Raw genomic sequence first — 55,774 nt, 5'->3', positions numbered from 1 at the left:
TGGAATCCTCGTTCTCAGTCGGTTACCGTTGGTGCGTGCAGGGATCTTTGCGAGACGCACTTCGCGGCGACGGCCTGGTGCTGTGCCTCGCGCTGATGAACGCGCGTACGCCCGATGTTCCCGCCATCGCCGCGGCATGCGGGTACGACGCAATCTATGTCGATCTCGAGCACACCTCGACGTCGCTTGAGACCGCGGCGATGCTCTGCGCAAGCGCGCTGGGGGCGGGTATCTCGGGGTTGGTGCGGGTACCGTCGCACGATCCAAGCGTGATCGCACGGGTTCTCGACAACGGTGCCATAGGAGTCATTGTCCCGCATGTCAATTCGAGTGAGGAGGCAGAGGCGGTCGTCGATGCCGCGCGATTCCCACCGCTCGGTCATCGATCGATATCGGGACCCAACCCCGTGAGCGGATACCGTTCGCTGCCGGCAGCGGAATTGACCGCTGTGCTAGAACGCCGCACAGTGGTCGCGGTGATGATCGAAACTCCCGCTGCGGTGGAGGCGAGCGGTGCCATCGCGGCAGTGAATGGCGTGGACATGATCCTGCTCGGACCGAGCGATCTGACCGCGGAGATGGGCATCCACGGCCAGTATGAGAATGAGCATTTCCACCATGCAGTAGACTCGGTCGCAGCGGCTTGCCGTGAGCACGGCGTGGCGCTCGGAGTTGCCGGAATCAAGTCCGTTGACCTGCTGAAACGGTTCACCGGACTGGGATTGCGCTTCATCTCGGCGGGTACGGACGTCGGAATGATGACCGAGGCGGCTACGGCCCGCGCACGTGACTTGCGGGAGCTCGAGACTGAATAGGAGGACGGATGCCCACCGCGATCTACACCGACCAGGTGACCGACTCGATGGCATGGACCGGGGCGGATTTCACCAGTAAGGAAGACTTCGCTTTCGATCTCTCGGCGCGCAATATCGCTGCGCTGGAATCGATTCTGGCCAAGACCTCCGGTAAGGACCGCGACGAGATCACGCCAGAGGACGCTCGTCACCCCGACCTCGACGATGATCTGGCGCGGCTGTACCAGGATCTGATGTTCGGCAAGGGACTGGCATGCGTCCGCGGATTTCCCGTGGAACAGCACTCGATCGAAGACCTCGAACGCATCTACTGGGCCTTCTGCACGCATCTGGGCTATCTGGTGTCCAACAACTCGTTCGGCCATCGCATGGTACGTGTGCAGGAGGAGATCCTGCCCAACGGCGTTCAACCCGCCCGCGGTACCAAGTCCCGCGCGGAATTGGCGATGCACAACGATGCCGCCGACATCCTCTCTCTGCTGTGCGTCTATCCGGCGGCCGAGGGCGGCGAAAGCCAGTTCGCAAGTGGCCCAGCGGCGCACAACCGGATCCTCGCCGAACGCCCGGATCTGCTCGACGTGCTGTACCAGGGCTTCCCGCACCACCGCCGCAGCGAACAACCCGATGACCAACCCGACGTCACGCCGTATGACGTACCGGTGTTCTCGCAGATCGATGGGCGCATCTGTATCAACTTCACCTACAGCAGCATCTTGCCTGCCATGAAGACCATCGGCCGCGAATTCACCCCGAAGCAGGAGGAGGCCATCGAACTGCTGCGCAACATCCTCGTCGAGCAGCAGGTCGAGTTCCGGCTCGAATCCGGTGAAGCGGCGGTCGCCAACAACTTCGCCATGTGCCACTCGCGATCGGACTTCGTCAGCAGCAATGATCCGAAGAAGGCCCGTTGCTTCCTGCGCGCGTGGATGGAGGTACCGCGCGAGGATCGGCGGTTGCCGATCGGCCGCGAATACTTCCACATGGAGAACAAAGACCTCCGGTTGGGTTACGACATCGTCGAAGGCCGTGACGGCACCATCGCGCGCAACGACTACAAGAATGTCGATCCTGCGCTGGCGGACATGTTCAAGGCTGCGCAGGCGAAGCCCAAAGCCAAGCAGTGATGAGCGCCTGCGCGAAGAACAGACGGCAATGAGCGTACGGCCGCGACTGGTCTATGAACGCTGGACCGATCCTGCCGCGGGGGACATCCTCGAGGTGTCCGATGTCGACATCGTCAAGCTCGACTTGGACGCGCCCGCTGAACACAATTGGGCAGCGCTGGAATCGGCGCACGGATACCAGGTGGCCACCCGCACCGATGTGGCGTCGGCGGATGATGGCGCGCAATGGCTGGCCGGCCGGGCGCTGGTCGAACGCTGCCCGCAGCTGCTGGCGGTGTGCTCGGCGGGGGCGGGATACGACGTCATCGACGTCGAGGCCTGCACCCGGGCGGGGATCGCAGTGTGTAACAACTCCGGTCCCGGTGCCGAGGCGGTCGCCGAGCACGCACTCGGCTTCATGCTCGATCTCGCCAAGAAGATCACCATCGCCGACCGCGCACTGCGCAGCGGGCCGCTGGGAGACCGGCTGGCACTGCGGGGCAGTCAGTTGCTCGGCAAGACGCTCGGCGTCATCGGGCTCGGCGCCATCGGAAGCCGCCTGGTCGAGTTGTGCGCGCCGTTCGGAATGGAAGTCATCGTCTTCGATCCGTATGTCGATGAGGCGAGTGCCAGCGATCGCGGAATCCAGCTGGTGTCGCTGAACCAGCTCGTCGAGCGGTCGGACTTCGTACAGGTGACGTGTCCACTGACGAAGGAGACGCAGGGTCTGATCGGCAAGGCGCAGTTCACGGCCATGAAGCCGACGGCATTCTTCATCACGACAGCGCGCGGGCCCGTCCACGACGAGAGGGCGCTGTACGACGCGCTTGTCAGCGGAGGTATCGCCGGCGCGGGCCTGGACGTGTTCCACGAGGAGCCACCACGGGAGGACAACCCGCTGCTGCAACTCGACAATGTGGTCGCGACCCCGCACACCGCGGGCATCACCGTTGAGGCGGCGCGCGATATCGCCGTCGCCACCGCAACGCAGTGGCAGACGATTTTTTCCGGCGGCATGCCGCCTCGGCTGCTGAATCCGGATGTGTGGCCGCGATACTGTGAGCGGTTCCACGGAGTTTTTGGTTTCCGACCCAGCGCCACAGCGGTTTTGGAGAGAAGAGGCTGATCCGGTGAGCGAATACGACACGATCGAGGTGGAGGTGCGGGGTCACACCGCCTGTGTGACGCTGAACCGGCCTGAAGTGCTCAACGCGATCAACGACGAGATGATCGCCGAACTCGCAGTGGCGTACGCGGAGATCGAGAAGTCGCAAGACATCTGGACGATGATCATCACCGGTGCGGGCCGCGCGCTGTGCGTGGGCGCTGACGTGAACAAGGCCGCCGACCACGACATGGAGAACGCAGCGGGCATCGACAACCAGGGCGAGCCGATCCTGAGTTCGATGCGGCAGTGGGACGCACCACAGGAGGCAACCCCCCCATGGATGCAGATGACCAAGCCGATCATCTGCGCGGTCAACGGCATAGCGTGTGGTGCGGGAATGGATCTCGTCACGACAGCAGACATCACGATTGCGTCCGAGCATGCGACTTTGATGGACCCGCACGTGAGTATCGGCGTGACCTCGGGACGCGAGGGGGTACGGTTGGCGCGCATTCTGCCGCTGCCGGTGGCCATGCGTTTGATTCTCATGGGTAAGCACGAGCGGCTCGACGCTCAGCGAGCCTACGATCTGGGCGTTTTCACCGAGGTGGTCTCACACGAATCGCTGATGGATCGTGCGTGGGAGATCGCGGAAGTGGTGAATTCGAATGCACCTCTTGCGGTGCGTGGTTCGCGTATGGCGGTCCGAAAGGGCATGAACCTGCCGATCTACGAGGCCGAACTGCTCGCCGAGAACTACCGCATGAAGGTGGCGCTGACGAAGGACGCCGTCGAGGGACCGCGAGCCTTCCTCGAGAAGCGCAAGCCAGACTGGAAGGCGCTCTAGTCCGTCAGCGCGAGCAGACGTGAAAGCCCCTGAATCGCCGATAAACTGGGGAGTGAGGCGTCTGCTCGCGAGCGGCAGCTAGGCCATTCCGAAGAAGTTCTTCGCGTTGGTGGACAGCACTTTTCGCTTGGTCTCCTCATCGAGGCCTTCGGTCGCCTTGTTGGCGACGTCCATGCTGTTCGGCCAGTTGGTGTCGTTGTGCGGATAGTCGGTCTCAAACATGAGCTGATCCTCGCCGACGAGGTCGAGGATGCGGAACGCGACGGGGTCACCGAAGGTGGAGAACCATACGCGCCCGGGCACTTGGTTGCTCGGCGGTTCGGTCAGGAGGGGATGGATGCCGCCCCACGCCCGCCGGTCTTCCCAGACTTCGTCGACGCGCTGCAGGTAATAGGGAATCCAGCCCGCCTGTGCCTCCGCGAAGGCGATCTTGAGCTTGGGGAACTGTTTCAGCTTGGCCGAGAACAGCCAGTCGACCAGCGCGATGGTGCAGTTGACCGCCATCAAAGCGCTCGTGACAACGTGCGGCGAGTCCGGAGAGGACGTGGTGAGCGAGGAACTCGACCCGATGTGCAGCATGATGCCGACCTCGTTGCGCTCGCATGCCGCAAAGAACGGGTCCCAGTAGCCGCTGTGGATGGACGGCAGGTCGAGGCGCGCGGGCAACTCGGAGAAGCACACGGCCGGCATCCCCTTGGCTGCTACCCGGTCGACCTCCTTGACGGCAAGATCGACGTCCCAGAGCGGGATGATGCCCAGCGGGATGAGTCTGCCGTTGGAGTCGCCGCCCCACTCGTCGATCTGGAAGTCGTTGTACGCCTGGACGCAGAGCAGTGCCAGGTCTTTGTCTTTGGCGTGCAGGAAGCGCTGACCGCAGAAGCGAACCAGGGTATTGGGAAAGCATGCCGAGGCCTCGATGCCCGCGATGTCCATGTCGGCGAGTCGATCCTTGGGGCGGAAGCAGCCGGGTCGCATCTCCTCGTAGGTGATCGGATCGGTGGTGAGCTCGTCGATCTCGTATCCGGCGGCCGCGCTGATGAGCGGAATGGGGATGATCGAATCCTCGTAGTGCCAGATGTCGGCGTCGCGACCGTCCTCGTCATCGACGAACGCGACGTCGGACGTGACACTGGGATCCATGCGGCCGCGGTGTCGAATGATTCTCGGCCCGATGTCCCGGTAGCGCTCGGGCAGCCGGGACGTCCACAGATCGGCCGGCTCGACGAGGTGGTCGTCCGGGGAAACGATGAGAATATCTGCGGTCAAGGCTGCACTCCTTCGAGGACGAACTGCGGCTTCATCTTGCAGAATTTTGATTCCCGCAAGCGAGAATGATGATTTCCAGGGTAGCGCATGGGCGTGCCGCGTCGCGCCCTGTCTACCTACCCGTGTAGGTAGATCCCGCAATGTGATCGCAGAACGCGTATTCTCATACGCATCATGACTGCTAAGAAGCGTGCCAGCCGGGACCCAGACGCCGGACTGGAACTCGTGGACAATGACATCGAGCTGTCGGGCAGCTGGCAGGAGCGAACGATCGAGCGTCGACTCAGTCAGGCGCGGGCCCGCGCGCTGGCGCGGAGTTCGCGATTCCTGGCAGCGGCGCTGGAGTTGGTCGAGGAATCGGGAAAGGCCGACTTCACGATTCAAACACTGATCGATCGGTCGAATCTGAGCCTGCGCGCGTTCTATCAGCACTTCGCGGGTAAGGAAGAATTGCTGTTGGCGCTCTACGAGAACGCCACGAGTCAGTTCATCGAGGCGATCCGCCAGGAGGTTGCGGCGGCGGACGGTCCACTGGAACAGCTGGAGGCATTCTGCCGCGGATTTCTGTCTCGCGCGGAGTCATCCGAGGCGATCGGTGGTCGCGTGATGACGATCTACAACCTGAGTCTGGAGATCGAGCGTCCTGACGATTTCGCAAAGATCTGGGAACCCCACCAGAAGCTACTGACGAAGATTCTCACCGCGTGCTCCCGCGCTGGTCTGGTGCGCAAGGATCTGACCCCCGCGCAGTTGACTACGCTGCTGAACTCGACGCTGATCGCGCTGGCACAGATCGGGGTGTTCCATCTTGGCGTCAAGGGCGCCGAACTGAACGAAGACCAGCTATGGGCGTGGTGCCTCCAGGCGCTCGCGCCTCCAACGGAGACGAAGCCGAGGAGCGTTGCGGCCAAAGCGGCGCCCCGTCGCACCACTGCTCGCAAGCCAAAGAAGCTAACGGGGTAAGCCCAGCCCGCGCTGGGCGATGATGGTCCGCTGCACCTCGCTGGTACCTGCATAGATCGTGGTGCCCAATGAGAATCGCATCAGGTGTTCGAAGCGACCCTGCTCGGGAGCGTCCGGCTCGAAGTAGCTCCGCATCCCGTCGGGTCCGACCATCTCGAAGATGTCCTGGCTGGCGCGCGCCAGGGCTTCGGTGCTGAAGACCTTGGACATCGGTCCTTCGGCGACCGGGGTCTGCCCCGCCTCTGTCATCCAGACGCAGCGATGCTGAAGGAGCATGGAAACCTCGTGCTCGATCGCGACCCGTGCGATGCGCCGGCGCACATCGTCTCTGGTGATCTGCGGCGAACCGTCGTCCGCACAAGTGGTTTGTGCCCACTGCTCGGCATGGTGGAGGAGGCGCGCGATATGCGGACCCCAGCCGGACGCATGTTCGTCCTGCAGGGACAAGCTCAAGACCCGCCATCCTGCGTCGACGTCGCCGATGCGCCATTCGTCGCTGATCCGTACATCGCTGTAGAAGGTGATGTTGGTGCGCTCACCCGAGAGCGTCCACACCGCCTGGGCCTCGAATCCGTCGACATCGAGCGGGACGAGGAACATCGTCAGACCCTTGTGCTTCGGCTTCTCGGGGCTGGTGCGTGCCAGCAGGAACACGTAGTCGGCGATGTGCCCGTTGGTCGTGAACATCTTGGAGCCGTTGATGACCCATTCGTCACCGTCGCGCACGGCTTTTGTACTTGCGGCAGCTACGTCGGAGCCGCACTCGGGTTCGGTGAACCCAAGCGCGATGGTGATATCGCCCCTTAGCGCGCCGGCAAGGACGCGGTCCCGCATAGCGGGATTGCCGACCTCGCGGATGATCCCCGCGACCATTCTTGTGGTCTCCGACAAGTACGCCGGCGCATCGGCGCGCATAAGTTCCTCTCGGAGTACTTGGTCCTCCCAGACGCCGCTGTCGCGGCCGCCGTACTCAGCAGGCCAGCTCGGTGCGAAAAGTCCTTTGTCGACAAGCCCTTTGGCGAAATCGTCATCGTGTGCGACGCCACTGCGGTATATGCGCTCCTCGAACTTCGGAGTCAACGCCTCCCGGAGGTGGGCGCGGACGTCGTCGCGGAACGCCTCAACATCGGTGGCCAGTCGAAAGTCCATCGTGTGAACCAATCTGTCGTCGGGCATGCCGATAGCGATGCAAGGCGATAATGCTACTCTCATTTGTGAGAGTAACCGTATCCGCATGTGAGGGGGCCGAGTAGGTGGATCTGAGCCTCTCTGGCGAACAACGACAGCTGGTCGATTCGTTCGCGGCGATGTATGCCCGGGAATCCACATCCGAACGTGTGCGGGCCGCGGAGCCATTGGGATTCGATCCCAAACTGTGGAAGGCGCTGCTCGAGACCGGCGTCATTGAAATGGCCGTCGATGAAGCCGCAGGCGGCTGGGCCGCTTCCGAGGTGGACCTGGCATTGATCGCGGAACAATTCGGTCGGGCTGTCGCATCGGCTCCCGTCATCGAGAGTCAGGTCGCTGCCCGAGTACTCGCCGGATGTGGGGAGCCGGGCGCCGAGTTGCTCGGCTATGCACTGGCAGGCGACAAACTCATCAGCTTCACGCCGCGCCGAGGCTATGGCGATTCGCTGAAACTCGTGCCAGCCGGAGCGGTCGCGGACGCGGTCGTCGCGTTCGTCGACGGACGGGTTGTCGCGGTTCCCGTCGCTGAGAACCGCTGTCCTGTAACCAATCTCGGCTCCTTGCCCCTCGCGGACATCACGATCGACGACGCCGCTGTTCTCGCCGAAGGCGAGGACGCGAGGGCCTGTTTGAGGCTGCCCTCGACTTGTGGCTCGCGTTGACTTCTGCCGCGCTCGCGGGTGCGGCGAAGAAAGCCGTCGAAATGGGCGTCGACTATGCCAAGCAGAGACACGCATTCGGCACCGCGATCGGAACGTTTCAAGCCGTCTCCCATCCGCTCGCCGACAGCGCCACAGCCGCGGACGGAGCGCGTCTGTTGGCGCTCAAGGCGGCATGCGCGTTCGCCGACGAACCCGAGCGTGCCCGCGAGCTGTCCGCGATGGCGTTCGCCTTCGCATACGAGACCGCCCGGGACGCAACACATCGCAGTCTGCACATCCACGGTGGCTACGGGTTCGGTATGGAAGGCGACATCCAGCTGTACTATCGGCGAGCCAGGGGATGGGCGATGGTGTACGGCGAGCCGGGCGTGGCGCTGGACCGGGTCGCCGACGCGCGCTACGGGGCGGCCGCGGGCTGAACCGGCTGCCTCGGAGTCAGGACAGCGAAGCTCAGCGTCGCGCGTGCCGCCAGTCGGTCAGCGCCGACGTCTGTCACGTCGACCGCGACGACGATCGTGCGCTTACCCGCCCGTACCAGGGTGGCGGTGGCGCGGGCCGGACCTTCCATGATCGGAGCAAGGAAGTGGATCGTCATGTCGGCAGTGCTCGCACCCGCACCCTCGCCGGTGTACTTGATCGCGAGCCTGCCCCCCGCGACGTCGATGAGGGTAGCGACCAATCCGCCCTGTAGCGCACCACGAATGTTCACCAGATCCGCGCGGTTCTCGAGGTCTACGACCACCGTGTCATCCGAGTCGATGACGTCGAAGAACGGCAGCTGCGCGAAGAGGTGATCGGGGATGGTCACCTGCATGGGGCGTGGTGTCATGAATCGGCTCTGACCTGATCCTTGACCGACAGGACGATCGGGGGCGCGGTGCGCCAGTCCGGCACGCCGTTCTCCGGACCTGCGGTCGCACGTTTGTCGTCACGAACACCCACCCAGTGGGAATGGTTCAGCTGGTGCAGCGTGAAGCACGACTGCAACGAGTTGTAGAAGCCCATGTTGTCGACGGTCTGGTTGACCGACTCCTTGATCAACAGCGCCGCCATGGTGGGCACCTCCGCGATACGACGGGCCATATCAATTGTGCGATCAGCTAATTCGTCGCGCGTGAACACCTTGCTCACCATCCCGAGCTGATGTGCCTCGTGAATGTCGATGGCGTCGCCGGTGAGCATGAGTTCCTTGGCCTTTCGCGGACCGAACTCCCAGGGGTGGCCGAAGTACTCCATGCCGCACATGCCGAGTCGGGTGCCGACGACGTCGGCGAAGCGCACCTCTTCACTGCCGACAATGAGGTCGCATGCCCACATCAGCATGAGGCCCGCCGAGAACACATCGCCATGGACCTGAGCGATGGTGATCTTGCGTAGGTTGCGCCACCGCAGCGTGTTCTGGAAGAAGTAGTGCCATTCCTGCAGCATGATCTTCTCGGCGCCCTCCCGGGTACCTCCGTTGATCGCCGCGGTCGGGTGCTGATCGGGGCCTGGCCGAAATTCCGCGCTGGCCTGCTTCGAGCCGATGTCGTGACCCGACGAGAACATCTTGCCTTCGCCGGCGAGGATCACCACGCGAACCTTGTCGTCGGCTTCGGCGCGACCGAACGCCTCGTCGAGTTCGACGAGCATGCCGCGGTTCTGGGCGTTCCGCTGTTCGGGCCGGTTTAGCGAGATGCGCACGATCATGCCGTCGTCGAACGTCTCCCATTTCAGGAATTTGTAGTCGGTCACCGGGCTCCTCCAGGTTCTGCAGTACGGTAATGGTGTTACCGAAATATGAGAAGGTATGTTCTCACAGCTCGGACAGCACAGTCGGGAAGGGTGCACATGACGGTACGTCAACGCAATCCGCGGGTGATTCTGTGGGGACCCGGGCAGGTCGGCGTGGGGGCGCTGCGCGCGATCATCGCCCATCCGGGCCTGGATCTGGCTGGCGTCGTCGTCTACGCAGAGGTCAAGGATGGTAAGGATGCGGGGGACCTTTGCGGAATGCCGCCGACGGGTGTCATCGCATCCCGCGACATCGATGAGGCGTTGTTGACTGACGCCGACGTCGTCGCCTATTTCGCGTCAGGCGACTATCGCTATCGCGAAGCGGCCGAAGACATCGCCCGCTGTCTGCGGGCAGGCAAGAACGTCGTCTGCACCTCGCTGGTGCCGATGTGCTACCCGCCGGCAGCCGACCGGGAAACCGTGGACCTCATTGCGGCGGCCTGCCAGGAGGGCGGCACCAGCTTCTTCAACAGTGGCGTCGATCCCGGCTGGGCCAACGATGTCATCGCGTTGACCATGACCGGCTTCTCCAGTCGCGTCGACACCATCACCATGCTCGAGATACTCGACTATGGCCCGATCAACCAGCCCAACATCATGTTCGACTTCATGGGCTTCGCGCACCCGCCGGACCATCCTGCCCCGTTGTTCGACCCCGAACGCCTCGCTGCATTGTGGGCGCCGACGGTGCACCTCGTAGCCGACGGCGTGGGGTTACCCCTGGACCGCGTCGAGACGACGATCGAGAAGTGGCTGGCCACAGAGCGTTACGAGGTGGCTTCCGGCTGGGTCGAGCCAGGGACCATGGGGGGCATGCGATTCAAGCTCGCGGGGATGGTGGACGGCGAAGAGCGGGTGGTGCTGGAACACATCACTCGCATGGGCGAAGTCTCCGCACCGGACTGGCCGCGGCATCCGTCGCCGCACGGTGGGTACCGGGTTATCGTGGACGGCCTGCCGACTTACACCGTCGATATCGAGATGCACGGCCGCGGAAACAATATGCGCGGCCTGACCTATGCGACGGTGATGCGCCCACTCAACGCCATTCCGGCGGTCATCGCCGCACCGGCCGGCATGCTGTCGACGCTGGACCTGCCGCTGGTCACCGGTCCGGTGCGCGGGGGCACGTGGCGGGGTGTGTTGCCGCGGACGGTGAACGCATGAGCCGTCAAGACGTGCCGCGGGTCTCCGATGACCTCTGGACGGTGATGCAGTCTGCGACCGCGGTACGGCGTTATCGCAGCGATCCTGTCCCCGATGACGTGCTGGAGAAGTGCCTGCTGGCGGCGTCCTGGGCACCGTCGGGCGGCAACGGGCAGCCGTGGAAATTCGTGGTGATCCGCAGCCCGGAACTTCGTGAGGTGATCACGTCTGCGGCTCGGCAGACGTGGGAGGTGATGAAGGACTTTTATCGGTTGCCTGCGGTCGCAGAGGACGCTGATGACCCGAAGTCGCGTGTTCTCCGAGCCATGGCTGAACACATGCACGTCGGCGGTGGCGCCCCGGAACTCGTGTTGTTCTGTGTGCAGCCCCAACGTGGGACCACCGAAATGCAGCAGGCGGGGTCGATCTTTCCGGCCGTCCAGAACTTCTTGCTGGCCGCGCGCGCCCAGGGCCTCGGGGCGGCCATCACCTTATGGCACGGTCACTGCGAGAAAGAACTGCGCGCATCTATCGGCATCCCGGATGACTGGAAGATCGCTACGCTATTGACGGTCGGCTGGCCGGCTGGGGGGCACCACGTCGTGTCCCGCAAACCATTGTCCACGGCAGCGGTGATAGACCGGTGGGATAGGTCGTGGGTCACCCCGTGACAGTGTGCGTGCTGGGGGCTGCCGGCGGTTTAGCCCAGCACATCGCAGCGGAATTCGACACCAGCGCAATCGGTTTGGATGATGAGCTGCCGAACGAGTGTGACGGCGTCATCGTTGTGGTCGGCGAAAGCCCGGGTCCAGCGCCGCGGCCGATCAAAGACATGTCCGAATCCGAATGGCGAGACACCGCTGAAACCGCCGCGTTTCGCGTGATGCGCGTGTTCCAACGGGCACGCGTCGTCACCCTGGCACGGCGCGGGAACATCGTTGTGGTCGCGCCGAGCATCGGACTGGTCGGGGGGCCTGAGTTGTCGCACTATGTCAGCGGTATCGAGGCGATTCGCGCGCTGGCCAAGTCCGCAGCCAGGCAGTGGGCACCGGAGCAGATCAGCGTCAACCTCATTGTTGTCCCACTCGAATTGGTCGCAGGTGGGGTGGGTGAGCTCGCCCGGCACGTCGGTAGCGCGGCGCGCAAGGACGCCGATCTGGCAGATGCGGTCGTTCGCGCCGTGAAATTCTTGCTGTCTGGCGCGGGGCCAGGACTCACCGGATCGACGTTGGTGGTTGACGGTGGCGCGGTGATGGTGCCATGACGCTGCACGGCCTCTCTGTACTCGTCACGGGCGCAGGTGGAGGAGTCGGGCGCGGCATCGCGCTGGCATGCGCCGCGGCAGGGGCACACGTCTTCGTCGGGACCCGCGGCCTCAACGGAGAGGCGGTTACCGGTGAAATCATCCGTCGAGGCGATAGGGCGACCTGGGTCAGCTGCGACGTGACCGACCGTGCGTCGGTGGTAGACGCGGTGTCGGCGGCCGTGACGAGCACCGGCCGATTGGATGCCGTCGTGCACAACGCGACCAGTTCGGCGTCCAGTCAGCCCCACGAGCTTGCGATGGTCGATGCGCAGCTATGGGAGGAGCATGTGTCGGTATCGTTGCGTGGTGCGTATTACTGTGCGCAGACCTCGTTCGAAGCGCTCAGTGCCCGTGGCGGAACATTCGTGGTGATGACGTCTGCCGCGGGAATGAAGGGCAGTGCGACGTTGCCGCTCTACTCTATGGTCAAGGGCGCGTTGCGGGGCTTCGCGAAAAGCCTGGCCCGTGAGTGGGCTTCAGTGGGTATCACCGTAAACGTTGTCTCCCCGATCGCGTACTCGACCGCGATGACGGCGGCGATCGAAGCCGATCCACTGATGGGCGAACGGCTCTCGCGTCACATACCACTCGGCCGTGTCGGTGACCCGGAAACTGACGTGGGTGCCGCGGTTGCCATGCTCCTTTGCCGAGATGCCAGATATGTGACCGGGCAGACGTTCGGCATCGACGGCGGGCACTTCACCAGCCTCTAGGAGAAGGTATGACCACACGCAAACCCGAACTCTCGTTGTACCTGGCGACCTTCACCAACGGTCCGCACCACGACTGGCGGGCCACGTTGAAACTTGCTCAGGAGATGGACACGGCCGGGGTCGACCGGCTCGTGGTATCGGACCATCTTGTTTTCGGGGAGAACCTAGACGCGTATGCAGATCCATCCCTCGGCGGGCAGGCGGGTGGTAAGCAGCCGACCGGACCCGACGGCGCATGGCTGGAACCGCTGATCGTGTTGACCGCGATCGCGGCCACGACGACCCGTATCAGGCTCGGCACCGCAATCCTGCTGGCCGCATTGCGGCGCCCCGCGGTCTTGGCCAAACAACTCGCCACTCTGGACGTGCTGTCGGACGGTCGGGTGGATCTGGGCGTCGGAGTCGGTTGGCAACGCGAGGAGTACGAAGCAGCGGGTTTATCTTTCGAGGACCGCGGACGTCTACTCGACCACACGCTCGAGGTCTGCCAGGCCCTCTGGACGCAACAGCGGGTGTCCTACGATTCAGCCGAGCTCAGCTTCGATGGCATCCACCAGATGCCCAAACCTGTGCAACCCGGCGGTGTTCCGCTGTGGATCAGCGGAACTGTCAACAACGCGGTGGCACGACGGATCGCACGCTTCGGAAGCGGCTGGATCCCATGGGGTCCGGCCTATGCGGACATCCCGGGCGCGATCGCTGCGATCAAGGACAAGATCGTCGAGTTCGGTGGCGACCCCACCGATCTGCAGGTGCAGGGAGTCGCGCGCGTCGTGAAGGGTGACGACGGATCGATTGACTATGAGGGTTCCGCCGCCGCGGTTCCCGCCCTCGTCGAGGCAGGTGTCACCGACGTCCGGTTCCCGGCATCGCTGACGGCCGACCCCGATCGGGCGCTCGAGGTCATGTCCTCTCTCGTCGAGGCGTTCCGCGACGCCACGCGCTGATCGGGCAGGCGAACACATGCAGCTTCGCGATCATGTCGGATCGACGAAACCCGCTGTTGTGCTTCATCCCTCCGGAACGGTGGTGACATTCACCGAATTGGAGGCGCGTGCGAACCGGCTCGCTCATTTTCTCCGCCGCGCCGGACTGAGGGCCGGCGACACCGTCGCGATCCTGATGGAGAACAACGAACACATTCACGCTGCGATGTGGGCGGCGCGGCGGAGCGGGCTCTACTACACGTTGGTCAACACGCACCTCAAGGCATCCGAGGTCGCGTACATCGTGACCGACAGCGGGGCAAAGGCCGTCATCTCGTCCCGTGCGATGCAGGAGATCTGCGAGCACCTGTCGATCGAGTCGCTTGCCGCTGCTGTGCTAGCCGACGACGACCTCGACGGCTGGCAGCGCTACCCGGATTGTGTGGCAGCCGAGCCGGCGACGCCGATCGCCGACGAAAGCGACGGCCTGCTGCTGCAGTACTCGGCGGGCAGTACCGGGCGTCCCAAAGGAATTCGGCGTCCGCTGAACTCAGCACGTCCAACCCTGTCGACGCCGGTGTTCGAAGCCCTAGGTGTGACAGTGGATTCGGTGTACCTGAGCCCCGCGCCGATTTATCACACGGCGCCAGCGATGTGGACAATGGCCGCGCAGGCTGTCGGCGCGACCACGGTGGTCATGGAACGCTTCGATGCCGAGCAGGCGTTGAAAAGTATTGAGCGTTACGGCGTCACGCATGCGCAGTTCGTGCCTTCGATGTTCGTCCGCATGCTGCGCCTGCCAGCGGAAGCGCGGCTACGTTACGACGTGTCGACCCTCGAGCGCGTCGTCCACGCGGCCGCCCCATGTCCACCCGAGATCAAGCGCCAGATGATCGATTGGTGGGGTCCGATTGTCGACGAATACTACGGATCATCGGAAGGTGCGGGCATCTCGTTCATCCGTGCCGAGGAATGGCTCGAACGGCCGGGATCCGTCGGTAAGCCGATGCTCGGGTTGCCGCACATTCTCGATGTGAACGGGCACGAGCTACCGCCTGGTGAGATCGGCGAGATCTATTACGAGGGTGGTTATCCGTTCGAATATCTCAACGACACTGCGAAGACGGCGGAGGGACGCACTGCTGGGGGCTGGGTCACGGTCGGCGACGTCGGTTACGTCGACACCGACGGATATCTCTATCTCACCGACCGCCGCAACCACATGATCATCTCGGGTGGCGTCAACATCTATCCACAGGAGACGGAGAACATGTTGATCAGCCATCCGGCAGTGGTCGATGCCGCGGTTTTCGGGATACCGGATGACATCATGGGTCAATCCGTAAAGGCCGTCGTCCAATTAGCCGACCCCGCCGACGGTAATGACCTACTCGCCGCTGAATTGATCACGTGGCTACGAGATCGGCTGGCGCATTACAAATGTCCCCGGTCCATCTCGTTCGAGGCGCAACTTCCGCGCACAGATGCGGGAAAGCTCTACAAGCAGCAGCTGATCGACAAATACGGAGGTTAGAGAATCTCGTTGATGTCGTTCTTCAACGCCTCGGCGTCGGTGCCGAACACCGCTTGGACACTGTTGCCGACCTCGATGACGCCCGCCGCGCCGAGGCTCTTCAGACGGGCTTGGTCCACCTTGTCCTTGTCGGACACGTCCACGCGCAAGCGGGTGATGCAGGCGTCCACGTTGACGAGGTTCTCCCGTCCGCCAAACGCCGCGATCACCTGCTCGGCCTTGCTGTCCGTCCGGGCGGGCGCGGCCAGCGTGGCGGAGGCACCGCTGGCCGACACCGCAGTCGACGAATCGTCGCCCTCACCAAGGTTGGCCTGTTCCTCCGCCTCGAACTCGCTCTCGGGTTCGCGGCCCGGTGTCCGCAGATTCCATTTCGTGATCGCGAACCGAAACAACAGGTAGTAGACGACGAAGAAGACCACGCCCATGCCGATCAGCAGCGGGACGTTCTTCGCCGCCGGCGCGGTGCCGTACAGCAGCAGGTCGATCAGTCCGGCTGAGAACGAGAAGCCCAGGTGTATGTCGAGCAGGTAGGCGATGACCAGCGACAGCCCGGTGAGCACCGCGTGAATGATGTAGAGCGGGAACGCCACGAACATGAACGCGAACTCCAGCGGTTCGGTCACGCCGGTCAAGAACGCGGTCAGCGCGGCCGCAGCCAGGATTCCGACCGCGAGCTTGCGTTGCTTCTTGTTCGCGACGTGGATCATCGCCAGCGCCGCGGCGGGCAGCCCGAACATCAGGATGGGGTAGAAGCCCGAGGTGAGGATCCCCGCGGTCGGATCACCCGCGGCGAACCGGGTCAATTCGCCGGTGACGGCTTCACCGCCAGGCGGTTGGTAGTCGCCGTAGAGGAACCAGATGTACGAGTTCGGGATGTGGTGTAGACCGAACGGGATCAGCATGCGGTTGGCGAAGCCGTACACAAAGGCGCCGAGGGCGCCCGCACCGCCGATGAACTCCCCGAGACTGGTCAGTCCAGCGTCGAAGATCGGATAGAAGTAGCTCATCGCAAAGGCGATGAACAGGCTCGCCAGCGACACCACGATCGGAACGAACCGCCTGCCGCCGAAGAAGCCGAGGTAGGACGGCAGCTGGATGGTGTGATAGCGGTCGAACAGCCATGCCGTCACCAGACCGATAACGATGCCGGCGAACACGCTGTAGTTGATCTGGGCCTGCTCGCCCGCCTTGTCCAGCTCACCTGCCAGGACGATTGGCGACATGGTCTTGAAGACCGCCTCCATCACCAGGTAGCCGACGACGGCCGACAGTGCGGTGGAACCGTCGGCTTTCCTGGCGAAACCGATCGCCACACCCACGGCGAACAGCAGCGGCAGGTTGCTGAACAGGGCATCGCCCGCCGCGCTCATCGCCTTGAAGAAATCGCCGATCACGGGGGTTTCGATTCGGCCCAGCAGGTCGGGCTGACCGAGCCGGAGCAGGATGCCTGCCGCGGGCAGGACAGCGATCGGCAGCATCAGGCTCTTGCCCAGGCGCTGCAATTGCGCAAATCCCGGGAAGCGAAGACCCGACTTCGCCTGTGTACCAGTGGGTTTCGATGTTTCGCTCATCTAGTCCAGACCTCCTCTGCCCCAATCGCGCAAGCCGCCGAAGCTCAGCGGAAGCTTAGAGGAAACGCCGAAGTCCAGCCTCTCTTTCCGGCACGCTCGTATTGTTGGTGCGCACGAGCAGAAGGAGTCTCGACGTGGGTACGACTCAGGTCTTCGCGCCGGTCGGCGGCCGTGCAGTTCCGCTCACCGAGGTGCCCGACCCGGTGTTCTCGGCAGGCATGGTGGGCCACGGCGCAGCTGTCGACCCTCCGCACGAGATGATCGAGGCGGTCGCGCCGGTCAGCGGGAAACTGCTGAAACTGATGCCGCACGCCTACATCGTCGTGACCCCGGGCAACGTCGGCGTGCTCGTCCACCTCGGCCTGGATACCGTTCAACTCAAGGGCGACGGTTTCACGACCCATCTGAACCAAGGTGACAGTGTCACCGCCGGCCAGGTGGTCATCACCTATGACGTCGCGTCGGTCGTCGCGAAAGGACTCAACCCGATCGTGCCCGTCGTCGTGATGGACGAACGCGCCCCGGACAATATAGTGCCCGCCGAATCGGTCCTCGAGGGTGCGCAGATTCCCTCCGGCGCAAAACTTTTCATTGCGAACGAATAGATGGAAGTCATCATCCTGCAGGATGCTGCCGAGATCGGCGCCGTCGGCGCCGACGCGGTAGTCGCACTGCTCGATCGAAAACCGGACGCAGTCCTCGGTCTGGCCACCGGGTCATCGCCGCTGGCGATCTACGACGAACTCGCGCGTCGCTGCGACAGCGGCGCGGTCTCCTTCCGTGAGGCACGCGGCTTCACACTCGACGAGTACGTCGGCCTGCTCGCCAACCACCCTCAGCGCTATCGCAATGTCATCGACGAGGTCTTCGTCTCCAAAGTCGACTTCGCCCCCGGCGCGGTCGATGGGCCCAATGGGCTCGCCGCCGACATCCCGGCCGCATGCGCGGAGTACGAGGCCGCCATCCGCGACGCCGGGGGTGTCGATCTGCAGATCCTCGGCATCGGCACGGATGGGCACATCGCCTTCAACGAGCCCGGTTCCTCGTTGGGATCACGCACCCGTATCAAGACGCTGACCAGACAGACACGGATTGACAATGCCCGCTTTTTCGGCGGTGACGTCGACGCGGTGCCGACCCACTGCCTTACGCAGGGGCTGGCGACCATATTGGAGGCCAGTCACCTGATTCTGGTGGCGACGGGCCGGCAGAAGGCAGAAGCCGTGCATCAGCTCGTCGAGGGCCCGGTCAGCGCGATGTGGCCCGCGACGATATTGCAACTCCACCCGCATGTCACGGTGCTGTTGGACGGGGCGGCGGCCCAACGGCTGCAGCTCGTCGACTACTACCGCGAGACCTACCGTTCCAAACCCGAATGGCAGGGCATCTGAGTGCTACTGACGGCCGACACCCTGTTGACAGGACGAGAGTTGTTGCGGCCCGGATGGATTGAGATATCCGGTGACCGCATCTATTCTGTCGGTGCCGGAGCCCCGCCTCGTGTCGCAGACCGCGCTCTCGGCGGGGTGACTGTGGTGCCGGGGTTCGTTGACACGCACGTCCACGGTGGGGGAGGGACGAACTTCTCTACGGCCGCGCGCACCGATACGTCAACGGCCGTCGACTTCCACCGTAGGCACGGCACCACGTCGTTGGTCGCGTCGTTGGTCACCGCCGCCCCCGATGACTTACTGCATCAGGTAACCGGGTTGGCCGGTGATGCCCGTGACGGCCTCATCGACGGGATCCACCTCGAGGGTCCCTGGCTCTCGACCGTGCGGTGCGGGGCACACCAGCCGGCCCTGATGCGCGACCCCGACCCTGCGGAGATCGACCGGGTGTTGGAGGCCGGCGCGGGGACCATACGCATGATCACCATCGCACCGGAACGCCAAGGGGCACTCGCCGCGATCCAGCGGATCGTCGACGGGGGCGTGGTGGCCGCGGTGGGGCACACCGACGCGACCTACGACCAGACCCGCGCGGCGATCGCGGCGGGTGCGACGGTGGCGACGCACCTGTTCAACGCGATGCGCCCGATCAACACCCGCGAACCCGGACCGGTCATCGCGCTTCTGGAAGACCCCCGCGCGACGGTCGAGCTGATCGCCGACGGTGTGCACGTCGATCCGGCTCTGTACCGCCACGTTTCACGCAGTGCCGGAGCGGACCGGGTGTCACTGATCACCGACGCGATCTCGGCGGCAGGCATGAGCGACGGTACCTATCAGCTCGGTCCACTGGAAGTCGACGTCGTGGACGGAGTGGCGCGCGTGGCGGGAACACCGACGATCGCCGGCAGCACGGCGACCATGGACCACCAGTTCCGCTTCGCCGTGCAACACAGCGGGGTCGATCGTGACGAGGCGTTGATGGCGGCAGTGCGACAGGCGTCGGTGAACCCGGCGCGCGCGCTCGGACTTCCCGCCGCGGAACTCGAATCGGGGGGCGCCGCCGACTTGGTCGTGCTCGACCATGCACTCCAGGTGACCGGCGTGCTGCACCGCGGCTCGTGGACGGTCGATCCTGAGAAGGGTAAGTGACATGGTCAACGCGCGCCCGTTGATCGACTCCTACCCGTTGTATATCGGTGGGCAGTGGGCAGAACCGGATTCGGGCCGCTACGAGGACATCTCGCCGGCCACGGGAGAAGTGATCGCCCAGGCTCCGGACGCACGGCCGGCGGACGTCGACACCGCGATCTCCGCCGCGCGGCGAGCGTTCGACACAGGGCCATGGGGGCACGCTTCGACAGAGGAGCGCGCGCGATAGCGCACGCTACGCCTAGCGTTCCACCACCTGCGACCAATAGCGGCTTTCCCGTTCGGTCATCTCGTTGGACGTGATGGCGCCAAACGCAGCGGCGTCGCGCGTGAACCGCGCAGGCGCTTCGGGGAGCGCATCGGGGCCTTCGAGCCGGAAACAACTCGGCGCCAGCGGACCAAACAGCAATGCTCTGCGCAGATTCGGCCAGTTCTCCAGATGCGGCTCCACACCGGCCGCGCGCGCAAAGGCCACTGCCACCAAGTTCATCCGGGTCTTCTGCGACAGTCCGCGCCTCGCACGGTATCCCGCGATCACTGCCCTCTGCGCGCTCTCGTCGGCCTGCGGTACCACCCCACCCCAGGTGTAGGCGATCCAGCGGGCTTGAAGTTCCAGTGGTACAAAGTATCCGCCGGACTGATCCCACATGCCCACAATCGCCAGGCCCGGCAGGTCGGGGTGGAAGGTGAAGCGGTCGGTGTCCAGGTGCGCCGCGTCGGCGTCGAGAGCGTGTCGGATTTCGTCGCCGAGAAACGGCAGATCCAATGCGAACCCCGTCCCGAACAGAATCCCGTCGAACTCCTCGACGTGTCCGTCGTCGAAGCTCACCTTCGCTCCGTCGATCGACGTCATCCACGGCCGCACCGAAATTCGTCCTTCGGCGACCAGTGGGAGATAGCCCTGATTGAGCGTGACACCGGCGGCGAACAGTGAAGGATGAGGCGCCGGCGCACCGTACTGTTCGGGGCTGCCGTTGGCCTCCATCACGATCTCTTTGAGTTGGCGATCGATCTCGGCCGGTGGGAGTGTTTCGTTCGCCAGCGCTCCGTACCGCGTGAAGATCCGATGGTCGGACGGGATGCCCGCGGCGAACTTGGGTAGGACGTAGCGTTGACGTCGCTGGGTGACGACCACCCGCGTCGCACCGAGGTGCGCGAGTTCCGTGGCGATGTCCAACGCGCTGACCGCGCAGCCGGCCACCAGAACACGCTTACCCACATAGGGATTCGCTCCTCGATAGCCGAACGTCGACCTCGCGCCTGCGGCGCCGGCGAACGTCCCGATACCCGGCACTTCGGGTATGGCGGGGAGCGGAACCTGCCGGATGCCACCACGACGCGGTCGAAGACCTCGTCGGTGCCGTTGAGCGTCACCCGCCATCGGGTTCCGGTGCGACCGACGTGGTCCACCCGTTGTCCGAACCGGATCCGGGGCCGCAGACCGAACATGTCGGCGTAGCGGTTCAAATAGTCGAGGACCTCGCGGTTGGACATGAACGTCTGGTCGCTGTCGTGATCCAGGTCGCTGAAGGCCGTCAACACGCGACTGGTGTTGGTGTACATCGCCGGCCACACACCGCTGAAACCCCGCAGACCGGTCCACTGCCCACCCAGCTGGGGCTGCTCCTCGAAGATCGTCGGCTCGAACCCCTGCGAACACAGCCACCGTGCCGTGACGAGCCCGCCGGGCCCGGCGCCGAGCACCGCGACGGTTTCGGTCATCTGAGGGCGGTCAGAATCATGTCAGGCGTCGATTTCGCCACCGCGCCAAGCGGTTCGCGGGCTCGTGGGTGGCGGCCATCACCGCGCTCATCGGCGACGCCACCGATGCCGGGTGGGCGGGCTCGGCGCCCGGGACTGCAGACCGGTCACCCTCCCACCACGTCGGCTGAAGTAGCGCGGTCGTCACGGGGATGGCCTTGTCGAGGCTCTTACGTCCCCACGTGCAGGCGCGGTCGATGGACGCCGCCGACGGTGCGAGATTCGCTGGCGACAGCGTCGGCGCGAAGCGCACCAGATGGTCGGCATACGGAGCGTTGCGCACCATCTGCAGCTGGACCGCCTGGGCGATCGGGATCAGCCACAGGTGACGGGGATCCCATTGCGGGTGAAAGCAGTCGAATGCCAGATAACAGGCATTACGGGTGCCGAGCCTGCCGTCGCGGACCCGCTTCCACGCCAGCTCGACGGGCACGTTGCTCGCGGCGCCACCGTCGACCAACGCGGCGACCTCCTTGTCTTCACACAGCGCGTCGAGCAACGGGACCATTCGCGGATCGCTCGTTTCATGGTGCAGCACACCGGGAATGGCCGACGAAAAGGACGCCGCGTCAACGACGTCGAACTGGCGAGTCTGGTCGTTGTCGCCGATGACGACCGGCTTGACGACCCGCAGGTCGATGAATGCAGACACCTGCCACAATCGGGCCGCTACCTGGGGCCCGATACCGATGGGGAGGAAGGGCAGCGTCCGCATCTGCAACGCCGCCAGTTCCGGGCGGCGAAACCTCGACGGCAGAGCTGCATACGGCTGCCTGCGCACACCGGCGACCACGACGTCGAATGGAATCGCCAAGTCCGACATCCGCATCCGCTCGCCATCGGCACGTCTGAACAGCGCATCGGCGAACTGGTCGAAGCGCAACGAAAACATACCGGCCAGCCCGTGTCTGCGGCGAAGGCGTTCGGGGCCAAGGATCGCGCCGTACGACACGGTCTTGGCCCACGCGACGTACTCCTCGATAGGCACCGGCAGAGCCCGAGCGACCACACTGCCCATGATCGATCCGAATGATGAGCCGATCATGTAGTCCGGTACCTGACCCGCCTCGAGCAGTCGTTGCATGCCGCCGATATAGACAAACCCTGCACCGCCACCGCCGCCGAGTACGGTGACGAGTTTCTTGTATCCGACCTCGGCATCGAGTTCGGCGGGGGAGAAGTCGTTCCCGTGATTGCCGATCAGCTGACGACGTTGCAGGTCCTGGTCGTCGGTCAGTTCGGCCAGGACATCGCGCGCCTTCGCCAATGCCCTTGCCGGGTCACGTTCCTCGCGCAGCGGGCCGTACAGCGAATCGGCCACCCTGGCGCGCCAAGGCGCCACCTCGCCGCCCACCGAGACGTCGCCGCGTCCGCGGCTGCCGCCGGGCCCCGCTGCCCCGGGCTCGAAATCGGCGAGCCGGGCGAAGTTGAGGATGTAACGCAGCTTGCGCAGCTCCTCGGCTCTCAACACCTCCGGTTTGGCGAGATGGTGCCGGACGAGTTTGTTCTCCATCTTCTGCAGGAGGAGCGCCGGCTCGGCGTACGGTAAAGCGACAGTGCCGACGGAGTCGACGACCTCGTCCTCGACTGCCTCGACGAGATCGAGCGCGACCTCGCGGCGGCTGAGCCGATTGAATACGGCGTCGGCTGACGAGTTGTCCATTCGGCGAGATTACGTCCAGCGTCTGTCGAAGCCGTCCTGGCGCGATTCGATCTGATCCAGCCGGTCCTGTTCGGTGATGAAGTCCTCTGCAGGCAGGAACTCGCGGAGCTCGTCGTGTGTCATGACGCGCTGATCGACGATGCGGGGTTGATTCGGCGAGTCGGGGTCGATGTCCTGGAACCGAATCGCCAGGGTGCCCTGATTCAAGTCATTCGTCGAAATCCAATTCGCCGCAAGCGGATCCGTCGGCGAGATCACCACGGTGTACGTGCCATCGGGGTTCCGCTTCGCTTGGTCCATGTTCAGGCTGGCGGGCTCGTTCCGGTAGTCGTTCGTGATCGTCCACACGTTGTAGGTCGGCACGACGAAGTATCCGGCGTCGCCGGGATCGATGGTGAGCACGAGGGCCTGGTCGTCCTCGAGTTGGAAGTGGCCGTTGCTCTGCAGCTGGTTCGCGAGGAACTCCGCATTACTGGACGGCTGGCTGACGGTGTTGACTGGGCGGGGTTCCCCGGTTTCCGGGTCGGTGGTCGCCAGCGCCATGTACTTTTCCTGCTCCGCTGCGCCACGCACGATGAGAATGAACGTGGCGAACGCGCCCCGCAGTGCTGGGGGCATGTACGGCGCTGGTGGGACCGTCGACACCAGGTCGACCAGGATGGGACTGTCGACGATGCGGCTTCCGAAGAACGTGAAGCCGCCGAGCTGAGCGAACAAGCTGGGGGGCGGGCCCGCAACGCGCTCGACGGTGAGGCTCATCGGAATTTCTTCGTTCCAGTCGCCCAACGTGTCGCGCACCGCGATGATCGTCGATTCGTTGGTCAGCTGAAGGTGATTCGGCCGTCCGTCTGCGGGTTCTCGGCCGACGGTGATCTCGAAGCTACCGTCCTCGTTGACCATGTCCGGAGTGATGGTCATGACCGTGGTCGTCGTTCCTGAAGCGCCCGACAACACACTGAAGGTGACGTTGGTCGGCCGTGCTTCGACATTGTCCCAATCGTGGAACTGACCTCTGATGACGTACGACGACGCACCGTTGACTCCGATGAAGCGGTAGACGGTGTCAGGGTTGTCGTAGAGGATTCGGGTCCCGGCCACGTACCGGCCGTCCCAGACGTGCGGCGGGGCGACCTGGGCGACCACCGTCGGGTTCATGGAGTCGAGCAGCAGCTGCTGGAATGACGCGGCCCTGGCGTATTCGTCAACCGCCCGGTCAAGCTGCGCCAGGTTTTCCGCGTCGATACCGTCGGGGTACAGCTTGTTGGCTGCGGTCAGGAACTGCTGGCGCAGCACGATTTTCATGATGGTCACCGGCAACGATTGTGCGGTTTGGCCGGCGATCTTCTCGGCGGTGAATTGCTGAGGTGTGGCCAGCGGGCTGGTGGCTGCGGCGGTCACGTCCTCGGTCACCAAAGCCGCGACCGGCCCACTGGTGGCAGAGATGACGCGCGATTCGAAGTTTCCGAGCTCTCGGCGCACCCAGCCCAGCATCGCCCACGCCATCGGAGGCTGTGGCGGTGCCGTCGGTCCGGTGGCCGCCTGCGAGCTGAAACCCAAGGCGGACAACACCGTATCGACCACGCCGCCGATGTCGGTGGACACCGTCGCGGCGGGGGAGGTGACCCGCGGCAACTCCTTCGGCGACGGCGGGACGATCGCGGTAAACACCTTCTCGACCGGGGCAGGCCTTGGATCGGCGGCCGCGGCGGTGCTCACGGCGTCTCGCGATTCCGGTCGGTTGGTGACCGTTGATGTGGTGGCTGCTGTCCGTGGGGCGTTGAATGCCTGTCGAACGGTGTAGACATGCTCGTCAAGCGAGACGCGGCTGCTACGCGTATTCAGCTTGCGGGTGATGCGGTTCGAGTCGTCACCCTCGTTCTTCTTCGACCCAACTGATCCTTTGCGGTCATTGGGTGATCCCTCTTCGTCTTCGTCTCGGTCATTGTTCGAGTCGTCATTGTTCGAGTCGTCGTTGCCGGCGTTCACACCGACCGTCGTGCCCGTTGCACCCGTTGCACCCGTTGCACCCGTTGCACCCGTTGCACCCGTTGCACCCGCCGTGCCCGTGTTCTGTCCTCCGGCAGACCCGGTGTCCGTCGTTCCCGCGCCGCCGGGGGACGAGTCCGAGGCACCCGACGGTCCGTCCTGTGCCCATGCCACAGTCGGGCAGTTGGCGACTGCGGCTCCGATCCCGAGCGCGACCGCCAGCGCGCCGACCCTGCCGATGAAACGTCCATAGCCGGTTGACGTCGTTGCCAAGTACTTCATAGCCATGGAGGGCCTTTCGTGCATCAGCTGATGGAGATTCAGCTGTTCGCTCGACGGTAGTGGCGGTCCAGCCGTTTCCGCATGCACTTCGGTTGTTTGCGGGGAGTCGGATACTTCCGCGCGGGCTCCAATTCATGTACCTTCTGGTACATGATTACCGAAGATGGCGTCGAGATCGACGCACCGGCCACAGTCGTGTGGGATGTCTTCAGCGACGTCGAACGCTGGCCCGAATGGACGGCCTCGGTCACCAGCCTGGTCGCGCTCGATGGGCCCGGCATTTCGGTGGGCAAACGATTCGAGATCAAGCAGCCGCGCATGCCGAAGCTCGTCTGGGAGGTCGCCGACGTCGAACCGGGCAAGTCATGGACGTGGGTCCAACGTTCGCCCGGTGGGCTGACCAAGGCGAGCCATGACATCGAGGGTCTCGCCGACGGCCGTACCCGAGTACGTCAGCAGATCGACCAGGGCGGACCGATTGGGGCGCTGGTCGGCCTGCTCATGCGCCGACTGACGCGGAGATACCTCGAGTTGGAGGCCGCAGGCCTGAAAGCGCGAAGCGAGCAGTCGTACCACCTCGATGGCCCGGCCTCCTGACCTCGAGCGCCGCCAAGAACTGCTCGACGCGGTGGTCGCGGAATTCGCCGCGCGCGGGATCGGTGACCGGTCCTTGCGCGACGTTGCGGCGGCGGTCGGGACGAGCCATCGGATGCTGTTACACCACTTCGGCTCCCGCAATGAACTGCTGCTCGCGATAGTCGGGGAGGTTGAACGTCGCCAGATGTCGATGATGAGTCACCTGCCCACCGAACCAGCCGACGCGATCGGCGCGATGTGGGCCAACCTGCGTAGGACTGAACTGCGCCCTTTCGAGCGCCTGTTCTTCGAGTGCTACGCGCGCGGCGCACAGGGCGAGGCGCCGTTCTCAGCAATGCTGCCCGGCGCAGTGGACGACTGGCTGACCGACGACGCCGCCCAGTCGGTCGATCCCGCGATGATGCGTCTGGGGCTGGCCGTCGCGCGGGGGTTGTTGCTTGATCTGGTCGCCACCGACGACCGCGACCGCGTCGATGCGGCTGTTGCGGCGTTTGTCGCTCTGGTGCGTCGAGCAGGTGTTTAGTTCGGAGCCGGCGGTGGGTAGCCTCGTGAGGTCGGGGGTCGCAATTGAGCAGCGTATTCGCAGGTCGCGGATGCGCCGATCGAGGGAGTCGACCTGATGAGTATCAAGAAGAGCGTGATCACGGCGATATGCGCCGGCGCTCTTGCCGCCGGTGCATTCGGGGTTGGCGCAGGTGTCGCCAATGCCGATCCGAAGTGGCCGGGTCCACCGTGGCCTGGTCCAGGTCCGGGGGTGAATGTCGGCGGTCCGGGTAATCCATTGCCGCCCGGACAGCGTGGCCTTCCGCCGCCGGGGCATCGCGGCTTCGTGCCGGTGTGGGCGCCACCTGCTCCGCCGCCGCCGTACTGGGCGCCGTGGCTCCCGGTGGAGTGGAACAGTGAGCTGAATGCCTGGGGCGTGCAGTGGGAAGGTGGTTTCAGAACCGCGCCGTTCTGATGACACGTCAGCGGAAGCCCCGTCCTCTGGGCGGGGCTTCTCTGGCTTTCGTTACTCGTCGCTGCTGCGCCGGTCGCCGATGAACGCCAAGAGACGCGGATCGTCGGAGGTGAACCGTTCCATCTCCTCACCGCCGTCGCACCGCAACAATGCCACCGTGACGGAGCCGCTCTTTCGGGCGAGCACCTCCCACAACGCCCCGGAGTCCTGCCAGCGCTGAAGTTCCGCCACGCGGTCCACATCCATCCCTCCACGATTCCACGGTGCGGAGTGAGACGAACACCATCTGGGTAGAGGTGAGGTGTGACGGTCGTTCTCGCATTGCGGTGTGCCGACGGATTGGTGATGGCGTCGGACTCGCAAATCACCGATCCGGTGCGCGCAGTGAGCTATCCAGCCCAGAAGCTGCACGCACTCGGCAAGCACGCCGCGTGGGGTGGGAGCGGGTCTCGGGCCGTGCTGTTCGACCTCGAGCGAATCTTCGATGCCGAGGCGGACGCGATCGTCGAAGCGCCCGACGTCGGCCACGCTCTCCAGCAACGCGTGGTGCCCGTGCTCGAACAGCACTACAGCAGCTTCATCGCCGAGGTTCCCGGCGGGAAGCCCGGTGCGACCCCGTCGACGTACATGTTGGCCGCGGGTTACTCCGACGGAAAGCCGTTCATCGTCGACATCGATCCGCACGGCTTGATCGGACACCACGAAGAAACCGGCTTTCAAGCAGTCGGCAGTGGCTCGCCGATGGCCCAGCAGGCCTACGCGCTGCTGGCACATTTCCAGATGTCCAAGCGCAGTGTCGACTACGGCGTCGTGGCGGCCCTGCGGGTACTCGACACACTGGACACGTCGTCGCCGAGCATCGGTGGTCCGATGGACATCTGCCGGATCACACCCGATGGGGCCCGGCACTTCGAGGAAGACGAGGTCGGGCAGGTCCGCGAGCGGGTCGCCAAATGGATTGACTTGGAGCAGAAGGCAATCGACGAACTCTTCGAGTGATCCGCGGCCGGCGTGGGACCATCGCCGCATGGAACTGGGGTTGCACGCGCTCGGCATCGGAACCGGTGCCGAGCGTTCGGTCATCGACGCCGTCGTGGTCGGAGCGGAGCGCGCCGGATTCGCCACCCTGTGGTCGGGCGAGCACGTCGTGATGGTGGACCATTCAGCATCGCGTTATCCGTACTCCGACGACGGCCAGATCGCGATCCCGTCCACCGCGGACTGGATCGACCCGCTCATCGGACTGAGCTTCGCGGCCGCTGCGACCTCGTCGATAAGGATCGCGACCGGGGTTTTGCTGCTGCCCGAGCACAATCCGGTGGTGGTGGCCAAACAGGCCGCGACGCTGGACAAATTGAGCGCGGGCAGGCTGACTCTGGGGGTCGGAATCGGTTGGTCGCGTGAGGAGTTCGAGGCACTTGGTATCCCGTTCGAACGGCGTGGCGCGCGCACGAAGGAGTATGTGGCAGCCATGCGCGCGTTGTGGAGTGACGACATCGCCACGTTCCAGGGGGAGTTCGTCGCGTTCGACTCCGTGCGCGTGAACCCAAAACCCGCCGATGGTCGGTCCATCCCGATCGTCGTCGGCGGGAACAGTGACGCGGCGCTGCGTCGGGTCGCGGCGTGGGGTGACGGTTGGTACGGCTTCAACCTCGACGGGGTTGTCGAGGCGGCCGAACGGATCGCATTCCTGGACGCCCAGTGCGCGGAAAGCGGTCGCGACCGCGGTGCGCTGCGTGTGACCGTAGCCCTGCGCGATCTGCACACGGAAGATGCCGCAGCGCTGGCCGACCTCGGCGTCGACGAACTCGTCATCGTCGACGAGCCGCCCGACGACCCGGCGGTCGTCGCCGACTGGGTGTCGGCGACGGCGGCACGCTGGGCGTTCTGCGCCAATTTGATCGCGTAGCGAGCTAGGTAGGTAAACCTACCCTCAGTTACTCGGGTAGGCTCGGCGGGCGATGACCGACATTGACGAGGCCCCCTCACCCGTCTTGCCGCGCGAGCTGACATCGGTGTCCGACGAGGTTCGTGCCGTGGGCGCGCCGCCGACGCCTGCCCTTGGCGACCCCTACGGTGTCCGGCTCGCCGACGCGACGGCCGATGCTGGGATGGTGTCGGAGTGGATGAACCGCCCGCATCTGGTGGAGGCGTGGGAATACGACTGGCCGCCGCAACGGTGGCAACGCTACCTGCAGGCCCAACTCGACGGCGAATACTCGCGGCCTTTCATCGGCAGTTTTCGCGGCCAGCCGTTCGTCTACGTCGAGCTCTACCGAGCGGCGAAGGACTCGATCGCGCCGCGCTATGACGCAGATCCTCATGACATCGGTCTGCATGCGGCGATCTCGGAGATGCGTTTCGTCAATCGTGGGATCGCGCCGATCATGTTGCCTCGCTTGGTCGCCAACATTTTCGAGCTCGAACCTCGCTGCCGTCGCATCATGTTCGACCCCGACCACCGCAACGCCGGAGCACGAGCGGTTTGCGAGTACGCGGGGGGCGTGTTCCTCGGCGAGCACGACATGTCGAATCGTCGAATGGCGTTGTACGCGCTGCCGCGTTCACCGTCGGACGCACCCGATATCGGCTAGCGTTCCCTGCCATGAAGAAGCCTGTCCTGTGGGGGCTCGGCATCCTGATCGTCCTCGCCATCGTCGGGTTCACGGCCGGACCGTGGATCTATCGCGAGTGCATCGCCGGTGAGGCCGACGCCGAACTGACGTTGCCCGGCCAGACGGAGGCTGCGACCACCGACGTCAATGGGACGTGGACGGTGGTGCCGGGACCGGACGACGATGCCAAACGCACGCAGGCGGGCTATCGCGTCGACGAGATCCTGCGGGGCTCACCGCTGACCGTCAACGGCCGGACCCCGAAGGTCACCGGCGAGGCCGTGGTGGCCGCGGAGAAGCTGGAGTCGGCGACGTTCACCGTCGACGTGGCGTCGATCACCTCCCCGGAAAGCGCGCGAGACAACCAGTTTCGCGGCGAGGACATCCTCGACACCGGCAAGTTCCCGACCGCCGAGCTGCGCGTGACTCAGCCGGTCGACGTCGCCGCAGTGCCCGAGACCGGTGCGCCGGTGACGCTGGACGTGCCGGTGAGCCTGACGGTCAAGGGCGTCGCGCGCGACGTCACCGCCAAGGTAAATGTCCAACGCGCCGGAGACACCATCGTCGCCGCCGGCTCTGTCCCGGTCACCTGGACCGATTTCAAAGTCACACCACCGGATTTCGCCGGGTTCGTGACCGTCGAGCCGACTGGCACGATCGAGTTCCTGGTGAACCTCGCCAAGCAGTAGACCCCACGCGAGCAGACGTGAAAACCCCCATTTTCGGGCGGAATAGGGGGTTTTCACGTCTGCTCGCGGGGAGGTTCGCGTGCGCCCGCTCGCGCAGGACCCTAGGGCAGCTGGTTGAACTCGGCATAGCCGTCGTAGTCAGGCTTCATCGCCGCGGCGACCAACTCCCACAGCACCTCGTCGGTGCCGCCGCCGACCCGCGCCAGCTTCATGTCGCGCCACCACCGGCCCAGCGGTGTCTCGTCCACCAGATAGCCCGAGCCGCCGAAGATGTGCATACATTCGTTGAGCACCTCTTCGCCCATGCGGGCCGCATTGACCTTCATCGCCGCAGCGGCGCGGAGGTCCAGCTTGCCCGTCGCCGCGATACCGTCAAGCGCATAGCGCAGCATGTCGACGCGTGCCTGCAGGTCGGCCATGCGCAGCCGCAGCGCCTGATGCTCATACAAGGAACGGCCGAACTGCCGGCGAGTCATCATGCGCGCCAGCGTGATTCCGATGACGCGCTGGGCCGACGTCGACACCAGGCCCGCCACCGACATCCGCTCCTGCGCCAGCCCCCAGGAGATCGCGGCCAGGCCGATGCCCGCCCGCGCGACCAACGCATCGCCGGGCACCCAGGTGTCGATGTGCACGGCTGCGGTGTCCAGCGGGCCCGCGCCGACCTTGCGGTACTGCGGCTGAATTTCGCACTGCGCCAACGGGACGGCGATGACGACCACGCTGCCGTGCTTGCTGTTCGGATCATGGTCGACATGGCGGGCCACCGCCATGACGTGGTCGGCGACCGGGGACAATGACACGAACTTCTTGATGCCCTTGACTTCGAATCCGTCCCGGACCGACCGAACCTCGGTGCCGACGATTTGCAGGTCGGATCCACCCGACTGTTCGGAGGCGCCGATGCACAGCACTGCCTCGCCGCGAATCGCTTGCTCGGCGATGTTGCGCAGGTAATCCGACTTACCGAACCGCCGCAGGATCGCGATCGCCGAGTCGTGCAGTCCCACGCCGACGCCGATGCCTGCCGACCCCAGAGTTCCGAGCTTGCGCGCCAGCGCGATCACCTTCGCGACGTCCGAATGCTGCTGGCTCTCTGGCCACTTGGCAGCGAAAATATTTGATTCACCAAGGTATTCGATGAGCTGGCGGGGAAAGCGCTCGGTCACTTCGGCCTCGGCCGTCCACTTCGTCACCCGGTCGTCGAAGACGCGGTCGAGCAGCTCGCAGTAGTCCCCGTCCGCAGGGAGGCCGACGGTCATCGGCTGGCTCCTTCGAGGCTGCGCTTGACCTCCAGCCGGCGCAGCTTGCCCGAGGACGTGCGTGGCAGCGCACCGGGTTTTACGAACACCACATCGGCGGGCACCACACCGCATTCGGATGCGACGCGAGCAACCACGGCACTGCGCGCTGCGGGCTCGTCGTCGCCTTTGAACTCCGCGGTGATGATCAGTCGCGGTCGTGCGGTTGCCTCACCCGTGCCGATCGCGATCACGCAACCGTCACGCACGCCGTCGATTTGGCCGGCAATGCGTTCGATCTCGTTGGGGAACACGTTGCGTCCCGCCACCGTGATGAGCTCCTTCGCTCGGCCACAGACGACGAGCCCCTCGTCGGTCAGGTATCCGAGATCACCGGTGGGCAGCCAATCGCGAAAATCGATCGGCGCCACGCCGATATACCCGTTCATGAGTGACGTGCCGCGGATCTCGATCTCTCCGACCTCACGATCGGTTACCTCGGTGGCGTGGGGCTGCTCGGTGTTCACCCGAATCTCCATGCCGTCGATCGGATGGCCGAGAACAGCAAAGCGCCTGGTGGATTCGCTCGCGTCGGTGGTGACGGTGACCTCGTCAACACGAAGACCTGAGAAGGGCTCCGGAATGGTCACTGCACAGGTAGATTCGGCAAGCCCATAGGACGGGGCAAGCGAATTCGGGTTGAAACCGAAGCGGGCCATCTCTGCGGAGAAGCGTGCATACCCGTCACAGTCGACGGGCTCGCCGCCGTTGAGCGTGTAGCCGAGATTGCTCAGATTGAGACCGGAGAGGCCGCTGCCGTACCTGCCGATGATGTTGAAGGCCATATTGGGCGCCGCGGTCATCGTGGCCTTGCTCTCGTGAAGCCAGTTCAACCAACCAAATGGATTGCTGGAAAAGGCCTTTGTGGACGCCTGCCAAAGATCTGCCTGTCCGAGCGTGGACACCAGCATGACCGCAAGGCCCATATCGTGGTAGATCGGTAGCCAGCTCTGCAGTCGGGAGTCGCCGTCGATCTTGATTCGCGTGGTCAGTCCGCGAAGATTGGCCAGGGCGGCGGCAGGCGAAATCTGTGCTGTACGTGGAGTTCCGGTGGAACCCGCAGTGCCCTGCAGGATGGCGACGTCGGCTGTCTGGGGTCCTTCGAAGGTGATCGACCGGCGGGCGTGGGCCACGTCGACGAGATCGTGAACGACGACTCCGTCGGCCTGCTCGCGCAGCAGTTCCAGCTCCGCGCCGTGGCTGAACGCCTTCGTCACTCCGATGCTGCGCCACCTGTTCAAAGTCATCTGCGCCCATTGCGCGGGATCGGCGCGCCGAATGGGTCCCGGCAGGATCGACAGTCCCGCACCCGCGAGGAAGGTGCCCGGTATCGCGGCGAGGTACTCAATGGTCGGCTCACCGACGAGGCCGACAGAAGTGGAGCCGTCGTCGACGATGCGGTCGGCGACGTTCTCCGATCGGGCGTGGACCTCCTGCCAGGGATGGTGAATCCACTCATCGCTGTCGCTATCGAGAACCGACAACTGGGTCTTGGCTCCTCGCATCGCGGCCGACAGGGCCGCGGCCAGCACGGTCACGAGTTCAAGTGGGCCGCGGGCACCTTCGCGAGGATGGCCGCTTCGAGATCGCCGACGGTGTCGCAGCTGAGCAGGTCCTCTTCGGACAGCGCCACCCCGAGTTTGTCCTCGATGGCCACCATTCCGACTGCGAATGCCACCGAGTCGAGTCCGACGTCGTCAATCAGCCTGGATTCCCGGGTGATCCTGCGAATGTCTACGTTCATGTCTTCGCGGAGGATCTCGGTGAGAGCGGCACTCACGGCTTCTGGATTAGACGAAGTCACGGCGTGGGACGGTACACGCGAAACCGAGGTGAGGCTAGCCTTACCTCCTGCGATCGAGGGAGCCCGGCTCTTGTATCGCGATATCCGCAGCTAGGGCGGTACAGTCCTTCGAAGTGGTGATGGATCCCGCCCGAGCTCGTCGCTCGAACCGCCAATTGGCTGGTAGTTCCTGCCGTCATTGCGATGGATCAGGTTCCTGACACATGTCCTCAGACCCGTCAGGCGTGGAGCACCCGGACGACGACGGAGACGTACCTGGCGAAGGAGCGTCGCCGACGGCCGCCGACTCCCACGCCGAGTTGCTCACGGATCCCGACGCCCCGGCAATACCGCTACGACCGCTGCACCTACGGCCATCGGCGATGGCCTGGGTATTCCTCGGCGGTATCGCCGGAACAGCGCTGCGCTATTACGTGGAGAAGGCCCTACCACACGACGGCGCATCGTGGCCGTGGGCGACCTTTTCGATCAACCTGTGCGGCGCCTTCCTATTGGGCGGATTGCTCGAGGGACTCGCACGTCTCGGCGAGGATTCGGGATGGCGCCGCCGCGCTCGCCTCTGCGCCGGCACCGGGTTCTGCGGGGCGTTCACCACCTACAGCACCTTCGCACTGGAGATCGTGCTGTTGGGCCGACACGGCGATTTCGGAACCGCCATCAGTTACGGCCTGCTCAGCGTCGTCGGCGGTGTGTTCACCGCCTGGCTTGGCATCGTGATCACGGCAGCGGTGCACCGTAGGAGGTCGCCCGATTGATTGCGATCCTCACCTTCTTCGCGGGCGCCTCGGGCGCCCTCACGCGGTTTCTACTCGATGCATGGACGAAACAGCGCTGGCAGTCCCCATTTCCCCTGGCCACTGTCGTCATCAACATCACGGGATCGCTGTTCCTTGGCGTGCTCGCCGGACTGGTGCTGTTCCACGACCAATCAAGCACCTGGCAGACCGTGCTGGGCACCGGATTCTGCGGCGGCTACACGACTTTCAGCACCGCCAGCTTCGAGACCGTGCGACTGGTCCAGCAAGGCCGGCGAGGGCTTGCGCTGCTCAACGCGCTTGTTTCCCTGGTGCTATCGGTCGCCGCATGCGCACTCGGACTGGCTCTGGTGTGGGCGCTCTGAACCCCTGACATCATTGACCGATGGAGGCGGCCCATGATGGCAGACCTTGACGAATCCACGACGCGGACATCTGCGGAGTTGGTGGTCGGCTGGGATCGTGAACCCGCGAGCGCCGCGGCGTTGCGTTACGCGGTGAGGCTGGCACGGTATCTGGACGCGCACCTGCACGTGGTGCACATCGCCGACGTCGCCGACTTACCCATCGATCCGGACGCGTGGGATTACGAACAGCAGTTCCACGCCAGCGTCGAAGCCCACGCCGTCGCCGCACGGAAGGTGCTGGACGAACTCGGCGCGAACTGGACGTACCACGCTATGCACGGCCGTCCACCCGATGTGCTCGCCGAGCTTGCCGAGCAGGTCGATGCCGTGATGATCGTCCTCGGCGCACCACGGGGCGGAGTGCACTCGTTCATCGACACCTTCGCCGGACAGTCCGTCGCCCACCAGTTGGCTCGCAAACACGCCCGAGCGGTGCTGCTGGTACCCGACTCGTCGGCGTGAATTCGCCGCGCCATGGCGGTGCGCGGCGGGGAAACAGAGCAGACTGGACACATGGCGGCCAATCCCCGCGCCGGTCAACCGGCGCAACCCGAGGATCTCATTGATGTGGCGCAGGTTGTCACGGCGTACTACACCGTCGAACCCGATCCCGAGAACGTCGATCAGCAGGTGGCGTTCGGCACGTCGGGCCATCGCGGTTCGAGCCTGGATGCGGCGTTCAACGAGGCGCACATCGTCGCGACGACCCAGGCCATCGTCGAGTACCGGCATGCGCAGGGCACGTCCGGCCCGCTGTTCATCGGACGTGACACGCACGCACTCTCCGAACCCGCGTGGGCGTCGGCGCTGGAGGTGCTCGCCGCCAACGACGTCGTCGCGATGATCGATTCAGCGGACCGCTTCACCCCGACGCCCGCCGTCAGCCATGCCATCCTGACCTTCAACGACGGACGTGACGGCGATCTGGCCGACGGGATCGTGGTCACGCCGTCGCACAATCCGCCACGTGACGGCGGTTTCAAGTACAACCCGCCCAACGGCGGACCTGCTGACACCGACGCCACCGGCGCAATTGCCAAGCGGGCCAACGAGATCCTGCGCGGCGGCCTCAAGGATGTGAAGCGGATACCGCTGGCCGGCGCCCTAAAGACCGCGGAGCGTCACGACTACCTCGACGCTTACATCGCCGACCTGCCCAACGTCGTGGACCTGCATGCGATCAGCGCCGAGGGAATCCGCATCGGCGCCGACCCCCTGGGTGGCGCGAGCGTCGATTACTGGGGCGCCATCGCCGAGCGACACAACCTGAAGCTCACCGTGGTCAATCCGCTCGTCGATGCGACGTGGCGGTTCATGACGCTCGACACCGACGGCAAGATTCGGATGGACTGCAGTTCGCCCAACGCGATGGCGTCATTGATCGCCAACCGCGACAGCTACCAGATCGCGACGGGCAACGACGCGGACTCCGACCGGCACGGCATCGTCACACCCGATGGTGGGTTGCTCAATCCGAACCACTTCCTGGCTGTGGCGATCGACTACCTGTGCGCCAACAGGCCCGAGTGGCCGGCGTCCACGGCCGTCGGTAAGACCGCGGTGAGTTCGTCGATCATCGACCGGGTCGTCGCCGGGCTGGGCCGAAAATTGGTCGAGGTTCCGGTGGGCTTCAAGTGGTTCGTCGACGGATTGCTCAGCGGCACTATCGGTTTCGGTGGCGAGGAGAGCGCCGGGGCGTCGTTCTTGCGGCGCAACGGGTCGGTGTGGACTACGGATAAGGACGGCATCATCCTGGCGTTGCTAGCGTCGGAGATCCTGGCGAAGACTGGTTCGACGCCGTCGCAGCGATACGACGCGCTTGCCGAAAAGTACGGTGCGCCAACGTACGCCCGCATCGACGCGCCTGCCAACCGTGAACAGAAGGCGCGGCTTGCCAAGCTGTCGGCCGAGCAGGTCAGCGCCACCGAGCTGGCGGGCGAGGCGATCACCGCGAAGCTGACGACAGCGCCGGGCAACGGCGCGCCGCTGGGCGGTCTGAAGGTGACGACGGAGAACGCGTGGTTCGCTGCGCGCCCGTCGGGTACCGAGGACGTCTACAAGATCTACGCCGAGTCGTTCCGCGGGCCGGACCATCTTGCCGAGGTGCAGGAAGCGGCCAAGGACGTGGTGAATAAAGTCATTGCGTGAGTTCTGACGCGGAGGCCGACTGTTCGACAGACAGTTCCGGCTCTGGTGGCAAGCCGAAGCTCCCGCGTGAGGTCTGGCTGCTGGTTTCGGCAAACGTCGTAGTCGCGCTCGGCTACGGAGTGGTCTCGCCGGTTCTTCCGCAGTATGCCCGCCACTTCGGTGTGAGCATCAGCGCAGCGACTTTCGTCATCACGGCGTTCGCGTTGATGCGGTTGGTGGCCGCTCCGCCGGCCGGCTGGCTGGTCCAGCGGCTGGGGGAGCGTCGGGTCTACATCAACGGCCTGCTGATCGTCGCCGTGTCGACGGCGGTGTGCGCGTTCGCGCAGACGTATTGGCAGTTGCTGCTGTTCCGGTCGCTCGGCGGCCTCGGGTCGGCCATGTTCTCGGTGTCGTCGCTGGCCTTGATGATTCGGATCTCGCCCCAGGATGCACGCGGTCGCGTCGCGGGCCTGTTCTCGTCAGGGTTCCTCATCGGATCGGTCGGCGGACCTGTGCTCGGTAGCCTCACGGCCGGGCTGGGTCTGGCGGCACCGTTCGCGATCTACGGGGCCGCGCTGCTCGTCGCGGCCGGGGTGGTGTTCTTCAGCCTGCGGGGGAGCACGCTGACCGCCCCCGAAGAATCCGACGAGCCTGCGGTCACCCTGCGAGAGGTGTTGCGACACCGTGCCTACCTCGCCGCATTGCTATCCAACTTCGCTACGGGATGGGCGGCGTTCGGGCTGCGTATCGCACTGGTGCCGCTGTTCATCGTGGAGGGACTGGGCCGCGGGACCGGCGTCGCGGGCCTGGCGCTGGCGACGTTCGCCATCGGCAACGTCTCAGTCGTGATCCCCAGCGGCTACCTGTCCGACCGGATCGGGCGGCGCAAGTTGCTCATCGTGGGACTGCTGGCCGCAGCGATCTCCACGAGCCTGCTCGGGGTGACGAGCTCGCTCGTGATCTTCCTGGTGACCGCGTACATCTCGGGGGCGGCGACGGGCATCTTCATCTCGCCTCAGCAGGCGGCAGTCGCCGACATCGTCGGGAACAAGTCCAGGGGCGGGGGACCGGTCGCCCTCTTCCAGATGATGGTCGACTTCGGATCAATCGGCGGGTCGCTGGTCGTGGGGTTGATCGCCCAGCATCTGTCGTTCGGCTGGGCGTTCGTCGTCAGCGGCGCGGTCCTGTCAATCGCGGCAATCGGTTGGGTCTTTGCGCCGGAGACTTACAGCCGGCCCGCGGCAAGGCCGACTCCATCCCGGCCGCTAGGGCCGGAGGGTTCCGGCGAAGTGCCCTGACCAGCGATTTTGATGGCTCACCGCAGGTGGTGTAACTTCGATGGGCACCACAAGGGGCTATGGCGCAGCTGGTAGCGCACCACACTGGCAGTGTGGGGGTCAGGGGTTCGAGTCCCCTTAGCTCCACTTTCGGAACCGCAGGGCCGCGATCGGAAGAAGGCTCAAGCTACAGACGTAGTTCGTCGTAGTCCCAGTGCGTTGGTGTGGTCATGCCACTGGGCATCCAGTCGGTGTACCAGGTGCCGCTCGGGTGTGCGGCCGCTTTTGAGGCCACCCCGAGGAGTTCCCGGACCTCATTGAGAGGTTGGCCGAGCAATTCTTCCCAGGGTGCTACGAAGATGTTGTCGGCGCGTCTGCCACGCTCAGTGGCTTCTTGATAACAGCGCAGTTTATGGGCAAGCGATGCTCCCGGCGTGATGATCGTCAGAATGAGGCCCGCCAAGCGGATCGGACCAGCCGGCTCGGTCTGTCCGCAATAAAAGCCGAGTGCCAGTGCTTCACCGGCTGCATCCGGGCCGTAACCGGTAATCGCGTGCAGCACATCATGGAGCGCCGTGCCTCGCAGCACGTTGTAGTAGTAGTCCTCGGACCAGTTGTTCTTCTCGGCAATGGGACGAATGACAGCTTCGGTGTAGACGCCGGCGTCCAGCCGATTGGTCTTCAGGAACGACCGGAACGCATGGCCGACGGTTCCAGCAGGAAGGGACGCCAGGTAGTCGTCATCTTCCAAGCGCGCCAGGATATTGGGTTTGTTCTCAAACAATTTGCGCCCGTTGGGATGTGCGCGCATTCGGTAGTAACCACGGGCCATGGCAGGTGTCGAGATCGTTACTAGTGTCTCGTAGAGCCTGTCGAGATCCTTCCCTGGTTCGAACAGGGTCCGCCAGCACGACAGCACTTCCCTGACGTTGATCCGTTCGGGTACAACGCCCCCTGGGTTGCGGTATGGGGGCAGTTGCACGGCGATTTTGGTTATTTGTGCTGATCCTCCTTGAGCAGTTCCACCGAAATGCACTGGCCTACTTGCTGACTCGTTTGGTTCATGTATCCGGCGCCGACTCACCAAACAGGGAATCGAAACTCTCGAGTAGCTGCGGCCTCGCGATTAGCCACAACGCGTCTGGGTCGAGGCTCTCGCCCAAATTCGACATCGCCAACCCTCTCAAGGTCGCCAACCCGATCATCACCCACTCCGCGAAACCAGGGCGCGACGCCAAATCCGGGAAAGCGCCCACGGTCGCCTCAGTAATGCTCACGGCTTGCGCGTTGGCGACATCATTCATCGCCGCCCGTAGGGCGGCGTCGGTGCGCGCGGCCACCCATAGTTCCAGTGCGGCGGTGAACAGCGGCCCACGATGCGCGTTCCACACCCGATCCAGAAGCCGGCCGATTCGTTCACTGGAATTGCCGACCAGCTGCGCTTCGCTCATGAACTCTTCGGCCATGCGATCGCCAAGAGTCTTCACCGCCGCCGCCATCAGATCCGCCTTGCCCGAGAAATGGTGTTGCAAAGCGCCAAGAGTCACGCCCGCTCGGGCCGCGATATGACGTGTCGACGTATTCGCGTATCCCCGTTCCACCAAGCAGTCAATCGTCGCGGCAAGCACACGCGACCGCGTTGCTGCACGGCGCTCGGCCTGATTTCGGCGCTCCGCCACCAACCCAAGTTACATACCATACGAACGACATGTCAATAGGGCCGCGACTGGCCGTCACATCACAGCCAGACTGCGCATCCCGAGGCCTCGAGACCGACCAGACGGCGGGAGTCCGGCAAATATTGGCCCACCGGAGGCATCTGATCGCGAAAAAACGGAAGCCGCGACGGCTGTGAGCAGGCCGAGCGGTCCCGGGCACTGTCGTGGTTCACCCGCGTGGCGACTCGCCGCACACAGCGAATGTGAAGGCTAGTGTGGCGCTCGGTGGCGAATCACCCGCTCGAGCGCGCGAATGTCGGATTCGATCAACCGCGACAGCCAATACGCGAGCAAGAACCCGGCAATTCCACCAATGCACAGCACCCTGATCGGAACGATGACTGCGGCGATCTCGGGGGCGGTCAGGAAACTGACGGCCACAATGCCGAGCAACGGCACGGAAGCAGCGATCGCCAAATAACGTGACAGTCGACGCCTGAGCGCTCGAAGCTGCTCTGCCTCTTGCACATTCGTCTGGCCGTATGCGACCAATTCTGGATAGACGCTGCGCACGATGAAAAAAGTCAAGAGGAAGAACGGGTATGCGATCGCGATCGCGCCGCACACCGTGATCGACCCGAAGAAGTGCATTGCAGACCTACCGGGAATCCCACCCGCGGCGAACTCCATCGTGAGTGGGAAATTCAACGCGGCCACCAGCCACAAGCAGGACACCACGATCACCACTCGATCAGCCGCGACGAGACAGTCATGGCGTGTCTGCGCTAACACTTCCGCGGGCGGTGCCGGCCCTCGGCGTAGACGCCGCGGAACCAGGATGACCCGGCGGCACCAGTACAGCAATACCGCACCGCCGAGCGGGAAGGAGATCAGGTTGGACAGAGTGGTGACCAGCACGAACCGGTGCTGGGCCTGCTCTGAGAGCTGGCTGACGATCAGCAGGTGATTGTGCTGAATGTTGTATGCGCTGGCCAGCAGATTGGGTACTAGGACAGACACCAAAGCGATCGGCAGGAAAAACGGCCGCAGCCGCAGGCGCCAACTGTTCTCCGGCGGATCTACCAAATCGCGAGCTTGAGGGTCAAGGCACAGCTGGAGCTGCTCGGCGAGTTCGGCGCCTGATGCCCAGCGTTGTTCACGGTCGGCGCTCAGTGCCTTCAGTAGAACTCGACGCAGTGCGGCAGGGCAGTCGCCGGGAAGGCTGGCGAGCGCCGCCGACGAAAGCCCTTCCGAGCGGGTGGTCAGCATGAGCTCGAGCGCGGTGGTGTCGCCGACCAATCCGGCCGAGGCCGCCCGAGCGACTTGCGCCGCGGAATCATCAAATGGCTTCAGGCCGGTCAGGATCTCCCACAGCACGACCGCGAGCGAGTAAATATCGCTGCGGGTATCGAGGTTTGCTGCCTCCAACGTGTGCCCGGGTCGGCAAGCCATCAGCTGCTCGGGAGACATGTAGGAGAGTGAGCCGCCGAAATACTCGAATGGGCTTGCGCCCGATACGTTGCGGGAGAAGCTGATGTTGAAGTCCGCGAGTTTGGGGGTCCCATCGGGTGCGAGCAGTACGTTCGCTAGCTTGACGTCTCGGTGCAGGACGCCTTTTGAATCCGCATAGTGCAACGCTCCAGCCAGTCGTTTACCCAGCCATGCGACAGTCTCGGGCCAGGAAAGGGTCGCTAGCTCAGCGCGAGTTGGGGATTCTGCGGGCCGGCTTTCGCCGCGTGACTCCAGTGCGATGTCTACGGCGTCGAGCAGCGCCTGACCGGAGTCGGGTCGCCGGTCCGCACCGAATACCACCCGACCAAGGTCGAGCAGCGTCCCGCCGGGCAAATACTGCATGTACAGAAGCCGCCAGTCTCGATCGCGGAGAATGCGTTGGTCGAAGACTCGGACGATGTAATCGTGATCAAGCTGAGCGAGGGTTTGCGGTTCGTGGCCGCGATTCGCGGAAATCTTGACCGCCACCAGTCGCTGCAGCGACAGTTGCCTGGCTAAAAAGACTCGCGCGAATGCGCCGCTGCCGAGCTCGATGAGCAGATCGAAGTCGTCGAGACGCTGGCCGACGTCGATCTGAGAGAGCGGCGCGGATGGGCTGATATCAGCAAACGATGATTCGAATGCGCCGGCGCGAACTTCTGTCAGTTGGCCGGTGTCGGTCCCTGCTTGAGTCTGAGTGAACTCTGCAGGGTCGTTGGCAGTCGGGTCTGTCATGGCAATCTCGCATCGGGTCGCCTAAATCGTAGCGGCTGTGGTGTCCGAAGCTTGAGACTTCCTGGAGTTGCGGGCGCCTCGGCATCTGGCGGATGGGTTCGCGGCTGTATCGCGACGATCACCGATGAGCATCTGAGTAACCCCGCCGACTCGGCGCCGAAGGTTGCCGCCCAGATCGTTGCCAATGAAGCTGCGCGGTGATGGACGAGGCTCGTGATCTCCTGGCGAACAGGCAGACGCCGCGTTACTGCGACTCGGACTCTGGGAAGCCCAGACTCCAGCCGCGGTAGGTGTAGTTGTCGTCGCCCACACTGGGACTGGACAGGATTTGGATGTTGCTCCCGTCGCCGTATCCCGGTGAGAGCCCTTGGACCCCGCCGGATACATAGGTCCCGTCCCCGCGGGCGATGTCGATATGGGCGCCGACGAATCCTCTGCTGAAGACAAGTGCCCCACGGGGCGGGTTCATGTCCTTGTGGATTCTGCCTTGCTCGAGAAGTGTTTGGTACATGGTCTCGGCAGCGCCGTCCCAACCATATTGCTCCTGCGGCACGCCGAATGCGTAGGCCACCAGAGCTTCACAGCCATAGATACCGAATTCGTCTGTCCCGAGGAGGCTTTCGGCTCTGGCGATAGCGGCGTCGGCTCCGGGGATCGTCGTCGACCGTGGCTCAGCTGAGGCACTCGCGGCGAATAGGAGTGTCGCCGCCAGGCAAGTGACTACGAAAGACAGACTTCTTCGGACGTTCAACTCGTGGCTCCGGTTCTTGGCCTGTGCGGTGCGCTTGGTACGGCAAGGTGAGTGCTTGGGTTCGTCGCTGACAGTCAATCCATGCCCCTTCCTGCCCCGGCTAAACGCGATCAGCAAAGTTGATCACATTCGTGGGGGACCAACCGATGAATTGTGATGCGAGGGCATCACCCGCGTGTCCCGTCGAGCCATGATCACTGCTTCGAAGTTCCGTCATTGCAGGTGCCCACACGATGCGAGACTGGCTTTGTGGACCATGTACCTCCAGTAGGCATTCTCGGAGATCTACCTGCGCGGGACTTCGTGGTCTCGCCTGGCTTTGCCGGCCTAGCGGCGCTGGTGGCAGCGGTCATCGCGGCGTGCGCGGTGCTTTACGCGTCAAGACGGGCGCGTCAGCGGTTCGAGCAGCATCGTGATCGAGATGAACGCCGTCAGGAACAGGCTCGCCGCGACGCGGAGAACGCGCTGGCGTGGGAGCGCTGGCAGTGGGTGGTCGACACCGCCGGGATCGAGCCTGCCGCGAGCGAGGGGGCCACTCTGGGGCTTGGGCCCGCCGTGACCCTCGAGTTGTTGAGTGGGTTGATTCGTGATGCCGAGCGACTGGGCGATGACACGCTCGCCAAGGCTGTGGCGGTGTACCAGGAGCAGCTCACGTTGGTGCTGGCACAACAAGCCGGTCCGGTTTCCGACATCGCCGGGGCAACGGCCAAGCGCCCGCCCGATGAGACTCGCGACAACAACCCTGCATCGGCGCACCGGAAACCAAGCATGCCGGCACCGACGGTCGCGGCTGAAAAGTCTTCCACCGAAACGCCCTCCGCCACAATGGCGGAGACCAGCGGAGGGCGGCGTCGCCGATGACGACGACTCGCCAACACATCGAGGACCTCGATGTCGACAGATGGGCGGCGTTGACACGACGCGCGGCGGCAGAGTCGGTCGCCGCCGCGCAGCGGTTGGGGTTACAACCACGGGCTGAATCCGTCGCATTGGCGGGGATGAGCGACCGCGAACTCGCCCACCACCGCGAACGCAAAGGGCCACCGGTGCCACGCCGATCGCTGGCGATGCAACTCGTCGAGGCTGACCATCTGCGCCGGGTGGCCGAAGAGCAGGCGCGCGTGGCGCATCAGGGCAGGCTCGACGCTGAGGCGGCGGCCTCGCATGCGCGGGCCGAAGCCGAACAGTCAGCACGCGTTGCCGCGGCGGCGGGTGAGCGAGTCCGCGCGGTTGAGGCCGAGGCCGAGCGCAAGGACGCGGAAAGAAGGGCCGAACGGGCAGCCGATCAACAGGCGGTGCAGCAGGCGCAGGCCGAGATCGAGCGGGTGCGAGTTGGTGCGGCGGCTGAGGTGGCGGCGGCCGAAGAGAGGGTTCGGGCGGCCGAGGCGCGTGCCCTGGAGCGGAGCGCCGAACGGACGACCGAGCGCGCAGCCGGCGAGCAGGCGGTGCAGCAACTGCAGGCCGAGATCGAACGGGTCCGCGCCGATGCGGCGGCTGCGGTGGCGGCGGCCCAAGAGAGGGTTGGCGCCGCGGAGGCGCGTGCCGTCGAACGGAGCACCGAGCGGACAAACGAGCGGGCGACGGGCGAAGAAGCCGTGCAGCGGGTGCGCCGCGAGTTGGAAAAGTTGCGCTCTGACAGCGCCGCTGAGGTGGCGGCCGCGCGTGGGCAAGCGAGTGGCGACGTGGCCGCCGCGCGGGAGGCCGCCGAGGCCGAGATCGCCGCTGCGCGTCAAGCCGCAGACGCGGAAGTTGCGCGTTGGGAGGCCCACGCGCTGAATATGGAGCGATGGGCGCGGGGCGAAGTGTCGACCCACCTGTTGACGATTCCCGTTCCGCCGCCGGAGCTACGTGCCCAGATCTGGTCGGTCGAAACCACGATCGACATGCTTTACCAGATCTGTCATGTGCTGGAGGTGGTTCTGGTTGAGGACGTCGAGTCGCCGTTCGTGCCCGATCTCGACTTCACGCGCAACCTAACTGGGAAGGTGCAAGAGCAGGCCAAGGATCTAACCCAAGAATTGGCCACGCTAGCCACGCGGTACTCCGATCAATCACAGGCGCAGGCCGCCGCCGGCTACGCCGAGGCCGCCGGTGACGCCTATCGCGCGCTTCTCCAGCGCATAGACGCTGGTGTTCAGCGACTGGGACGGCGCTTTCACAGCCCAGATGCTGAGATCCTCGCGACGATCACGGCCATGCTCGCTGATCTTCGAGCGCAAGGTCTGCACTAGATCGACTTTGCCCGACGCGCGACCCGGATAGTTGTCATCGCCGAACAGTTGTCAGCGCGACGTCGGGGTAAGTTGCGACGTGTGAGCGAAGTCAGAGTTCGCGTGCAGACCGGTGCACGTCGCCTAGCGGCCGTGACGACGGCGCACACCGGTGACGATGTTGCCGGGATATCCGGAGAGAAAACAGTTTTCGTGGACCCGGTCAACGAGACGGCGAGCTGACGGTATGGGTGTGTTGGACGGCCGTGTTGCGCTGATCACCGGCGGCGCGCGTGGGCAGGGGCGCGCGCATGCATTGGCATTGGCCGCCGAAGGGGCGAACGTCGTAATCGCCGATGCGCCCCGGCCGATGAACTTGACCTATCCACTAGGCACGGAAGACGACCTCCGTGACACGGCCGAACTGGTCGGGGAGCTCGGCTCCGCCTGTCTTCCGATCGTGATGGACGTGCGGGATCCCGCCGCAGTGAGCGCCGCCGTCGAAGAAACCGTGGGCAGCTTCGGAAGTCTCGACATCGTGGTGGCGAACGCGGGCGTCGTGAGCACCGGACCGCTACAAGATGTGACCGATGAGATTTGGCACCAACTCGTGGACACCAACCTGACGGGCGTGTTCCACACACTGCGGGCCGCCATTCCGGTGATGCGACGGCAGCGGTTCGGCCGGATCGTCGTCACCTCGTCGATGGGTGGCCGAATGGGCATCCCGGAACTGGGGGCGTACAACGCCACCAAGTGGGGAGTCATCGGGCTCGCGAAGTCATTGGCTTTGGAGGTCGCGAAAGAAGGGGTCACCGTCAATGTCATCTGCCCCACCACGGTGCACACGCCGATGGTGCAGCCAACGGGCGCCGACGATGTTCCTGACGAGTTGGTTCAACGGATGATGAGGGCAAACCCGATACCTCGGCCGTGGATTGAACCCGAGGACGTGAGTCACGGATTGCTCTATCTGGTCACAGATCCGGGCGTCGTCACCGGCAGCGTGCTCGAAATCGGTCTCGGTGGCAGCGCGCGAATTCACTGACGGCAAGAAGTTCAGCGCGGTCTGATCTTCCAATTCGGTTGTGTCGTCTGTTATCCGACGGGCCGGCGTATGCAGCACGTCGATGACGGGATCGCGGTTGGGCAGTCGGCGCCGGCGGAGTGATTCTGGAGCGAAACAGCGGCGATGCCGCACGGTGCGAACTGATTGATCGACGGGGCGGCGACCGACGCAGGTGCGAGCGCCGCGATCAGCATCGCCAATCCGAGTGCGGTGCTGAGGCAAATCGAGACCAGCAGCAACACGATCACGCGCATCTCCGTCGCTGTCGGTGGCATGCCGAGTTCGTCGTTGACTTTCATGGGTGAACCTCCGGATTGGGGCCAGGGCATCATCGCCTACGGCCTTCACCAGTTAAGACACCGCGGGCAGCGAGTTCGTGACGGTGATTCAGGACACGCCGCCTGCTTTGTCTCGATTACAGCGCGCGAGTTCACTGACGACGTTGAGTCATTTCCTCAGCCCACGCGACATGTCCATCGAAGCCAAGCGATTCCGCCATCGCGCCATACCTGCATACCAACTCACCGTAGGCAGGGCCGTCGCCGTGTGACCGGGCCTGCAGCGCCCGCAACCGCAGCAGCATGAGGTCCAGCATCACCGAACCGCCGGCGGGCGCCAAGTTCGCCAAGCAGTCGACCAACTCGAGCGCTTCGGCCCGGTCGCCGTCGGTGCCACGCTGAAGCAGGCCATCTCGTGTGCCTATCGAAAGCAGACGGCGGCCGCGCGCACCGGGGCATCGGAGCTTTAGATGTCCACCCATTCCGGGTCGGCCGGCATCACGGCGTGGTCCACCAAACGCGCGGTCGCCTCTGAAAGCATCACCGCGCCAGGAGGCGCCGCCGACTCCATCCTGTGCGCGAACCCACGGCCTCAGCTGTGGCAGCGTATCGCGCTGTCCCTGAACCGATCTCACCGGCAATCACTCGGCCCGAGTTCAGGCCCGCGTTCCGCACTCGGTGCAGAATTTGCCCGCGGAATGCGCGCCACAGGAACCGCAGATCACCTCCATGGCGGTGGTCCACCGCTGCCATCCCGGCTGGCGTCCACATCACTAATCGTGTATCGCTGATCGGCGATGCCCGCCAATGCGTCTAAACCCCAGGGAGAGCGCACTGATGGGACTAGCGTGAATTGAACCGGAGGTCGTCTCCGCCCTCCCCGAGGGTGATTGGTGGGTGGTGCGGTTGGACGCCGAATCGGACGGTGAACCCGGTGCCGAACACTTCGACGTCCTGACGCGGCATCGCCGCGATCGCGCGGTGATGGCGGTCGTCTTTCTGCTGCTGTTCGGATTCTCCTATAGCGAGGACTACGTCTTCGCGGTTCTGGAGGCGGCCGGCCGCGACGAAGTCGTGGCTTGGCTGGTGGGATTGGTCGGATTCGATGTGGCGGTGCTGAGCCTCGTAGGTCTGTTGAAGGGTGCCATCGGGCGTGCGGAGGGCGACTCGTCGCGTTTGCGGCGGTGGTGGTGGACAGCGTTTTCCGTCGTCGTGTGTATCGACGTGTTGTTGGTCCTGCTGCCCGACGAACACCCGCTGTGGATCGACCTGGCGTCTTCGGTGGTGTTGGCGATCGTCGTGGGACTGCTCATGATGGTGGCGCTCAACGGAGATCCGCTCACACTGTTCAGCGCGGGCCGACGTGCTGCGGCGCCGATGGATTGGGCGCGCGTACGCGCCGTGGTTCCGCTCGTGCTCGGGACCATCGCCGGCTATGTCGCAGCCACGGCATTCGACGACTTCTTCGACCTGGACACGGTGCGTGTCCTGGACGTGGAGATGGAGGCCGAAGTCGCCGCCATGCCATTGGCCGAGCAGCTTGAAGCGTTCGCAACTCTGTGTGAGGGCGCCGTCAGTCCCGCGTTCTTCGAGCAGGTCGTCGCAGTCATCCCCTTGCTATTGCTCACCATTGGCGTGGAGTTCAACTTCTTCCGGCGCGCTCTCGATGAGCCCGCCCAGCGCGCAGCCGCGGCGGCGACGGTCGCTGTGATGGCGATTGGACTGCTGTTGGCTGTGTCGACGCTGCCGTGGGCGGGCAGTGGCTGTGGCGGCGTGCTCGGGTACTGGCACGAGTATCTGACTTTTGTCGTCGCGGTTCAGGGCATCGCTACGGGGTTGGCGACGCTGCTGTGGCTGCTCGTGGTCAGCGCTCCCGATCAACGCATCCCGTCGGAGGCCAATCGTGTCTGAGCTCGCTATGCGCCAGCGGGGTGACCGCGCGGTGTTCGGGGTCGTCTTCGTCATGTTGTTCGCGTTTTCATACAGCGAGCAGGTCGTGTCGGGGCTGTTTCCCGTCATCGGCGGCGGTGGGCAGACGGGGTGGCGGGTCGCGGTGATTGCCGTCGATGCCGCGGTGTTGGGTTCGGTCGGATTGATGAAGCGCGTCATCGCCAGAGGCGACGGCGACGGGTCGCGGCTCTGGGGCTGGTGGTGGACTGGCGTCGTCGTGCTGCTGGGTGTCGATCTGTTTCGCCTATTCCCGCTGCAGTCGATTCAGGTCGACGTGGTGACCGCGACCCTGTACGCCGTAGCCATGGGCTGGACGACGGCGGCCTCGCTGAACTCCGATCCGCTCACGCTGTTCAGCACGGCGCGTCGGGTGGCCCTGCCCACGGATTGGCAGCGGGTCCGCGCGATCGTCCCATTGGTTCTGGGTACCTACCTCTGCTACCTCGCCGCGAGCGCGTACGTCGATTACTTCAACGTCGACACCATGCGAACACTTGATGCCGCGACCGAAGAACTCGTCGCCGAAATGGACGTCTCGCAACAGATGGCGGTGCTGTCTCAGCTGTGCGAGGGCGCGATCAGTCCGGTGTTTTTCCAGCAGATCGTCGGCGTCCTGCCGGTGCTCCTTCTGACCCTCGGTATCGAGTTCAACTACTTCCGCCGGACGCTGACCGACGCCGGACCGCGCGCGGCGACCGCGGCCACGGTGACGGTGTTGGCCGTCGGCCTCATCGGGGCGCTGTCGACGCTGCCCTGGGACGGCCAAGGTTGCGATGACGTGCTCTCCACCTGGCACGAGTACGTGGCCTTCCTGTTCGCGGTGCAGGCCATCTTCACCGGATTGGCCACTCTCGTATGGCTACTCGTTTCCAGTACGCCCGACACCGCAGCCGAAACGACACCCGCGTCGCACTGATCGGAACGAATGTTTGTCCGTCCCCGCGCCCGGGTACTGCGTCTGATGCACGACCCGACACAAGCGGGCGCAGTGCTGAGGAGGTGGACGTGGCGAGGCGGAACGACTACACAGGCGACCAATGTGACCGCGGGCACCCGGTGTACTTCCGGGTGGTCACCATCGGGTCCGGAGCGGAGTCACGCCGCGGCCCGTCATGTTGGTTCGACGACTGCCCGGTGCATCGCGCGTGGCAAGAGGCCGCCGGCCGGCGCAACGCCCCCGCGTGACCCAGACCTAGCGACCAGCGTTACCGGCTAGCTCGATGACGTACGAGTTCACGAAAGTGCCCGCAGGCGGATCGCCCTTGTCGCAGCTGCCGTCGGATTCCCCGGGGCGCTTGATCCACAGGTAGGCGTCGGCGTGCGGACCGGCGGTCGCGGTGGTGGGCGGCACACCGAGTGCACGGCCGCTGGGGTTGCACCAGTGCAGCGGTGAGTCCGGCGCGGCTCCGTTGCCGTTGCGCGACGTGTCGATGACGTAGTTCTTGCCTCCCGTGAGGCCTGAAATGGCTTCGCCGTAACCAATTTCCTCCTCGGTAGTGAAGAAGTTCGCCACGTTCAGGCTGAAGCCGCGGGCGCGCTCGACACCGGCCTGGCCGAGCCGCGACGCCATCTCTTCCGGGCTGTGCCAACGTAAATGGCCGGCGTCGACGTACACGGCCGCGGCCGGATTGCGCGTCAGTGAGTCGACCGCATACCGAATCAAGTCGTAGCGTTCCTGGCGCTGATCGTCGGACAGGCAGTCGGCCATCGCAAGCGCATCGGGTTCGAGGACGATAGCCGCCCGCGTCCCGCCGATCTGGGCTGCGATCCCGTCGATCCACCCGCGGTAGGCATCGCCTGACCCCATGCCGCCGGCAGCGAAGCTGCCGCAGTCGCGGTGCGGGATTCCGTAAATCGCGAACACCGGAATGGCGCCGGCAGCCGCCGCGTCACCGGTGTACTTCGCGACCGTCGACGCCGACGAGCCCGGGACGAGCCAGTACGCCTGTGGCGTGTCGGCGACGGCTCTCAGCTGCGGGTTCGGGGGTTCGGCCGCGTTCGCCGCACGCATCGCCGCTGAGTTCGGGTTCACGTAGAACGGCGCCCCGACCAGTGGGTTCGCGTCACTGGCCAGCCGCATCGCCGGGGTCTGACTGACCGGATCAGCGAGAAGACCGATGCCGACAACGGCGGCAACCGCCAGCAAAAACAACCGTGCGACTGTGTGTGCAGCTGAGGACATCACGCCAGGAAATTAGCAGACGACGCTGCGGGTCATCGCCTCGCGCATCCCCCGAGCGGCCAGCTGGTCGGCCAGTTCGTTGTCGGCGATACCGGCATGCCCCTTCACCCAGAACCACTCGACGCGGTGCCGCGCGCACGCTGTCTGCAGCCGTTGCCAGAGATCGACGTTCTTCACCGGCTCCTTCGCCGCGGTCATCCAGCCGTTCCGTTCCCAGCCGAGGACCCATTTGGTGATCCCGTTCCGGACGTAGGTGCTGTCGGTGTAGAGGTGTACCACCACGGATCGGGTGAGTGCCTCCAGCGCCATGATCGGCGCGGTCAGTTCCATTCGGTTGTTGCTCGTGACGCCGGGCTCACCGCCACACATCTCCCGGACGTGCTGACGGTGGCGCAGCACCGCCCCCCAGCCGCCCGGGCCCGGGTTGGGCCGGCACCCACCATCGGTGTGGATCACCACCGGCTCGTCGATGGACTCGGTCGAGTCGCCCATTTCAGCTCGCCCGTGCCTGGCGGAGCAGACGCACAGCTTTCGGTCCGACGCCATGAAGGGCCAGCAGGTCATCGAGATCGGCAGGCAGATCCGCCACCGTGCGGTAACCGGCGTCGATCAGGGCGCCGGTCGCAGGCCGGCCGAGGTTCAGACCGTCGAACACCGGTCCGCGATCCGATGCGTCGACCATGCGCCGAGGATAGGCACTCCGTGAGGCGATTTCACTGCGCGACGCGCGGCGTCAGCCTGCCTGGGGAACGACGTAGGTCGGCTGGTACGGGTTGAGCCCCTGCTTGATGGCCTCGGCCCGCAGGTAGTCATCGACCGACGGGTAGCCCTTGACCTCCGCGGCGCGTTTCAACGCCTCCTGCTCGGCGACCTTCGTCTCGGCCACGGCGGCCTGCAAGTCCGCCTCCGCCTTGGCCTTTTTTGCATTGGCCTCGGCGACACCCTGCGCCTGCGTCGCCTGAGCGTTCTGAATCGCGGCCTGCTCGCGTTCGATGGCTGCCTTGAGCTCCGGATTGACCGGCGTCGGCTTCAGCACCGTCACTTGAAAGTTGGTGAAGAAGTCGACCCCGTTGGTGCGGGCCTTACTGGCGTTCGGCAGGGATGTGAGAAGAGCGTTGCGGAATTCAGTACGCGCTTGCTCGTCGTTCCAGATCTGCTGCCACGTGTACTTCTGCGCTACACCGTTGAGCGTGTCCTGCAACGGTTGTCCGATCACGTAGTTCAACAGTTCGACCCAGCCGTCGCTGACCGTGCCGTCGTCGTTCAGCCAGCCGTTGTACTTGGTTCCGAAGTCGCGATGGAACTGCTTGAGCTTCTCGCAATCCGTCGTCAGATCGAACGTCACCACCACTGGAACGTTCATATCCGCGGGCGCCTTGGCGTTGGACACCACGACATAGGGGCCGCGCTCAGAACCGGGATCGCCCGTGGCATCCCAGGAGATTTGCCGAGCCGGATAGCGGTAGACGTGGTTGGTGATCTCATTCTGCGAGTTCTCTGGTTCGATGCATCCCCTCACCACCGGGTCGGTGGGGATCATCCAGTATCCGTCGACGACGACGGCCTGCTCGCCGGCTCCTACGCTGGCGTACGAGCATCCGGACAGCAGAGCCATGGAAATCCCAAGGGCCACAGCAGATTTCTTCACGGTCTTCACCTTTCGTTCATGGCTGTAGGTGCTGCCCCGGTACGCGCGACGGCACTGCTGCCTGAAAAGACTCGTCAGAACTGTACTGGTGCGATCACGCTGTCTCAGCGTGATCTTCGATATCGTGGCGCGATGAGTAGCCAGCGGGTGCCCGGAGGTGTGGTGCACAAGCTGCCCTCAGATCTGCGCCAGGCGCTGATCGTCAACGAAACGGCGCTTGCGGCGTGGAAGGACATCACGCCGTTGGCGCGCAACGAATTCATCTGCTGGGTCGAGGACGCCAAGCAGGAGAAGACCCGGGACCGCCGCATTCGTCGCACCCAGGAGGAACTCGAAGAGGGACAGCGCAGACCGTGCTGCTGGCCGGGGTGCAAACATCGCGAGCGCAACGGCAAGTAGCGGACGTCAATCGCCGTAGGCGGGGGCCGCCTGCAACGCCGGCGCGGCCGCGGCGAGGAGTGCGGCGCGGTCGCCGGTGAGCGGGGGGTAGATGCGTTCACCGTTGATCACCTGCTTGGTCGCCTTGGCTTCCGCGCCGGTGCTGACGACTGTGCGATCCCAGCCCTCGGTATACACCGCGCCGGCCGGACCGAGGTCGAGAACGGTTACGTACCAGGGGATTCGCAGCGACAGCATCGGCGCACCGAGCAGATTGCCGATCACGTTGTAACCTGCGTATCGTCCCATCGGTCGCCCGTGCTGACACGACATCACCGACATGTGTTCGTCGTCCATGCGCGCCGCGGCCACATCGCCTGCCGCGAACACGCCGTCGACACCCCTCACCCTCAGGTAGTCGTCGACCGGAAGTCGCCCCAGTCGGTCGCATTCCACCCCGAATTGCGCTGTCAAGGGATTGGCCCGCATGCCCGCGCACCACACGACCGTCGCCGCGGGGACCACCTCTCCGGACGATAGGGTGACACTCCGCTCGTCGACGGCGGTGACACCGACCTGTGTCAAAGTGTCGACTTGGTTGGCGGCCAACGCGTCCTCGATCACCGGACGAGCCGACTCACCCATGTCCGATCCGACCTGAGGGTTGTGATCGATGAGGATCACCCGGGGTGTGGCCTCGGGGCCCAGCGCATGCGAGAGCATCCCGGGCAGCTCACAGGCGGTCTCGATACCTGTGAGCCCGGCGCCGACGACAACAGCGGTGGCGCTCGCGGGGTCCGCCGCGCGGTCGGTGAGACCACGGATGTGAGCCTGTAGCCGCATCGCACCGTCATAGGTGTCGACGTCGTAGCCGAACTCGTCCAGGCCGGGCAAGCCGGGCTTGGCTACTCTGCTGCCAAGCGCGAACACCAGGCGGTCGTAGCTCAACTTCGTGCCATCTGCGGTACTCACGGTGGCCCGGGCCGGGTCGATTCCGGTCACCTCGGCGGTGATGTAACCGATGCCGACCGGATCAAGCAAGTCCTGCAACGGGATTCGGCATGCGCTGAGATCGGCCTCGTAGTTGCGGACCCGGATGTCGTGGAACGGTTGCGAACTGACGACCGTGACTTCGACCGCTTCCCGCGAAGCGCCGAGCTCGTCGAGTCGTCGAGCCGCTCCGAGGGCGGCCCATAGCCCGGCGAACCCGGACCCGAGAACGAGAACGCGTGAAGTTCGCGGCACCGCACAATCGTCTAGGGCGAGCGACGACCTGACAAGTGCAGGAGTTTGCTCGCCGGGCGCGATTCGTGGGCCGTGAATGGCGCCGACGCAGTCGCAATCGCGATCGATCTTGAATGGCGGGCGGCACCTCTGGGTATGCACGGCTGCCGCCCGATACCGCAGGTAGCCGATTTGCGAAGTTTCGACGGAAGGGCCGTCGACATTCGAGCGTTTCCGTGCGTCGTCTGGCGAAGAACCGACCTGTGATCTTGACGGCCGTCGATTGCCTGGTCGAACCGAAAAACCGCTGGTTGGGGGGTTGGGTCGGACGGGTCGTCTTTTCGGACGGCGCCGCGACGCTCGACGACCGCGGCGCTGGGCGTCGCTACAGCGCCCGTACGCAGGCGCGATGCGCCGAGATGGGGTCACTTTCGCGGCGTCAGACTTCTAGTTCGCATAGGCATTTCTGTGCGACAATGTCCTGCGGAATCAGCATGTGGTTTTGCTGAATGGAGGTCATCATCGTCACCACTCATCTGCGCAATGCGGCGGGTGCCTGCGCGCTTTCGATCGGTCTCCTCGTCTGCAGTAGCGGAGGGGCCATCGCCTTCGCCGATCAGACTGACGCGGATAGTGCTACCGCCGGCAGCCTCGATGACACCACCACAGGTGACGCCACGACCACAGACACCTCCACCGGTCCAACCAGCACTGTCGGCAGTCAGCCCACCGACACTGATGCGGTCGAGGACAAGGTCACAACCGTCGGCACGGAAAAGACGACCACGAGCGTGACCATCGGGAACGGACCAACCTCGACGATCCAAGCGCAGACGAACACATCCACCAAGACTGAAGAAGATCCGGACCTCGTCACCATCGCTGTGACGGAGCTCGACAAGGTCGGCATCATGCCCGGCGCAATCTTGGAAACGTCTCCGACACAAGCGGTTACGCCTTCCGCTGTCGAGTTCCAGCCACCGTCGGGATCGAACTCCGGTGCCGGTTCGGCGAAGTTGGCCGAAAGCGATGACTACGCCCCCGCACCGCTTGCTGCGCCGGCGGAAAAGACCTTCGCGACCGGTCTGACGGGCCGAGGGCCGGATCCGCTTTCCAACGCCGTCATCGTGCCCGTGTCGAACGCGATCGTCACCCTTGCGCGGGGACTGGGGCAGGGCGCTTTCACGCTCGCACAACTGCCGACGTCCGCGACGCCGGTCACCGACGTTATCGAGGCTCTATCGTTGATGGTCGGCGGCGTGATCGGAGCGGTCGTCGAGGTCTCTCGGGTGCCCGGAAACCTGATCACCTTGCTTGCGGCCAACCCTGCAAGTGTCCAGCCGCCGCCGATCGGTGCGAGCAGAACCGTCGTGAGCACAGTGCGGACACCAGTTGACCTCATGCTCGGGCCCGGGGTGTCGCAGGCGCAACCCCCGATCGCGACGGCGGGCGCACCGCTGTTCGGTACAGCCATCTATGCGGCCGCCGCCGGGAGCGCTCCCGCGACCAGCCTCAAGAACCAATTGTCGCTGTCCGGTCTGGCCCCGGTCCCCTCGGGCGTCAGCCCGGCGACCACATCGTTCCTCGATCACGTGGTCAGGTCGGTTCTGGTGCCCGCGTCGTTGACGGCGCTCGCCGCCATCGCCGTGCCGGGTCTCGGTGGTCTGCTGATCGTGTGCGCCGCCGGTGTCCGGGTTGGCTATCGGCAGGCGAAGGCCGGTCTGGCATTGCGGGCGTCGGGAATTGCACGGTTCGCAGGCCCTGGTCCAATGGGCGTCGTTCGGTCGGGTTCGCTGATCGCGCTGCACACCCGGACCCCGAAGTTCGCCAAGACGCCGGCAGTCAAAGGGAAGTCGGCGACGGGACCGCGCCTCCTCGAGAGCGTCGCTTAGCCGACGCGGGATCGCGCCGCATCCAACACCTTTTCGATCTCGACCCACGTCTGGCGGACTATGTCGGCCACCGGAAGAAGATCGGCGATGCGCGAAGACACCTGACCGGTGTTGGCGACACTGGCTTCCATATCACCGCCGAAGTAGAGCTCGGTCACCTTGCCGAGCAGCTTGGCGTTCGGATCATGCTCCGCGACGCGTGCGGCCAGGCCCGTGCGGAGGACACGCATCGTCGGGTTGCCCGGAATGTCGAGCAAAACGGTGCCCGCGTCATTGCCGGCGACGATCGCATCCTTGAAGTTCATGTGCACCAACGACTCGCGGCTCGCCAGCATCCGCGTGCCCATTTGAACGCCCTCCGCGCCCAGAACCAAGGACGCCGCGGCGGACTGCGAGTCGCACATCCCGCCCGCGGCGATGATCGGCAAATCGACGTGGGCCGCGACCAGGGGGAGCAGCACCATCGTCGAGGCTCCCAGCGCGGATTTGAAGCCGCCGCCCTCGACACCCTCGACGACCAAGGCGTCGACTCCGGCGTCGACCGCCTTGCCTGCCGCACGCAACGAGCCGACGACGTGTACCACCGTCATGCCGGCGTCGTGCAGTCTTGCCGTGAACA

At 64.7% G+C, this 55,774-nt stretch carries 57 protein-coding genes, 1 tRNA gene, 3 pseudogenes and 1 riboswitch (2 of these 62 only partly in view); of the genes and pseudogenes, 37 read left to right on the top strand and 24 right to left on the bottom strand.

What is annotated here, in order from left to right:
• The 4 genes in view from G6N36_RS10260 to G6N36_RS10245 are tightly spaced (at most 28 nt apart) and all read left to right on the top strand, a layout consistent with a single transcriptional unit that may run on beyond the window.
• Positions 1–815, top strand: partial view of an HpcH/HpaI aldolase family protein gene (locus G6N36_RS10260; protein WP_163686419.1) — the 3' portion only. The gene continues 1 nt to the left of window position 1, outside the view; only the last 815 of its 816 coding nucleotides appear in the window; the start codon is cut by the window's left edge — 2 of its three bases fall inside, at positions 1–2; the stop codon is at positions 813–815.
• Between the two features lie 8 nt (positions 816–823).
• Entirely contained in the window at positions 824–1,939 is a 1,116-nt protein-coding gene (locus G6N36_RS10255) for a TauD/TfdA family dioxygenase (RefSeq protein ID WP_163686418.1), read from the top strand.
• A gap of 28 nt (positions 1,940–1,967) precedes the next feature.
• Positions 1,968–3,044 carry a hydroxyacid dehydrogenase gene (locus G6N36_RS10250; protein ID WP_163686417.1) on the top strand — a complete coding sequence of 359 codons (1,077 nt, stop codon included), beginning with the start codon at positions 1,968–1,970 and terminating at the stop codon, positions 3,042–3,044.
• A 4-nt stretch (positions 3,045–3,048) separates the two neighbouring features.
• Complete coding sequence (locus tag G6N36_RS10245) at positions 3,049–3,873, top strand: enoyl-CoA hydratase/isomerase family protein (RefSeq protein ID WP_163686416.1); 825 nt, start codon at positions 3,049–3,051, stop codon at positions 3,871–3,873.
• A gap of 78 nt (positions 3,874–3,951) precedes the next feature.
• Here G6N36_RS10245 and G6N36_RS10240 read toward each other — a convergent pair whose 3' ends face one another.
• Entirely contained in the window at positions 3,952–5,139 is a 1,188-nt protein-coding gene (locus G6N36_RS10240; protein ID WP_163686415.1) for an amidohydrolase family protein, read from the bottom strand.
• Positions 5,140–5,313: 174 nt separating this feature from the next.
• Between G6N36_RS10240 and G6N36_RS10235 the strand changes: the two genes are divergently transcribed.
• Complete coding sequence (locus tag G6N36_RS10235; protein WP_163686414.1) at positions 5,314–6,102, top strand: TetR/AcrR family transcriptional regulator; 789 nt, start codon at positions 5,314–5,316, stop codon at positions 6,100–6,102.
• On the opposite strand, the gene G6N36_RS10230 is transcribed toward G6N36_RS10235, so the two are convergent.
• Positions 6,091–7,251 carry an acyl-CoA dehydrogenase family protein gene (locus G6N36_RS10230; protein ID WP_163686413.1) on the bottom strand — a complete coding sequence of 387 codons (1,161 nt, stop codon included), beginning with the start codon at positions 7,249–7,251 and terminating at the stop codon, positions 6,091–6,093. The two genes, G6N36_RS10235 and G6N36_RS10230, sit on opposite strands and share 12 nt — an antisense overlap.
• Positions 7,252–7,355: 104 nt before the next feature.
• Between G6N36_RS10230 and G6N36_RS10225 the strand changes: the two are divergent.
• Positions 7,356–8,371: pseudogene (locus G6N36_RS10225) on the top strand (acyl-CoA dehydrogenase family protein).
• Here the strand turns inward: G6N36_RS10225 and G6N36_RS10220 are convergent.
• Together G6N36_RS10220 and G6N36_RS10215 are read right to left on the bottom strand one after the other, a co-directional pair.
• Complete coding sequence (locus G6N36_RS10220; RefSeq protein ID WP_163690586.1) at positions 8,350–8,766, bottom strand: PaaI family thioesterase; 417 nt, start codon at positions 8,764–8,766, stop codon at positions 8,350–8,352. The pseudogene G6N36_RS10225 and the gene G6N36_RS10220 sit on opposite strands and share 22 nt — an antisense overlap.
• Positions 8,767–8,777: 11 nt before the next feature.
• A complete protein-coding gene (locus G6N36_RS10215; RefSeq protein WP_163686412.1) occupies positions 8,778–9,686 on the bottom strand; it encodes an enoyl-CoA hydratase in 909 nt (302 codons plus the stop codon).
• A gap of 123 nt (positions 9,687–9,809) precedes the next feature.
• Here G6N36_RS10215 and G6N36_RS10210 point away from each other — a divergent pair, with 123 nt between their 5' ends.
• The 6 genes from G6N36_RS10210 to fadD4 are packed head-to-tail and all read left to right on the top strand — an operon-like array spanning position 9,810 to position 15,353.
• On the top strand, positions 9,810–10,895 hold the full coding sequence (locus G6N36_RS10210; RefSeq protein WP_163690584.1) for an NAD(P)H-dependent amine dehydrogenase family protein: 1,086 nt from the start codon (positions 9,810–9,812) through the stop codon (positions 10,893–10,895).
• Positions 10,892–11,545 (top strand): nitroreductase family protein, encoded by a 654-nt coding sequence (locus tag G6N36_RS10205; RefSeq protein ID WP_179964757.1) that lies wholly within the window; start codon positions 10,892–10,894, stop codon positions 11,543–11,545. Before G6N36_RS10210 ends, G6N36_RS10205 begins: the two co-directional genes overlap by 4 nt.
• Entirely contained in the window at positions 11,530–12,138 is a 609-nt protein-coding gene (locus tag G6N36_RS10200; RefSeq protein WP_163686411.1) for an SDR family oxidoreductase, read from the top strand. Before G6N36_RS10205 ends, G6N36_RS10200 begins: the two co-directional genes overlap by 16 nt.
• On the top strand, positions 12,135–12,893 hold the full coding sequence (locus G6N36_RS10195; protein WP_163686410.1) for an SDR family NAD(P)-dependent oxidoreductase: 759 nt from the start codon (positions 12,135–12,137) through the stop codon (positions 12,891–12,893). Before G6N36_RS10200 ends, G6N36_RS10195 begins: the two co-directional genes overlap by 4 nt.
• Before the next feature lie 8 nt (positions 12,894–12,901).
• Positions 12,902–13,840: a TIGR03619 family F420-dependent LLM class oxidoreductase gene (locus tag G6N36_RS10190; protein ID WP_163686409.1), complete on the top strand. Its 939-nt coding sequence runs from the start codon at positions 12,902–12,904 to the stop codon at positions 13,838–13,840.
• Positions 13,841–13,856: 16 nt separating this feature from the next.
• Positions 13,857–15,353 carry a fatty-acid--CoA ligase FadD4 gene (gene fadD4 / locus G6N36_RS10185; RefSeq protein WP_163686408.1) on the top strand — a complete coding sequence of 499 codons (1,497 nt, stop codon included), beginning with the start codon at positions 13,857–13,859 and terminating at the stop codon, positions 15,351–15,353.
• Here the strand turns inward: fadD4 and G6N36_RS10180 are convergent.
• The gene (locus tag G6N36_RS10180) at positions 15,350–16,924 is read right to left on the bottom strand and encodes a PTS transporter subunit EIIC (protein WP_163686407.1); all 1,575 of its coding nucleotides are present in this window, start codon (positions 16,922–16,924) and stop codon (positions 15,350–15,352) included. The two genes, fadD4 and G6N36_RS10180, sit on opposite strands and share 4 nt — an antisense overlap.
• A gap of 134 nt (positions 16,925–17,058) precedes the next feature.
• Between G6N36_RS10180 and G6N36_RS10175 the strand changes: the two genes are divergently transcribed.
• The 4 genes and pseudogenes from G6N36_RS10175 to G6N36_RS10160 form a co-directional block, all read left to right on the top strand.
• Complete coding sequence (locus G6N36_RS10175) at positions 17,059–17,529, top strand: PTS sugar transporter subunit IIA (protein WP_163686406.1); 471 nt, start codon at positions 17,059–17,061, stop codon at positions 17,527–17,529.
• A complete protein-coding gene (gene nagB / locus G6N36_RS10170; protein ID WP_163686405.1) occupies positions 17,530–18,315 on the top strand; it encodes a glucosamine-6-phosphate deaminase in 786 nt (261 codons plus the stop codon).
• The gene (nagA, locus tag G6N36_RS10165) at positions 18,316–19,467 is read left to right on the top strand and encodes an N-acetylglucosamine-6-phosphate deacetylase (RefSeq protein WP_163686404.1); all 1,152 of its coding nucleotides are present in this window, start codon (positions 18,316–18,318) and stop codon (positions 19,465–19,467) included.
• Between the two features lies 1 nt (position 19,468).
• Positions 19,469–19,693: pseudogene (locus G6N36_RS10160) on the top strand (aldehyde dehydrogenase family protein); the annotation flags it as partial.
• A gap of 15 nt (positions 19,694–19,708) precedes the next feature.
• Here G6N36_RS10160 and G6N36_RS10155 read toward each other — a convergent pair.
• The 3 genes and pseudogenes from G6N36_RS10155 to G6N36_RS10145 form a co-directional block, all read right to left on the bottom strand.
• Positions 19,709–21,189 (bottom strand): annotated as a pseudogene (locus G6N36_RS10155) (flavin-containing monooxygenase).
• A 16-nt stretch (positions 21,190–21,205) separates the two neighbouring features.
• The gene (locus G6N36_RS10150; RefSeq protein WP_163686402.1) at positions 21,206–22,891 is read right to left on the bottom strand and encodes a patatin-like phospholipase family protein; all 1,686 of its coding nucleotides are present in this window, start codon (positions 22,889–22,891) and stop codon (positions 21,206–21,208) included.
• A gap of 9 nt (positions 22,892–22,900) precedes the next feature.
• On the bottom strand, positions 22,901–25,165 hold the full coding sequence (locus G6N36_RS10145) for a DUF1214 domain-containing protein (protein ID WP_163686401.1): 2,265 nt from the start codon (positions 25,163–25,165) through the stop codon (positions 22,901–22,903).
• Positions 25,166–25,309: 144 nt separating this feature from the next.
• Here G6N36_RS10145 and G6N36_RS10140 point away from each other — a divergent pair, with 144 nt between their 5' ends.
• The 3 genes from G6N36_RS10140 to G6N36_RS10130 all read left to right on the top strand — a co-directional run bounded on the left by G6N36_RS10140 (position 25,310) and on the right by G6N36_RS10130 (position 26,714).
• The gene (locus G6N36_RS10140; protein WP_163686400.1) at positions 25,310–25,756 is read left to right on the top strand and encodes an SRPBCC family protein; all 447 of its coding nucleotides are present in this window, start codon (positions 25,310–25,312) and stop codon (positions 25,754–25,756) included.
• Positions 25,740–26,279: a TetR/AcrR family transcriptional regulator gene (locus G6N36_RS10135; protein ID WP_163686399.1), complete on the top strand. Its 540-nt coding sequence runs from the start codon at positions 25,740–25,742 to the stop codon at positions 26,277–26,279. The genes G6N36_RS10140 and G6N36_RS10135 overlap by 17 nt, the downstream gene beginning before the upstream one ends.
• Before the next feature lie 96 nt (positions 26,280–26,375).
• Positions 26,376–26,714, top strand: coding sequence for a hypothetical protein (locus G6N36_RS10130; protein WP_163686398.1), 339 nt, complete (start codon positions 26,376–26,378; stop codon positions 26,712–26,714).
• 51 nt (positions 26,715–26,765) lie between these two features.
• On the opposite strand, the gene G6N36_RS10125 is transcribed toward G6N36_RS10130, so the two are convergent.
• Positions 26,766–26,960, bottom strand: coding sequence for a hypothetical protein (locus G6N36_RS10125; protein ID WP_163686397.1), 195 nt, complete (start codon positions 26,958–26,960; stop codon positions 26,766–26,768).
• Positions 26,961–27,017: 57 nt separating this feature from the next.
• On the opposite strand from G6N36_RS10125, the gene G6N36_RS10120 reads away from it, so the two are divergent.
• Genes G6N36_RS10120 through G6N36_RS10105 form a run of 4 tightly spaced genes read left to right on the top strand, consistent with a single transcriptional unit; the run spans position 27,018 to position 30,018 of the window.
• Entirely contained in the window at positions 27,018–27,713 is a 696-nt protein-coding gene (locus G6N36_RS10120) for an Ntn hydrolase family protein (protein ID WP_163686396.1), read from the top strand.
• A 28-nt stretch (positions 27,714–27,741) separates the two neighbouring features.
• Positions 27,742–28,623, top strand: a complete 882-nt coding sequence (locus G6N36_RS10115) for an LLM class F420-dependent oxidoreductase (RefSeq protein WP_163686395.1) — start codon at positions 27,742–27,744, stop codon at positions 28,621–28,623.
• Positions 28,624–28,675: 52 nt separating this feature from the next.
• A complete protein-coding gene (locus tag G6N36_RS10110; RefSeq protein ID WP_163686394.1) occupies positions 28,676–29,308 on the top strand; it encodes a GNAT family N-acetyltransferase in 633 nt (210 codons plus the stop codon).
• Positions 29,309–29,319: 11 nt separating this feature from the next.
• The gene (locus tag G6N36_RS10105; protein ID WP_163686393.1) at positions 29,320–30,018 is read left to right on the top strand and encodes a YceI family protein; all 699 of its coding nucleotides are present in this window, start codon (positions 29,320–29,322) and stop codon (positions 30,016–30,018) included.
• A gap of 101 nt (positions 30,019–30,119) precedes the next feature.
• Here G6N36_RS10105 and mbtN read toward each other — a convergent pair whose 3' ends face one another.
• From mbtN to G6N36_RS10090, 3 genes are read right to left on the bottom strand one after another with little or no spacing between them, the layout of a single operon-like run.
• Positions 30,120–31,280: a mycobactin biosynthesis acyl-ACP dehydrogenase MbtN gene (gene mbtN / locus G6N36_RS10100; RefSeq protein ID WP_163686392.1), complete on the bottom strand. Its 1,161-nt coding sequence runs from the start codon at positions 31,278–31,280 to the stop codon at positions 30,120–30,122.
• Positions 31,277–32,848 (bottom strand): long-chain-fatty acid--ACP ligase MbtM, encoded by a 1,572-nt coding sequence (gene mbtM, locus G6N36_RS10095; protein WP_179964921.1) that lies wholly within the window; start codon positions 32,846–32,848, stop codon positions 31,277–31,279. Before mbtM ends, mbtN begins: the two co-directional genes overlap by 4 nt.
• 5 nt (positions 32,849–32,853) lie before the next feature.
• On the bottom strand, positions 32,854–33,123 hold the full coding sequence (locus tag G6N36_RS10090; protein ID WP_163686390.1) for a mycobactin biosynthesis acyl carrier protein MbtL: 270 nt from the start codon (positions 33,121–33,123) through the stop codon (positions 32,854–32,856).
• A gap of 106 nt (positions 33,124–33,229) precedes the next feature.
• A riboswitch (Fluoride riboswitch) is annotated at positions 33,230–33,302 on the top strand.
• A 24-nt stretch (positions 33,303–33,326) separates the two neighbouring features.
• Between G6N36_RS10090 and crcB (G6N36_RS10085) the strand changes: the two genes are divergently transcribed.
• From crcB (G6N36_RS10085) to G6N36_RS10060, 6 genes are all read left to right on the top strand, one after another.
• Entirely contained in the window at positions 33,327–33,878 is a 552-nt protein-coding gene (gene crcB, locus G6N36_RS10085) for a fluoride efflux transporter CrcB (RefSeq protein ID WP_163686389.1), read from the top strand.
• Entirely contained in the window at positions 33,875–34,243 is a 369-nt protein-coding gene (crcB, locus tag G6N36_RS10080) for a fluoride efflux transporter CrcB (RefSeq protein ID WP_163686388.1), read from the top strand. Before crcB (G6N36_RS10085) ends, crcB (G6N36_RS10080) begins: the two co-directional genes overlap by 4 nt.
• A 33-nt stretch (positions 34,244–34,276) precedes the next feature.
• A complete protein-coding gene (locus G6N36_RS10075; RefSeq protein WP_163686387.1) occupies positions 34,277–34,747 on the top strand; it encodes a universal stress protein in 471 nt (156 codons plus the stop codon).
• Between the two features lie 51 nt (positions 34,748–34,798).
• Positions 34,799–36,433 (top strand): phosphoglucomutase (alpha-D-glucose-1,6-bisphosphate-dependent), encoded by a 1,635-nt coding sequence (gene pgm / locus G6N36_RS10070; protein ID WP_163686386.1) that lies wholly within the window; start codon positions 34,799–34,801, stop codon positions 36,431–36,433.
• Positions 36,430–37,710 (top strand): MFS transporter, encoded by a 1,281-nt coding sequence (locus G6N36_RS10065; protein WP_163686385.1) that lies wholly within the window; start codon positions 36,430–36,432, stop codon positions 37,708–37,710. Before pgm ends, G6N36_RS10065 begins: the two co-directional genes overlap by 4 nt.
• 53 nt (positions 37,711–37,763) lie before the next feature.
• Positions 37,764–37,836, top strand: a tRNA-Ala gene (locus G6N36_RS10060).
• Between the two features lie 40 nt (positions 37,837–37,876).
• On the opposite strand, the gene G6N36_RS10055 is transcribed toward G6N36_RS10060, so the two are convergent.
• The 4 genes from G6N36_RS10055 to G6N36_RS29770 all read right to left on the bottom strand — a co-directional run bounded on the left by G6N36_RS10055 (position 37,877) and on the right by G6N36_RS29770 (position 42,144).
• Positions 37,877–38,677, bottom strand: coding sequence for a Coq4 family protein (locus G6N36_RS10055; RefSeq protein ID WP_372512415.1), 801 nt, complete (start codon positions 38,675–38,677; stop codon positions 37,877–37,879).
• 73 nt (positions 38,678–38,750) lie between these two features.
• Positions 38,751–39,368, bottom strand: coding sequence for a TetR/AcrR family transcriptional regulator (locus G6N36_RS10050; protein WP_163686384.1), 618 nt, complete (start codon positions 39,366–39,368; stop codon positions 38,751–38,753).
• A gap of 249 nt (positions 39,369–39,617) precedes the next feature.
• Positions 39,618–41,573 (bottom strand): serine/threonine-protein kinase, encoded by a 1,956-nt coding sequence (locus G6N36_RS10045; protein WP_163686383.1) that lies wholly within the window; start codon positions 41,571–41,573, stop codon positions 39,618–39,620.
• A gap of 244 nt (positions 41,574–41,817) precedes the next feature.
• Positions 41,818–42,144, bottom strand: a complete 327-nt coding sequence (locus G6N36_RS29770; RefSeq protein WP_235690001.1) for a hypothetical protein — start codon at positions 42,142–42,144, stop codon at positions 41,818–41,820.
• Positions 42,145–42,573: 429 nt separating this feature from the next.
• Here G6N36_RS29770 and G6N36_RS10035 point away from each other — a divergent pair, with 429 nt between their 5' ends.
• From G6N36_RS10035 to G6N36_RS10025, 3 genes are all read left to right on the top strand, one after another.
• Positions 42,574–43,185, top strand: coding sequence for a hypothetical protein (locus G6N36_RS10035; protein WP_163686382.1), 612 nt, complete (start codon positions 42,574–42,576; stop codon positions 43,183–43,185).
• Complete coding sequence (locus G6N36_RS10030; protein ID WP_163686381.1) at positions 43,182–44,555, top strand: coiled-coil domain-containing protein; 1,374 nt, start codon at positions 43,182–43,184, stop codon at positions 44,553–44,555. The genes G6N36_RS10035 and G6N36_RS10030 overlap by 4 nt, the downstream gene beginning before the upstream one ends.
• Positions 44,556–44,781: 226 nt before the next feature.
• On the top strand, positions 44,782–45,582 hold the full coding sequence (locus G6N36_RS10025) for a mycofactocin-coupled SDR family oxidoreductase (protein WP_163686380.1): 801 nt from the start codon (positions 44,782–44,784) through the stop codon (positions 45,580–45,582).
• Positions 45,583–45,632: 50 nt separating this feature from the next.
• Here the strand turns inward: G6N36_RS10025 and G6N36_RS10020 are convergent, their stop codons facing one another.
• Together G6N36_RS10020 and G6N36_RS10015 are read right to left on the bottom strand one after the other, a co-directional pair.
• Positions 45,633–45,902, bottom strand: a complete 270-nt coding sequence (locus tag G6N36_RS10020; protein WP_163686379.1) for a hypothetical protein — start codon at positions 45,900–45,902, stop codon at positions 45,633–45,635.
• Between the two features lie 131 nt (positions 45,903–46,033).
• Positions 46,034–46,363, bottom strand: coding sequence for a hypothetical protein (locus G6N36_RS10015; protein ID WP_163686378.1), 330 nt, complete (start codon positions 46,361–46,363; stop codon positions 46,034–46,036).
• A 502-nt stretch (positions 46,364–46,865) separates the two neighbouring features.
• On the opposite strand from G6N36_RS10015, the gene G6N36_RS10010 reads away from it, so the two are divergent.
• The 3 genes from G6N36_RS10010 (at position 46,866) to G6N36_RS10000 (ending at position 49,016) form a co-directional block, all read left to right on the top strand.
• A complete protein-coding gene (locus G6N36_RS10010) occupies positions 46,866–47,792 on the top strand; it encodes a hypothetical protein (protein WP_163690581.1) in 927 nt (308 codons plus the stop codon).
• Positions 47,785–48,747 carry a hypothetical protein gene (locus G6N36_RS10005; RefSeq protein WP_163686377.1) on the top strand — a complete coding sequence of 321 codons (963 nt, stop codon included), beginning with the start codon at positions 47,785–47,787 and terminating at the stop codon, positions 48,745–48,747. Before G6N36_RS10010 ends, G6N36_RS10005 begins: the two co-directional genes overlap by 8 nt.
• A gap of 89 nt (positions 48,748–48,836) precedes the next feature.
• Positions 48,837–49,016, top strand: coding sequence for a hypothetical protein (locus G6N36_RS10000; protein ID WP_163686376.1), 180 nt, complete (start codon positions 48,837–48,839; stop codon positions 49,014–49,016).
• 7 nt (positions 49,017–49,023) lie between these two features.
• On the opposite strand, the gene G6N36_RS09995 is transcribed toward G6N36_RS10000, so the two are convergent.
• The 4 genes from G6N36_RS09995 to G6N36_RS09980 are packed head-to-tail and all read right to left on the bottom strand — an operon-like array spanning position 49,024 to position 51,661.
• A complete protein-coding gene (locus G6N36_RS09995; RefSeq protein ID WP_163690580.1) occupies positions 49,024–50,013 on the bottom strand; it encodes a glycoside hydrolase family 6 protein in 990 nt (329 codons plus the stop codon).
• 12 nt (positions 50,014–50,025) lie between these two features.
• On the bottom strand, positions 50,026–50,505 hold the full coding sequence (gene rnhA / locus G6N36_RS09990) for a ribonuclease HI (protein ID WP_179964756.1): 480 nt from the start codon (positions 50,503–50,505) through the stop codon (positions 50,026–50,028).
• 1 nt (position 50,506) lies between these two features.
• On the bottom strand, positions 50,507–50,695 hold the full coding sequence (locus G6N36_RS09985) for a helix-hairpin-helix domain-containing protein (protein WP_163686375.1): 189 nt from the start codon (positions 50,693–50,695) through the stop codon (positions 50,507–50,509).
• Positions 50,696–50,746: 51 nt separating this feature from the next.
• Entirely contained in the window at positions 50,747–51,661 is a 915-nt protein-coding gene (locus tag G6N36_RS09980) for an SPFH domain-containing protein (RefSeq protein ID WP_235690000.1), read from the bottom strand.
• 132 nt (positions 51,662–51,793) lie between these two features.
• Here G6N36_RS09980 and G6N36_RS09975 point away from each other — a divergent pair, with 132 nt between their 5' ends.
• Positions 51,794–52,060, top strand: a complete 267-nt coding sequence (locus tag G6N36_RS09975; protein ID WP_163686374.1) for a YdeI/OmpD-associated family protein — start codon at positions 51,794–51,796, stop codon at positions 52,058–52,060.
• A 6-nt stretch (positions 52,061–52,066) separates the two neighbouring features.
• Here G6N36_RS09975 and G6N36_RS09970 read toward each other — a convergent pair whose 3' ends face one another.
• Positions 52,067–53,284, bottom strand: a complete 1,218-nt coding sequence (locus tag G6N36_RS09970) for an NAD(P)/FAD-dependent oxidoreductase (RefSeq protein WP_163686373.1) — start codon at positions 53,282–53,284, stop codon at positions 52,067–52,069.
• Between the two features lie 488 nt (positions 53,285–53,772).
• On the opposite strand from G6N36_RS09970, the gene G6N36_RS09965 reads away from it, so the two are divergent.
• Entirely contained in the window at positions 53,773–55,155 is a 1,383-nt protein-coding gene (locus G6N36_RS09965; protein ID WP_163686372.1) for a hypothetical protein, read from the top strand.
• Here the strand turns inward: G6N36_RS09965 and G6N36_RS09960 are convergent.
• Positions 55,152–55,774: the 3' portion of an NAD(P)H-dependent flavin oxidoreductase gene (locus G6N36_RS09960; protein WP_163686371.1), read on the bottom strand. It continues 295 nt past the right edge of the window; 623 of the gene's 918 nt are visible here — the last part of the coding sequence; the start codon falls outside the window, past its right edge; its stop codon occupies positions 55,152–55,154. The two genes, G6N36_RS09965 and G6N36_RS09960, sit on opposite strands and share 4 nt — an antisense overlap.

It is taken from the genome of Mycolicibacterium gadium, from assembly GCF_010728925.1.
Taxonomy (GTDB): Bacteria; Actinomycetota; Actinomycetes; order Mycobacteriales; family Mycobacteriaceae; genus Mycobacterium; species Mycobacterium gadium.
Note: the sequence above shows the minus strand (reverse complement) of the source record. Positions and strands in the feature narration are given on the sequence as shown.

Excerpts from the sequence above, each read along its gene's own strand:
- G6N36_RS10075 (WP_163686387.1), top strand. The coding sequence starts at position 34,277 with ATGATGGCAGACCTTGACGAATCCACGACGCGGACATCTGCGGAGTTG.
- G6N36_RS10020 (WP_163686379.1), bottom strand. The coding sequence starts at position 45,902 with ATGAAAGTCAACGACGAACTCGGCATGCCACCGACAGCGACGGAGATG.
- mbtN (WP_163686392.1), bottom strand. The coding sequence starts at position 31,280 with ATGACCGTCGGCCTCCCTGCGGACGGGGACTACTGCGAGCTGCTCGAC.
- G6N36_RS10205 (WP_179964757.1), top strand. The coding sequence starts at position 10,892 with ATGAGCCGTCAAGACGTGCCGCGGGTCTCCGATGACCTCTGGACGGTG.
- G6N36_RS10145 (WP_163686401.1), bottom strand. The coding sequence starts at position 25,165 with ATGGCTATGAAGTACTTGGCAACGACGTCAACCGGCTATGGACGTTTC.
- fadD4 (WP_163686408.1), top strand. The coding sequence starts at position 13,857 with ATGCAGCTTCGCGATCATGTCGGATCGACGAAACCCGCTGTTGTGCTT.
- G6N36_RS09985 (WP_163686375.1), bottom strand. The coding sequence starts at position 50,695 with ATGGTCGACGCATCGGATCGCGGACCGGTGTTCGACGGTCTGAACCTC.
- G6N36_RS10135 (WP_163686399.1), top strand. The coding sequence starts at position 25,740 with ATGGCCCGGCCTCCTGACCTCGAGCGCCGCCAAGAACTGCTCGACGCG.
- G6N36_RS10125 (WP_163686397.1), bottom strand. The coding sequence starts at position 26,960 with ATGGATGTGGACCGCGTGGCGGAACTTCAGCGCTGGCAGGACTCCGGG.
- pgm (WP_163686386.1), top strand. The coding sequence starts at position 34,799 with ATGGCGGCCAATCCCCGCGCCGGTCAACCGGCGCAACCCGAGGATCTC.
- G6N36_RS10030 (WP_163686381.1), top strand. The coding sequence starts at position 43,182 with ATGACGACGACTCGCCAACACATCGAGGACCTCGATGTCGACAGATGG.
- crcB (WP_163686389.1), top strand. The coding sequence starts at position 33,327 with ATGTCCTCAGACCCGTCAGGCGTGGAGCACCCGGACGACGACGGAGAC.
- G6N36_RS10105 (WP_163686393.1), top strand. The coding sequence starts at position 29,320 with ATGAAGAAGCCTGTCCTGTGGGGGCTCGGCATCCTGATCGTCCTCGCC.
- G6N36_RS10115 (WP_163686395.1), top strand. The coding sequence starts at position 27,742 with ATGGAACTGGGGTTGCACGCGCTCGGCATCGGAACCGGTGCCGAGCGT.
- G6N36_RS10150 (WP_163686402.1), bottom strand. The coding sequence starts at position 22,891 with ATGGACAACTCGTCAGCCGACGCCGTATTCAATCGGCTCAGCCGCCGC.
- G6N36_RS10255 (WP_163686418.1), top strand. The coding sequence starts at position 824 with ATGCCCACCGCGATCTACACCGACCAGGTGACCGACTCGATGGCATGG.
- G6N36_RS10250 (WP_163686417.1), top strand. The coding sequence starts at position 1,968 with ATGAGCGTACGGCCGCGACTGGTCTATGAACGCTGGACCGATCCTGCC.
- G6N36_RS10110 (WP_163686394.1), top strand. The coding sequence starts at position 28,676 with ATGACCGACATTGACGAGGCCCCCTCACCCGTCTTGCCGCGCGAGCTG.
- G6N36_RS10195 (WP_163686410.1), top strand. The coding sequence starts at position 12,135 with ATGACGCTGCACGGCCTCTCTGTACTCGTCACGGGCGCAGGTGGAGGA.
- G6N36_RS10015 (WP_163686378.1), bottom strand. The coding sequence starts at position 46,363 with ATGGGTGGACATCTAAAGCTCCGATGCCCCGGTGCGCGCGGCCGCCGT.
- G6N36_RS09975 (WP_163686374.1), top strand. The coding sequence starts at position 51,794 with ATGAGTAGCCAGCGGGTGCCCGGAGGTGTGGTGCACAAGCTGCCCTCA.
- G6N36_RS09995 (WP_163690580.1), bottom strand. The coding sequence starts at position 50,013 with ATGTCCTCAGCTGCACACACAGTCGCACGGTTGTTTTTGCTGGCGGTT.
- G6N36_RS10230 (WP_163686413.1), bottom strand. The coding sequence starts at position 7,251 with ATGGACTTTCGACTGGCCACCGATGTTGAGGCGTTCCGCGACGACGTC.
- G6N36_RS09965 (WP_163686372.1), top strand. The coding sequence starts at position 53,773 with ATGGAGGTCATCATCGTCACCACTCATCTGCGCAATGCGGCGGGTGCC.
- rnhA (WP_179964756.1), bottom strand. The coding sequence starts at position 50,505 with ATGGGCGACTCGACCGAGTCCATCGACGAGCCGGTGGTGATCCACACC.
- G6N36_RS10190 (WP_163686409.1), top strand. The coding sequence starts at position 12,902 with ATGACCACACGCAAACCCGAACTCTCGTTGTACCTGGCGACCTTCACC.
- G6N36_RS10220 (WP_163690586.1), bottom strand. The coding sequence starts at position 8,766 with ATGCAGGTGACCATCCCCGATCACCTCTTCGCGCAGCTGCCGTTCTTC.
- G6N36_RS10025 (WP_163686380.1), top strand. The coding sequence starts at position 44,782 with ATGGGTGTGTTGGACGGCCGTGTTGCGCTGATCACCGGCGGCGCGCGT.
- G6N36_RS10010 (WP_163690581.1), top strand. The coding sequence starts at position 46,866 with ATGGCGGTCGTCTTTCTGCTGCTGTTCGGATTCTCCTATAGCGAGGAC.
- G6N36_RS10235 (WP_163686414.1), top strand. The coding sequence starts at position 5,314 with ATGACTGCTAAGAAGCGTGCCAGCCGGGACCCAGACGCCGGACTGGAA.
- G6N36_RS10045 (WP_163686383.1), bottom strand. The coding sequence starts at position 41,573 with ATGACAGACCCGACTGCCAACGACCCTGCAGAGTTCACTCAGACTCAA.
- nagB (WP_163686405.1), top strand. The coding sequence starts at position 17,530 with ATGGAAGTCATCATCCTGCAGGATGCTGCCGAGATCGGCGCCGTCGGC.
- G6N36_RS10140 (WP_163686400.1), top strand. The coding sequence starts at position 25,310 with ATGATTACCGAAGATGGCGTCGAGATCGACGCACCGGCCACAGTCGTG.
- G6N36_RS10130 (WP_163686398.1), top strand. The coding sequence starts at position 26,376 with ATGAGTATCAAGAAGAGCGTGATCACGGCGATATGCGCCGGCGCTCTT.
- G6N36_RS10180 (WP_163686407.1), bottom strand. The coding sequence starts at position 16,924 with ATGAGCGAAACATCGAAACCCACTGGTACACAGGCGAAGTCGGGTCTT.